Annotated in this window: 39 protein-coding genes (1 of these 39 cut by a window edge); 22 read left to right on the top strand and 17 right to left on the bottom strand. The window is 51.1% G+C overall.

Annotation, left to right across the window (positions count from 1 at the left end; translation table 11 throughout):
- A partial coding sequence (locus KK062_RS08595) for a DinB family protein (RefSeq protein ID WP_262899175.1) occupies positions 1-481 on the top strand: 481 nt, incomplete at its 5' end.
- Positions 482-490: 9 nt separating this feature from the next.
- Here the strand turns inward: KK062_RS08595 and KK062_RS08590 are convergent.
- A complete protein-coding gene (locus KK062_RS08590) occupies positions 491-904 on the bottom strand; it encodes a VOC family protein (RefSeq protein WP_254083868.1) in 414 nt (137 codons plus the stop codon).
- A gap of 59 nt (positions 905-963) precedes the next feature.
- The gene (locus KK062_RS08585) at positions 964-1,710 is read right to left on the bottom strand and encodes a metallophosphoesterase (protein ID WP_254083867.1); all 747 of its coding nucleotides are present in this window, start codon (positions 1,708-1,710) and stop codon (positions 964-966) included.
- A 177-nt stretch (positions 1,711-1,887) separates the two neighbouring features.
- On the opposite strand from KK062_RS08585, the gene KK062_RS08580 reads away from it, so the two are divergent.
- The 4 genes from KK062_RS08580 to KK062_RS08565 all read left to right on the top strand — a co-directional run bounded on the left by KK062_RS08580 (position 1,888) and on the right by KK062_RS08565 (position 7,876).
- On the top strand, positions 1,888-2,127 hold the full coding sequence (locus KK062_RS08580; RefSeq protein WP_254083866.1) for a hypothetical protein: 240 nt from the start codon (positions 1,888-1,890) through the stop codon (positions 2,125-2,127).
- 31 nt (positions 2,128-2,158) lie between these two features.
- Complete coding sequence (locus tag KK062_RS08575; RefSeq protein WP_262899174.1) at positions 2,159-2,908, top strand: metallophosphoesterase; 750 nt, start codon at positions 2,159-2,161, stop codon at positions 2,906-2,908.
- A gap of 258 nt (positions 2,909-3,166) precedes the next feature.
- Positions 3,167-5,119, top strand: coding sequence for a KUP/HAK/KT family potassium transporter (locus tag KK062_RS08570; protein ID WP_254083864.1), 1,953 nt, complete (start codon positions 3,167-3,169; stop codon positions 5,117-5,119).
- 141 nt (positions 5,120-5,260) lie between these two features.
- The gene (locus KK062_RS08565; protein WP_254083863.1) at positions 5,261-7,876 is read left to right on the top strand and encodes an ABC transporter permease; all 2,616 of its coding nucleotides are present in this window, start codon (positions 5,261-5,263) and stop codon (positions 7,874-7,876) included.
- A 305-nt stretch (positions 7,877-8,181) separates the two neighbouring features.
- Here the strand turns inward: KK062_RS08565 and KK062_RS08560 are convergent, their stop codons facing one another.
- Positions 8,182-9,033, bottom strand: a complete 852-nt coding sequence (locus tag KK062_RS08560) for a helix-turn-helix domain-containing protein (protein ID WP_254083862.1) — start codon at positions 9,031-9,033, stop codon at positions 8,182-8,184.
- Positions 9,034-9,040: 7 nt separating this feature from the next.
- Positions 9,041-9,412, bottom strand: coding sequence for a winged helix-turn-helix transcriptional regulator (locus KK062_RS08555; protein ID WP_254083861.1), 372 nt, complete (start codon positions 9,410-9,412; stop codon positions 9,041-9,043).
- 100 nt (positions 9,413-9,512) lie between these two features.
- Here KK062_RS08555 and KK062_RS08550 point away from each other — a divergent pair, with 100 nt between their 5' ends.
- The 4 genes from KK062_RS08550 to KK062_RS08535 all read left to right on the top strand — a co-directional run bounded on the left by KK062_RS08550 (position 9,513) and on the right by KK062_RS08535 (position 14,103).
- Entirely contained in the window at positions 9,513-10,265 is a 753-nt protein-coding gene (locus KK062_RS08550) for an SDR family NAD(P)-dependent oxidoreductase (RefSeq protein ID WP_254083860.1), read from the top strand.
- A gap of 43 nt (positions 10,266-10,308) precedes the next feature.
- Entirely contained in the window at positions 10,309-10,767 is a 459-nt protein-coding gene (locus KK062_RS08545) for a DinB family protein (RefSeq protein ID WP_254083859.1), read from the top strand.
- A 67-nt stretch (positions 10,768-10,834) separates the two neighbouring features.
- Complete coding sequence (locus tag KK062_RS08540; RefSeq protein WP_254083858.1) at positions 10,835-13,177, top strand: ABC transporter permease; 2,343 nt, start codon at positions 10,835-10,837, stop codon at positions 13,175-13,177.
- Positions 13,178-13,299: 122 nt separating this feature from the next.
- Complete coding sequence (locus KK062_RS08535; protein WP_254083857.1) at positions 13,300-14,103, top strand: epoxide hydrolase N-terminal domain-containing protein; 804 nt, start codon at positions 13,300-13,302, stop codon at positions 14,101-14,103.
- Here the strand turns inward: KK062_RS08535 and KK062_RS08530 are convergent.
- From KK062_RS08530 to KK062_RS08515, 4 genes are all read right to left on the bottom strand, one after another.
- Positions 14,100-14,543, bottom strand: a complete 444-nt coding sequence (locus KK062_RS08530; protein WP_254083856.1) for a DMT family transporter — start codon at positions 14,541-14,543, stop codon at positions 14,100-14,102. The genes KK062_RS08535 and KK062_RS08530 overlap by 4 nt on opposite strands.
- A 76-nt stretch (positions 14,544-14,619) precedes the next feature.
- The gene (locus KK062_RS08525; protein WP_254083855.1) at positions 14,620-17,328 is read right to left on the bottom strand and encodes a PQQ-dependent sugar dehydrogenase; all 2,709 of its coding nucleotides are present in this window, start codon (positions 17,326-17,328) and stop codon (positions 14,620-14,622) included.
- 247 nt (positions 17,329-17,575) lie between these two features.
- On the bottom strand, positions 17,576-18,109 hold the full coding sequence (locus KK062_RS08520) for a C40 family peptidase (protein WP_254083854.1): 534 nt from the start codon (positions 18,107-18,109) through the stop codon (positions 17,576-17,578).
- 195 nt (positions 18,110-18,304) lie between these two features.
- Entirely contained in the window at positions 18,305-18,793 is a 489-nt protein-coding gene (locus KK062_RS08515; RefSeq protein WP_254083853.1) for a hypothetical protein, read from the bottom strand.
- Between the two features lie 151 nt (positions 18,794-18,944).
- Here KK062_RS08515 and KK062_RS08510 point away from each other — a divergent pair, with 151 nt between their 5' ends.
- The 8 genes from KK062_RS08510 to KK062_RS08475 all read left to right on the top strand — a co-directional run bounded on the left by KK062_RS08510 (position 18,945) and on the right by KK062_RS08475 (position 30,891).
- Positions 18,945-20,933, top strand: coding sequence for a tetratricopeptide repeat-containing sensor histidine kinase (locus KK062_RS08510; protein WP_254083852.1), 1,989 nt, complete (start codon positions 18,945-18,947; stop codon positions 20,931-20,933).
- Positions 20,917-21,564: a response regulator transcription factor gene (locus tag KK062_RS08505; protein WP_254083851.1), complete on the top strand. Its 648-nt coding sequence runs from the start codon at positions 20,917-20,919 to the stop codon at positions 21,562-21,564. Before KK062_RS08510 ends, KK062_RS08505 begins: the two co-directional genes overlap by 17 nt.
- 121 nt (positions 21,565-21,685) lie before the next feature.
- The gene (abc-f, locus tag KK062_RS08500) at positions 21,686-23,275 is read left to right on the top strand and encodes a ribosomal protection-like ABC-F family protein (protein ID WP_254083850.1); all 1,590 of its coding nucleotides are present in this window, start codon (positions 21,686-21,688) and stop codon (positions 23,273-23,275) included.
- A gap of 81 nt (positions 23,276-23,356) precedes the next feature.
- The gene (locus KK062_RS08495; RefSeq protein WP_254083849.1) at positions 23,357-25,711 is read left to right on the top strand and encodes an ABC transporter permease; all 2,355 of its coding nucleotides are present in this window, start codon (positions 23,357-23,359) and stop codon (positions 25,709-25,711) included.
- Between the two features lie 98 nt (positions 25,712-25,809).
- Complete coding sequence (locus KK062_RS08490; protein WP_254083848.1) at positions 25,810-26,691, top strand: hypothetical protein; 882 nt, start codon at positions 25,810-25,812, stop codon at positions 26,689-26,691.
- Complete coding sequence (locus KK062_RS08485) at positions 26,688-27,260, top strand: Crp/Fnr family transcriptional regulator (protein ID WP_254083847.1); 573 nt, start codon at positions 26,688-26,690, stop codon at positions 27,258-27,260. Before KK062_RS08490 ends, KK062_RS08485 begins: the two co-directional genes overlap by 4 nt.
- Before the next feature lie 78 nt (positions 27,261-27,338).
- Entirely contained in the window at positions 27,339-28,088 is a 750-nt protein-coding gene (locus KK062_RS08480) for an SDR family oxidoreductase (protein WP_254083846.1), read from the top strand.
- 151 nt (positions 28,089-28,239) lie between these two features.
- The gene (locus KK062_RS08475; RefSeq protein WP_254083845.1) at positions 28,240-30,891 is read left to right on the top strand and encodes an ABC transporter permease; all 2,652 of its coding nucleotides are present in this window, start codon (positions 28,240-28,242) and stop codon (positions 30,889-30,891) included.
- Positions 30,892-30,894: 3 nt separating this feature from the next.
- On the opposite strand, the gene KK062_RS08470 is transcribed toward KK062_RS08475, so the two are convergent.
- The gene (locus KK062_RS08470) at positions 30,895-31,287 is read right to left on the bottom strand and encodes a VOC family protein (protein WP_254083844.1); all 393 of its coding nucleotides are present in this window, start codon (positions 31,285-31,287) and stop codon (positions 30,895-30,897) included.
- Positions 31,288-31,486: 199 nt separating this feature from the next.
- Between KK062_RS08470 and KK062_RS08465 the strand changes: the two genes are divergently transcribed.
- Together KK062_RS08465 and KK062_RS08460 are read left to right on the top strand one after the other, a co-directional pair.
- On the top strand, positions 31,487-32,296 hold the full coding sequence (locus KK062_RS08465; RefSeq protein ID WP_254083843.1) for a thiol-disulfide oxidoreductase DCC family protein: 810 nt from the start codon (positions 31,487-31,489) through the stop codon (positions 32,294-32,296).
- 11 nt (positions 32,297-32,307) lie between these two features.
- Entirely contained in the window at positions 32,308-33,216 is a 909-nt protein-coding gene (locus KK062_RS08460; protein WP_254083842.1) for a TIGR01777 family oxidoreductase, read from the top strand.
- 81 nt (positions 33,217-33,297) lie between these two features.
- On the opposite strand, the gene KK062_RS08455 is transcribed toward KK062_RS08460, so the two are convergent.
- Together KK062_RS08455 and KK062_RS08450 are read right to left on the bottom strand one after the other, a co-directional pair.
- On the bottom strand, positions 33,298-33,804 hold the full coding sequence (locus KK062_RS08455) for an SRPBCC family protein (RefSeq protein ID WP_254083841.1): 507 nt from the start codon (positions 33,802-33,804) through the stop codon (positions 33,298-33,300).
- On the bottom strand, positions 33,782-34,123 hold the full coding sequence (locus KK062_RS08450; RefSeq protein ID WP_254083840.1) for an ArsR/SmtB family transcription factor: 342 nt from the start codon (positions 34,121-34,123) through the stop codon (positions 33,782-33,784). Before KK062_RS08450 ends, KK062_RS08455 begins: the two co-directional genes overlap by 23 nt.
- A gap of 111 nt (positions 34,124-34,234) precedes the next feature.
- Between KK062_RS08450 and KK062_RS08445 the strand changes: the two genes are divergently transcribed.
- Positions 34,235-34,849 (top strand): putative glycolipid-binding domain-containing protein, encoded by a 615-nt coding sequence (locus KK062_RS08445; RefSeq protein ID WP_254083839.1) that lies wholly within the window; start codon positions 34,235-34,237, stop codon positions 34,847-34,849.
- 37 nt (positions 34,850-34,886) lie between these two features.
- Here KK062_RS08445 and mcrC read toward each other — a convergent pair whose 3' ends face one another.
- From mcrC to KK062_RS08415, 6 genes are all read right to left on the bottom strand, one after another.
- Positions 34,887-35,927, bottom strand: a complete 1,041-nt coding sequence (gene mcrC, locus KK062_RS08440) for a 5-methylcytosine-specific restriction endonuclease system specificity protein McrC (RefSeq protein WP_254083838.1) — start codon at positions 35,925-35,927, stop codon at positions 34,887-34,889.
- A complete protein-coding gene (locus tag KK062_RS08435; protein WP_254083837.1) occupies positions 35,924-37,780 on the bottom strand; it encodes an MrcB family domain-containing protein in 1,857 nt (618 codons plus the stop codon). Before KK062_RS08435 ends, mcrC begins: the two co-directional genes overlap by 4 nt.
- A gap of 59 nt (positions 37,781-37,839) precedes the next feature.
- Positions 37,840-40,962, bottom strand: coding sequence for an Ig-like domain-containing protein (locus KK062_RS08430; RefSeq protein ID WP_254083836.1), 3,123 nt, complete (start codon positions 40,960-40,962; stop codon positions 37,840-37,842).
- Between the two features lie 147 nt (positions 40,963-41,109).
- Entirely contained in the window at positions 41,110-42,795 is a 1,686-nt protein-coding gene (locus tag KK062_RS08425; protein WP_254083835.1) for a hypothetical protein, read from the bottom strand.
- 200 nt (positions 42,796-42,995) lie between these two features.
- Complete coding sequence (locus KK062_RS08420; RefSeq protein WP_254083834.1) at positions 42,996-43,841, bottom strand: SDR family NAD(P)-dependent oxidoreductase; 846 nt, start codon at positions 43,839-43,841, stop codon at positions 42,996-42,998.
- 280 nt (positions 43,842-44,121) lie between these two features.
- The gene (locus KK062_RS08415) at positions 44,122-44,508 is read right to left on the bottom strand and encodes a hypothetical protein (RefSeq protein WP_254083833.1); all 387 of its coding nucleotides are present in this window, start codon (positions 44,506-44,508) and stop codon (positions 44,122-44,124) included.
- Positions 44,509-44,677: 169 nt separating this feature from the next.
- On the opposite strand from KK062_RS08415, the gene KK062_RS08410 reads away from it, so the two are divergent.
- On the top strand, positions 44,678-45,157 hold the full coding sequence (locus KK062_RS08410) for a hypothetical protein (protein WP_254083832.1): 480 nt from the start codon (positions 44,678-44,680) through the stop codon (positions 45,155-45,157).
- A gap of 19 nt (positions 45,158-45,176) precedes the next feature.
- Positions 45,177-45,412, top strand: partial view of a GTP-binding protein gene (locus tag KK062_RS08405; RefSeq protein ID WP_254083831.1) — the 5' portion only. 973 nt of this gene lie beyond the right edge of the window; 236 of the gene's 1,209 nt are visible here — the first part of the coding sequence; the start codon lies at positions 45,177-45,179; its stop codon lies beyond the right edge, outside the window.

Below are 45,412 nucleotides of genomic sequence, written 5' to 3'. Positions count from 1 at the left end.
AGCTACTATCACCCCGGCCGACCTCGACGCGATGATCGAGACTATAGCGACCGCCCCTGCACGTTACCGCGTCCTAACCGCCAACCTCTCTCCCGCCGAGCTGAAGAAGACGTATCGCACAGGCTCATGGAACATCCAACAGTTACTGGCCCACGTAGCCGACATGCAGCTGCTGCATCTCTTCCGCATGAAAAAGGCCCTGACTGAACCCGACTACAAAGAGCTCACCCTGGTAAGCATGGACGGCTGGGCCAATACATACGACGGTATCCACTCGCCTATAGCCGACTCACTGGACCTATTTGAAAATCTCGTAAAGCGTTTTGTCTTCCTGACCAGATCGCTCACCGAAGAACAGCTGAACGTATCCTACTATCACCCCATACGCAAGATCATGCTCGATCAGCGCCAGGCCATCGCGATGTCGGAATGGCATGTGAAGCACCACCTCGAGCACATCAAGATCGCGCTGAAAAACTGAGAACATCGATTACGGTCTGTTGTTTTTGTTGGCACCATTGGGTTGTATAAAATCCCACAGGTTGCCATACAGGTCTTCAAAAACAACCACCGTACCATATGCCTCCTCCCGCGGCGGTCCCGTAAACCGAATTCCCTTCGCCGTCATGGCGTGATAATCACGCCAGAAGTCATCGGTAAACAGAAAGAGAAATACGCGGCCGCCGGTTTGATTTCCAACACTGGCAAGCTGTGCCTCATTGGCCGCCTTCGCTAACAACAGACAACACTCCGTAGACCCCGGCGGTGCAATCACCACCCAACGTTTCTCCTCGCTCATACGCGTATCTTCGATAAGCTGAAAGGAAAGCTTCTCTGTATAAAACTTAATAGCTTCGTCGTAGTCCCGTACGACAAGAGCAAGTTGAGCGATGCGTTGTTTCATGATCGGACAAAAGTACCCGGTGTCGAATAGAAAGGCAACTTACTAAAGCAACAACCCGATCAAATCTCGATGATCAAACCAGGGTCGAACCCATTGTAAGGGTCACCAATATAACCATGTGGATTGCACAACACAGTAGTTGCCCCGACCTGATATCGCGCCGGCACGTGAATGTGACCGTGTATCCAATAACCAGGCTTATGCTGCAAAATGAAAGATTCAAGATTAGACGCATAGGCCGATGACAACACATTCCCCCGATCCTCCGGAGCCACCGATTGAATACTCGGGGCATGATGGGTAACAACAATATTTTTCTCCGTTGCCGAAGCTTCCAAACTGGTCTCCAGCCACTTCATCGATGCCTTGTGCATGACATAGGTGTCAACAGAACGCAGCTTTGAATAGGTAGGATCTCGACGAATCATCTTATAATCATTCATCCGCTCCTGACACATCATGCCGTTGGCACGCCCATCTCCTAACAACTCAAAGTCCGTCCAAAGCGTTGCACCATGAAAAGTGACATCATCTATGACTACAGCATTATTTTCCAGCACGTGAACATTTGTATCGGCGGCCGCTTCTACGATCTTCTTGAGTGTTTTAGGATACGTGCCTTTGTAGTATTCGTGATTGCCAAGTACGTAGATAACAGGCACATTTGGGATCGTTGTTTTAATCCAGTCAATCCCCTTGTTCCCTAAGTTCACATCGCCAGCCAGAATAACAATATCGACATTGTGAAACGTGATGTCGGTTTTGCCGAACTCCTGATGCAGATCACTCGCGATTTGGATTTTCATGGCGGGCTTATCTGGCAATGATAGCAAAAAAGCAAAGTCGCCACAAAATAAATTATCCACTACAAGTCATAAAAAATCCCTCTTCTACCATACAGAACTAAGACTATCTCTAGTAGTTTAGAATCTGTTATCAGTTAAAATAATTGTTGTCAACGTACACCGTTAACCAATATTCACATGAGAAGCCCCATCACCAACGGACAAGCCATTCTGTGCTACGAAGAAAGAGAAGTCGAATTCAGACGAGAGAAATTCACCATTACAGCGTTCTTCTACAAATGCCAGGACACAGGCGAAGAATTTATGACCGGAGAACTAATGGAGGTCAGCCTCAAACAGGTCTATGATCAGTATAATGCAAAGCATGGACTTGGCACAACAACGTATAAACAGTTAGCACTGCAACATCACAATTAAAATCGTAGCTTTCCCATCCGACACGCGCCAAATGAAAATCCAATACTGCTCTGACCTCCATCTCGAATTCCCGGCCAACAAAAACCATTTGAGCAAACATCCCATAGAGCCAGTCGGCGACATTCTTCTCCTCGCCGGTGACATTATGCCCTTTACCCATATCGAACACGAACAAGAATTCTTCGACTTTCTATCCGACAACTTCCAGCACGTATATTGGCTCCCGGGAAATCACGAATATTATCGTTCTGACTTCAACCAACGTACAGGCACCTTCCGGGAAAACATCCGCAGCAACGTCACCCTGCTCAACAACACTACTATCATCCATCAAGGCGCGCGCCTGGTATTCTCGACACTCTGGTCACAGATCGATCCCACAAAAGAGCTCGCGATCAAAAAAGTAATGTCTGACTTCAAGCTAATTACAATAAACGGTCGGAAAATAAACATCGACGACTACAACGAGCTGCATGCAGGCGCTCTACAGTATCTCAAAACCGAACTAACAGTTCCCACCGCGCAACGAACCATCGTCGTCACCCATCACCGCCCAACATTCCTGAATTATCCCGAACGGTACCGCCACAGCGAGCTCAACACTGCCTTCGCCACCGAGCTATATAACCTGATCGAAAACTCTCACACCAGCCATTGGATCTTTGGCCACACCCACGAAACCTTCCCTGACACAGCCATCGGTCAAACCATCCTCACGACAAACCCCCTTGGCTACATCGAGCGCAACGAACACCTTGGGTTTAGAACCCGCGTTATTTAATTCACGACTGTACCACCAGACCACTATTCCGTAGTTTCGATTGATGTCCACGCTAACTACCATCTTAGAGATTCTCCGCTACAGCAAACCGGACTTTTTCGACGTAAAAGTCGACGTTGTTCCTAAGCGTTCCATTTCTACCCAACTACCTGGCAACAGTCGAGCGAGACCTGGTGTATGTCTAAAAGGGTACCTTCAAATAGGCCTGTCAGAATTTTATAGATAATAGCTATATTGCCCCCGTAGATTAATCAACACATGACGCTTCATTCCTCCGAAGACTTTCACAAGAGAGTCACGGGAGCCGGCCTCCTCATTGCCGTAGGTATTGTTTTTGGAGATATCGGCACCTCGCCCCTCTATACCCTCAACGCCATTTTTCACGGACGCCAGGTCACCGAAGACGTCGCCCTCGGCGCCTTTTCGGCTATCTTCTGGACACTGTTCTTCCAAACGACCCTCAAATACGTCCTGATTACACTACAAGCCGACAACAAAGGCGAAGGCGGCATTCTCTCCCTCTACGCCCTCATCCGACGGTACTGGGGCCGTTGGCTGATGATACCGGCCATGGCTGGCGGTGCATTTCTCATCGCCGATGGTATCATCACACCACCCATTTCTGTATCCTCCGCCATCGAAGGTCTACAAAAGGTCTATCCCACCATTCAAACCGAGCCGATTGTAATCGTCATCCTGTTGTTACTCTTCACCTTCCAGCAATTTGGCACCGAGCGCATCGGCAAAATTTTCGGCCCCGTCATGGTCGTGTGGTTCACCTTTATCGGCATCATCGGTCTGATGTCGCTCGTGGGTCGCCCCGACGTGCTCAAAGCCTTCAACCCGTATTACGCATGGGTGATGTTACAAGAAATACCCGGCGGTTTCTGGCTACTGGGAAGTGTATTCCTCTGTACCACCGGAGCCGAAGCCCTCTACAGCGACATGGGCCACTGCGGACGCGCCAACATTCGCATCAGCTGGATCTATGTAAAGGCCATGCTGCTGCTGAGCTATGCCGGCCAAACCGCGTGGTTGCTCAACCACACGGGCCAGCACCTCGAAGGCCTCAGCCCCTTCTACCTCATTGTACCCGACTCGCTCTACCTCGTATCCGTAGCCATTGCCACCTTCGCCACCATCATTGCCAGCCAGGCACTGATCAGCGGCTGCTTTACACTCATCAACGAGGCCATACGCCTCGACATCTGGCCCCGCCTGCGTGTGATTTTTCCCGGCAGCATGAAAGGCCAACTATATATACCGTTCATCAACTGGTTCCTGATGACCGGTTGCATCGCCATGGTACTGTATTTCCGCGAGTCCACCCGCATGGAAGCGGCGTATGGACTGAGCATTACCCTGACCATGCTCATGAGCACCGTGCTGATTGCATTCTACCTACTTGCCAAACACGTATCATTCGTGTGGGTTTTTCTGGTAACAACCCTGTTCCTGGTGATCGAAGCGTGCTTCCTCTGGGCCAACCTGCAGAAATTCAGCGACGGTGGTTGGATCACGATACTCATGGGCGCATTATTATGTACCGTCATGTACATCTGGCACCGCGGGCGTTCGATCAAACGAGAGCTTACGACACTGGTGGATATCGAAGCGTACATTCCTAAGCTCAAACAACTGAGCGAAGACGACGACATCCAGAAATACGCTACCAACCTGGCATACCTGACGACCTCTGCCAACCATCGCCAGATCGAAAAGACAGCTATTTATTCGATCCTGGCCGGGCTCCCCAAGCGCGCCGACGTCTACTGGTTTGTACACGTAAACGTCCTCGACGAACCCTATGCACTCCGGTATAAAGTAGACACCATCGCCAAAAACGATGTATACTTTATCGAATTTAATCTCGGCTTCCGCGTCGACCCACGCATCGACTTCTACTTCCGCCAGGTACTGCACGAGTTAGTACAATCCAAAGAAGTAGACCTGTCCGACAGCGAAGAGCTGGAATACCAACAGACCAAGATCGGCGACATCCGATTTCTCATCCTCGATTCGTTCCTCTCGTTCGACAATGATATGCCCTTCTGGAAAAACCTGCTCGTGCGCAGCTACTTTAACCTGAAGGCCATTGGCGTAAAAGAAGCCGCCAACTTCGGACTGGACGAAAGCAACGTCACGATCGAAAAATACCCGGTCGTCGTGACACCCGTCGTACCGCTGCCGCTGGAACGCGACTGGCACTAAGCGGGCCGACCGTCCGCTCATCGCCCGAAACCGGACAGGGTATAAACATCGCTACCGCGTTTCTATTCGCCTAACGTCCTTTTTAATCCTGGCACAATTGTTATTCCTACATTTAGGAAATAATAATTATACCTGGACCGCATGCAATCAAAAAAGCACCGACCGCCGTCGTTGTTCCTCCGGTTTTTCCGATGGTATTGCCATCGCTCGCTTCGTGACCACATCGAAGGCGACCTGATGGAACTATACAACGAACGACACGCAGACTCGCCACGCCGGGCAAACCTCGCCTTCGTACGTGACGTGCTGCTGCTTTTCCGCCCAGGCATCATTCGTCCTCCTCAACCCTATCACTACACAAACCAATTCGGTATGTATAAAAGTTACTTCAAGATCGGTTTCCGGAACCTGATTAAAAATAAAGGCTATGCCGTCATCAACATCGGCGGACTCGCCGTCGGCATGACCGTCGCCATGCTGATCGGCCTCTGGGTATACGACGAGCTATCGTTCAATACCGTGCACGAAAACCATACGCGCATTGCCCGCGTCATGGTCCGTGGCCACAACAGCAGCGGCGCCTGGACACAAGATATTACCGCACCACCGTTCGGCGAAGGCCTGCGAAGCCTGCATGGAAGCTCTTTCAAACACGTGAGCATGGCCTCACGCCCATCAAACGCCACCTTGCTACACAACGAAACCAGTGTAGTAAAACGAGGTGGCTATTGCGAACCGGGACTGCCCGAAATGTTAACCTTACACATGCTGCAAGGTACCCGCGCCATGACCATCCAGGAATCGGTATTGCTTTCTGCCACCACCGCCCAGGAGCTCTTCGGCACCGCTGATCCACTGGGTAAAGTCGTCAGACTTGCCAACAACACCGACGTGGTGGTAACAGGTGTATATGCCGATATACCGGCCAACTCCAACTTCCACGAGCTCCAATGGATCGCGCCATGGTCTCTCTACCTCGCCAAGAGCGACTGGATCCGAAAAGATGACTGGCGTCAAAACGGTTTCTTCACATACGTAGAGCTGGCAGACAACGCATCACTTTCCGCTGTGTCACATGCCATTAAAGACCTGGAGCTAAACAATCTGAAACCGGAAGACGCACAAAATCAACCGCAGCTCTTCTTGCATCCCATGGACGCCTGGCGTCTGCATTCCGGCTTTGAAGGCAACACCGGCCGTATCCAATACGTCTGGCTATACGGCTGTATCGGTCTGTTTGTATTGGTACTCGCCTGCATAAACTTTATGAACCTCGCCACCGCCCGGTCAGAAAAACGTGCAAAAGAAATAGGCATCCGCAAATCGATCGGCTCCCTGCGCAGTCAGCTCATACACCAGTTCTTCAGCGAATCACTATTGGTAGCCGGCCTGGCCTTTATCCTGTCCATCGTGCTAACGCAACTGGCACTGCCATTCTTCGCCTCGGTAGCCGATAAAAAAATGACCATGCCCTGGACCAATCTATACTTCTGGCTGGCCGGCGTCGCTTTTACCTTCCTTACCGGCGTACTGGCCGGCAGCTACCCGGCCCTCTATCTGTCTGCGTTCAAACCGGTAAAAGCACTAAAGGGCGCCCTTGCCGCAGGCCGCGCGGCGGCAACACCCCGCAAAGTGCTGGTCGTAATACAGTTCACCGTGTCGGTCATGCTGATTGTCGGTGTCGTCGTGATCTACCGGCAAATACAAGTCGGCAAAGACCAACCCATGGGCTATGACCAACACGGCTTGATTTGGGTAGATGCCTATTCAAAACGTATACACGATCACTGGGAAGCTGTACGCAATGATTTACAGCAATCCGGCGCAATCATTGAAATGGCAGAATCCGTCAACACACCCGCCAACATCGGTTTCCGCTTCGGGGGCTATACATGGCCCGGCATGACACCCGGTGAACGCACCGCGTTTTGTACCGCCTGGGTCGGCCGTGAGTTCGGAAAGACCATCGGCTGGCAGCTAATCGCCGGGCGCAACTTCTCCCGCGACATCGCCAGCGACTCCGCCGCCATCATCCTCAACGAAGCCTCGGCAAAAATCATGAACATGCCCGATCCCATCGGTCAAACCATCCAGCTCACCCTGTTCGACAAGACCTCGAACTTCACCGTGATCGGCATCATCAAAGACATGCTACAAGAGTCACCCTATATGCCCGTTCGAAACACCGTATACATGATTGACAACTCAACCACCGGCGGCCGCGTAGTAAACATCCGCCTCAACCCGCAACAAGATATACCCACCGCACTGGCAACCGTCGAAACCATCTTTAAAAAACACGCCCCTGACAGTCCGTTTGTATACAACTTCGTCGAAGAAGCCTACGCAAAAAAATTCACAGAAGAAGAACGCATCGGCAAGCTTGCCTTTATGTTTGCCGGCATCGCCATCTTCATCAGCTGCCTCGGCATATTCGGACTCGCCGCCTTTGTCGCCGAACAACGCACCAAAGAGATCGGCATCCGCAAAGTATTGGGCGCTTCCATCGGCAGTGTATGGCAACTACTTTCCAAAGACTTCGCAATACTGGTGTTGGTCTCAAGTGCCCTGGCCTGCCCCCTCGCCTACTTCGGCATGCAGCACTGGCTCGAACAATTCGAGCTACGCACAACCCTCGCCTGGTACGTCTTCGCCGCCGCCGGCCTGGGTGCCTTAACAATCACACTGCTCACCGTAAGCTACCAAGCCATCCGCGCCGCCATAGCCAACCCCGTAAAAAGCCTTCGATCAGAGTAATCTCATAGGGAAAGCTGGTACGAGTCGTAAAGAAATCGAAACTGGCGCAAAGTACTGTCATAAAAAGCAAGCGTAGGGCTAAAATTGCTGGTGATTTCTATTGGTTTATGTAAGGGTGTTTAGATAAGTCCAGCCAGCCCTGAAAGGGCGCAATACAATAACTCAGGCCAGAACGGCAGCGGAGGCCTGGGTAAACAACATAGACGATATATAAGCCCTGAAGGGCGTAACAATTCGAGGCACGCACTGGCGATAGTCCCGATGTCAGCCACGAGGTGATAGAAATCAACAAAATACAACAGTACTTATTTGAAGCTTTGCCGGAACGCCTCCGGCGTACACCCGGTTTGTTTTTTGAAGAACCGGATGAAATACGACACATCATCATACCCCAACCGAAAGGCTATCTCCTTTACCTGGTGCGTCGTACCCAACAGACATCGTTTGGCCTCCATCACAACAAAATCCTGAATGACTTCCGAAGCCGTTTTATTCAATAACGTGCGCGTCAGCGCATTAAGCTGATAAGACGAAATATGCAACAGGTCCGCATACTCCGCCACCTGCTTGTACATACCAATATGCTGGCGCAACAAATCCTGGAAGGTTGCCAGGCGCTCGTGTGGATGAGTATATACACTCCGATCACCCGATGCTTCGCGATGCCGCGCAAGCGCCACGAAGAAGATATCGAAGCTCGCTTGAACGACATCTTCATATCCTTCTTGCTTTGCCGTGTACTCTTCCAGCATTTGCTGCAAGGGAAATGATATCTTTTTGAAACCCGCTGCATCGAGGGGATGAAACGTGGTATATCCCGCGCGGCGTAGCAGCGCACGCGATGAGTTTCGCTGCATAAACGCTGCCTGGAACTGTAACAGGTAGCCTGTACTGCCCGCACCAAGCGTCAGGCGATGTACCTGACCGGGAACAACCAAAAAGACAGTGTGATTGGCGATAGGATAGGACACAAAATCGATCTCGTGATGCCCCTTGCCTTTCTCCAATACGAGTATGTAATAAAAATCGTGGCGATGAAAATCCTCGACACGCTCTTTGCCGAGCGTTATCTCTCGCAGGTCGCGAATTCGAAAGTCCACTGCTGCCGTCGAGGCCGAACCACGTGAGCCAATCGCCCGTACAGGAATCTTCTTCATGAATATATCATTGCGCTGTCGTTTCACCAACCTGCTGGCGGTGTTTGCTGCCCCAGGCGCTAAGCTGATCCAGTACCGGCCACAGCTCTACCGCCAACGGCGTGAGCTCATACTCCACGCGGGCAGGTACTTCCGCATATACCGTACGTTTAACAAGACCATCCGTTTCCAATGCCTTAAGTTGCAACGTCAGCATACGCTCGGTCATCATCGAAAACATCTTCTTTAAATCACTAAAGCGAAGCGTCTTATCCTCCAGCGCGCTTAGGATTTGCAATTTCCATCGCCCGCCGATCTTGGCGATGACATACGTTAGATCGCAGTCAGCGATCCACTTTTCATTGCGGCTATACGTCGAAGTACTCTTTCGGACTGCCATACTTACACGTTTGTTCGTACCATACAAAGACCTGTACACCGTGTAAAATTAGACGGCGCGAGCTTCTTTTGCACATCATTTCACAAAATCATTGGATTCCATGGATTTATATCTGAATAAAAAGACCGCTGTCGTAACCGGCGCCAGTCAGGGCTTAGGCCGGGCTATCACCCAAACCCTGGCAACCGAAGGCGTAAAAGTACTCGCCGTAGCCCGGAACGAGGGTCTGTTAAAAAGCCTGCAAGACGAAGTAGCCACAACGGGTGGAGTCGTCCCCGAAATAATGATACATGACCTCCTGGCCCCCGACGCCCCGCAACGGATTGCCACGGCCGCTTTGTCGGCGCTATCGCACGTAGACATACTGATTAACAACGCCGGCCGCAGCCGCCCGCTGGACATCGTGGGAGCGGATGAAGAATGGCAACAGGCGCTGCTGTTAGACTTCGACCGCCACCGCCAACTAACACAACAACTCCTGCCGCACATGGTCGACCGCCGGCAAGGATCCATCTTAAATGTCACCAGCACATACGAGCTCCGATCCATCAACGCCTCAGCAGTCTTCAAAGCCAGCATGACCGTATGGGCAAAACAGCTGGCCGCGCAACTGGGACCGCATGGCATTACCGTGAATTGTCTACAGCCGGGACTAATCGACACCGCCAACATTCGCCGGGTCTTCACCGACGAAGAACGTAAGGCATATGCGCCACAGGCCATCCCGTTAGGAGACTTTGGTACCCCGCAAGACGTGGCGAACATGGCCACCTTTATCGTATCGCCCCGGGCGCGGTATATCACGGGCACGGTGGCAGCGGTCGACGGCGGGCTACGTCACTACGCATTCTGAATCAGAACGCAACACAACACTCCCAGTTCCCGTTTCAAAACCCATGAATGCACCGTCACCTTCCTTCCTCGAGGAGCTCTTCACATATAATAATTCCGTGAACAAAGCCCTAATCGAAGCAATGACCCAGCACGCGGACCAGGTGTCAGAAAAATGCGTAAAACTTTTCTCCCATATCCTAAACGCCCACCAAATATGGAATTATAGGATCGATAAAAAGCCAAATCCGTTTGGTGTCTGGCAAGTACATTCCCTGGACCAGCTACAAACCATCGACACCGAAAACCACCACCACACCCTGCGCATCCTGACGACCATTGGCCCTGACGAAATCACCGAGTACACTTTCCGCGGCGACGTCTTTCGCCACCCCGTACGCGACCTATTGTTCCACGCACTTAACCACGCTACCTATCATCGCGGCCAGATCGCGACTGAATTCAGGCAAACAGGGCTTGAACCGTTGGCGACGGACTATATCTTATACAAAACCCGAGGTTAGTTCCCCACCCCATCATGGGGCACAACAAGGCCGGTTACCTGTCGTTATATAACCATAACCTGCTCCCATGATCAAAAATTACCTGCTCGTCGCCCTGCGGAACATGGGCAAATACAAGCTCTTCACGATCATCAACATCGGAGGACTTGCCCTGAGCCTCGCCAGCTTCCTCTTCATCTTTTATTATCTATACGACGAGCTGACCTACGATCGGTTTCACCAACGCGCCGACCGCATCTATCGCCTTACCCAAACGTTCATTACCCCCGACAACACACAGAACCTTCGGTTTACCCACCAGAAATTAGGACCGTACCTGCAACGAAATTTCCCGCAGGTGGAACAGTACGTCCGGCTTGAAACCATGGATGGACTGATCGGTAAAAACAAAATAAAAGAAAAAGGCATCACCAAAACAGACCCGCAAGTATTCGATGTATTTACCTACCCGTTACTAGAAGGCAATGCCCATACCGCCTTGCGTCAACCCCACTCGATCGTATTGTCAAAATCACTGGCCGATAAATATTTTCCACACGGGTTCGCCCTGGGCGAGTCCCTGGAAATAGACAGAAACAACTATACCATTACGGGCGTCATGCACGATCCGCCAGCAAATAGCGACAAGTTTATAAGCGCTTTTGTCTATGGAGGATTCGAAGGTGAAGAAACCCCCGAGCTAAGCTTCTTATACGACACTTATATACTGCTCCGTTCACCGGGCGACGCAGGCTTCATTCAGGCACAGCTTCCCGCCGCGGCAGAAGGCCTGCACAAACGGGCCGGCCTGGAAGTGAAGATGGGCTACGACATGCAGGCGCTTACAAGCCTGCACTTCTTTCATGGCACAGAAATGGACAACCCCAAGGGCAACAAATCCTATGTATATATCTTTGGCACCGTAGCCCTGGTATTGGTTCTCGTGTCCGTTTTCAACTTCATCAACCTGACCACCATACGATCCCTGGAACGTGCCCGCGAAGTAGGGATCCGGAAAGTGACGGGGGCATACCGATCACAACTCATTTGGCAATTCTTAAGTGAGTCCTTCGTTTCCGTCTTGTCGGCCGCAGTACTGGGCATTCTTTTTATCAACCTCCTGGGTGTCATATTCGAGACCGTTTCCGGCAAACACATACAGTTTTCGAATACAACCGATCTCTGGATCATAGGCGCCGCGTTGTTATTCCTGATCCTGATTGCGGTGGCAGCATCGCTTTATCCCGCCATCATACTCTCGTCATTCCGCCCCGTGAAGGCCCTGAAAGGAAGGGTCATGGCAAATCAGTCTATCGTACAAAAGGTTTTTACCGTTGGGCAATTTACACTCTCGGCAGGGCTGCTGGTATTCCTCGTGGGCGTCATCCTGCAGATGCGATTCATGAGCACGTACGACCTGGGATTTTCGAAAAAAGGTATCTTAGCCATCGCCGCGCCACCCGACACGCTGGTCGCAAAGAACCTGACATACTACACGCAAGCGTTCCTGGAAAGCGGCGTCACGCAAAGTATAAGCGTGGGCGGCTTTGCGTCGAACATCGGCACCACAGATCCGCTAGCCTCACCACTGTGGTTGGGCAAGGGCGCCGACAAACGGGAGCTGATCGTTGCCAACATCATCGTAGATAAAAATTATCCCGCACTTTTACATCTTCAGCTAAAAGAAGGAACGTCGTTCGACAACTCCGAACAGGGCACACGGCGAGTACTGGTCAACGAGTCCTTTGTAAAACATGCCGGATGGACCGACGCCATCGGACAAACGGTAAAGACATATGCCGGTGAGGGCGTCGTCGTGGGAGTACTCAAAGACTATCACTTCCAGTCGCTGCACAACAAGATCGAGCCACTGGCAATATTTGAAATGGACTATAAAAATCCCGACGTACGTTATTTCTACCTAAAGACCTCACCCGACCAATTGCCCAACATCCAGGTGCTCTGGAAAAAATTGTTTCCCGATCACCCCCTGGAGTATTTCTTTCTGGACGAATACTTCGACGCCCAATATACATCCGACAAGAATCTTCAGATATTGTTCCTGTATTTCACCGCGCTCACCATTGCACTCTCTATTTTGGGGCTACTGGGCTTAACCTATCACCACGTCGAACGGAGGACCAAAGAGCTTGGTATCCGCAAGGTGCACGGCGCCTCTACGGCCTCGCTTATTACATTGTTGTCCACAGATTTTATCAGGATCGTACTGGCCGGTACAACAATAGGATTATCGATCGGCTACTTTGTCACAGACCGGTGGCTGGCAAACTTTGCATACCACATTCCGGTTGGTCTTGCCATGATTGTGATACCGGGAAGTATCATTATAGGTATAGCGTCGTTTGTCGTGGCTTTTAAAGCCTACCAAGGAGCAGTGGCCAACCCGGTAAAGATTCTGAAGTACGAATAATACCGGCTGCTATCACAGCAGACCATCTACCCGTTTTGTCAGCACGGCGACATGGATAGTTACTTCGTCGTTTCCGCACACGTTATTTGTCGGAAATCTAAGCATACCCCGAATACCTCTCTATGAACCTATCACCCTACCGGTTTACGATCGCTATACCCGGTCATGCCCTGGCAGATCTCACACGCCGACTGAATAATACCCGCTGGCCCAACGACACCCAGGCCAGCTATCTCAAAAGCCTGGTAGCCTATTGGCAGACGGAATACCGCTGGCACAACGTAGAGGCTGTTATGAATCAATACACCCATTACCGCATCCCCATTGCCGGCACACCGATTCACTTTTTATACCAAAAAGGCACAGGACCAAAACCCATCCCTATTATCCTGACGCACGGATGGCCCGGATCCTTTTGGGATATGCAACGCATGATCGGACCGCTGGCAGATCCCGTTGCCTTCGGTGGCCACGCCGATGACGCGTTCGATGTGATCGTACCCAGCCTGCCGGGACACGTCTTTTCGGGCTCCGCGGGCATAGGTATACATTCCGAGAAGATCGACGACCTGTTGCCTGGCCTCATGAACGACATACTGGGCTATACGCAATACCAGGTTCACAAGTCGCTTGCGACGCAGTACACCGTGCAACGTACGGATCCGCAAGCATGGGCCTACAGCCTGAACGATTCGCCCGTAGGTTTGCTCGCATGGCTTACAGAGGGACTACAGGCGGGGGCACAAACAAACGAGCACGTAATCACCAACACGATGCTCTATTGGCTTACCGGCACGATCGCATCGTCTATGCGCTATCACCTCTCCAACAACAGCGATGAACGCGACAGCCAATTCGGGTATATGAAAAATCCCGACGCCGTGGTACACGACATCCGCGCCAGGTTCCGCGCACTACGCGACTAAAAGCGTCGCAGAATGACCACACCGGCAATGATCAACGCAATGCCCAATACTTTCATATAGTTGATCGGAGAAGGATTCGCCACGAGAATATTAAAATGTTCTAACAGCAGCGAGATAACCATTTGACCCGCGACTACCAGGCCAAAGGTCAACCCGGGGCCTAATCGCGGAAAGGCCAGCACGATGACCGTTACATAAAACGCACCCAGCAAGCCGCCTGCCCACAACGATAGCGGCGCCGCCCTGACACCTGGCCACGAGATGGTCTGCCGTGTCAGCAGAATATATAAGATCAACCCGAGGGCGCCCACCAGGAAGGAGAACATGGCCGCGTAGACCGGGCTGCTGGCCGCTTTGCCCAGACGTGCATTCAGGCCTGCTTGAATCGGCAGGAAAGCACCGGCCAGTAAGGTTAGAAAGATCCAGATGAATTTGTCCATAGCCGAAAATAAACGATAAAAAAAGCCCTGCCAAAATTGGCAGGGCCCAAGCCACCTATAACAAGGTAAAAACTTTTTAATGAAGCACGGAAACTGTCCTCGACCGCACCTGACCGGCGTACTCTACGCGCAACAGGTAGAGCCCATTGCTGACATCCTCCAGCCCCAGGGTGAGCGACTTCACACCGGCCGGCAACTCGGCAAAGTGCTGTGACTTCACCACATGACCGTGCAAGCTCACGAGGCTCACCGTTGCAGCACCGGGCTCTTCTGCGGTGATATCTACAAACAGCGCGCGCGTTGCAGGATTGGGATAGGTTACCAGGCCGCCGGGAGATTCCGTATACATGTTGTCGTCAGTCGATGCCATCGCCCGCGAAGGCAAGACAGGCAGACGCGAATAGGCCGCGCTGGGTATACCTTGCTTGGCAATACCCGGCCCCGCCCAGCTCGCGGTCAACACAGACGAGCTCGTAGCCTGGAAGTATAATATGGTAAGTTGGTGTTTGCCCTGTCGCAAGCCAATTGTGCCACTGGCCTCTTGCGCCGTATGCACACCATCGTTGTTTACCACAGCGGTCGTACCGATCAACAGCCGACTGCCATCGTCGGAGTTCAGGTAAAATGTATAGCTGCCATCAGCAGGAACATTCACAAAACCCGTGTACCGGAAGCCATAATTATTTTGCAGATTGCGGGGTGCCAGGGTAAGCGAATAAACACCACCGACCTCCACCGGTGTTAAGGTTGAAAAGTCGGGGAGCGCGGTCCAGGTACCTTCGTAATAGGCATACCCCAAACCACTCACCGTAGTAGGAGGATTATCGGGATTGCGCAAACCAGTATCCACACGGTAGACAGCGGTATACGTCACATCATTTACGGGTGTGGAGATTGTCTGCGTTGCACTCCCACCGTGAAGCCAGCGATCGAAGACGTACGTCTGACCATTGAACGTCTGCGGAGAAATAACGCCAATACTGCGCTGGATACCCTCCACACTCAGATCGGATGTAGGTGTAGTCACCGGCTGACCATCGAGCGTTACCTGCATACCCGCGGGCTGGGTCACCAGGCTGATCGTAGACTTGCGGGGCGATATATCACGGTACACCGTATCCCGCAACCCACCGGCATCAGTCACCACCAGGTATAACCTATACCATACGTTGTCAGACGTTTCACCACTCGTGGGGATCACAAAAGAGCCCGACGTAACACCCGACGCCACCGCAGGCCCATCGTGGTTGTGTGTATCGTGATGGAAGTCCACAAACCACGTAAAGGCGCTGGCCGGCAACGTACCCTGCTCAGCATCGGTAGCACTACCCGAAAATTGAATGGTTTGGCCTCCGCTATACAACGCCCCCGCCGCCGGTGTAACGATCTGTGCCGCTGGCGGCGCATTAAACGCATTGACTGTGAGGGTCGCATTGCTGCTGGTGACACTGCCCGCGGAATTAGAAACGATAACGCGATAGGTACCGGCATGACTGGCTTGCGTATTGGCAATGGTATAACTGGCACTCGTGGCGCCGGTGATGTTTACATTGTTACGCTGCCATTGATAGCTCAGGGGTGCCGTGCCGGTGGCGGCGACCGAAAAAGTCACCGGTTGACCAGCCGTTACCGTTTGACTCACCGGCTGCGTGACAATGGCAGGAGCATTGTTCACCGTATAAATGATCCGGAACAAAGCGCCGACGCTGCGCTCAAGATAGTATAGATTTCCATCCAACCCTACATCGATGCTCAGCGCATTGTTGCCGAGCCCCGTTGCGAAAGGCGAACGAACCGGCGTGGCGCCGGAGAGATCGAGAACATTGATCCATCGGTTACAAAGATCCTGGTAGAAATAACGACCGGTATACTGGGCAGGATAATTTGTCGAGGTTGGGTTAAAGAATACTCCGCCCGTGATCGCACAACCCCTGCCATCGCCGGAGCCATGCGGATACGCAAAGACGGGATTGATAAAATTGGCGTTGGTACTGTTCCCTTCGGCCGTAGGCCACCCAAAGTTACGGCCGCCGGTCGTGGCATCGTTGATCTCCTCCCACGTGCTTTGCCCTACGTCGTTCAAAAAGACGCGCCCGGTGCCGGGCTGTATATCAAAGGTATACGGATTGCGCAGGCCGTAAGCCCAAACACGCCGGCGTTGTTCGGAGCCGGTAGTAAAGGGATTGCCGGCCGGTATAGATCCGTTCGGATTGATACGTAGAAGCTTGCCGTGATACGTATCGAGGTTCTGCGCGTTGGCGCCATTGGCGTTTTCACCGATGGCGACATACAGCAATCCATTCTTAAAATGCATGGCACCTCCATTATGATTCGTCGCGCTACTCAGTGGATCGAGATTCAGCACGACAACCTCGCTGCCGGACACAACCACATCACCATTACCGGTGAAGCGGCTGATGCGATTGCGCGAACCATCGGGTAATGTATAGTAAAGGTAAATATACTGGTTGGTAGAAAAGTTAGGATCGAGCGCAATACCTATAAGGCCGCGTTCGCCACTGGAATTTACACTAAGCTGTAAAAACGGGGTTGCCAACAACGTGCCATTCTTAATAACGCGCAGCGCACCATTTTGCTGTGCTACAAAGATTCGCCCATCGGGCGCAAAAGCCATCACGGTTGGATTGCTAACACTCGCTACTTGCACCCGGCTAAAGCCGGTAGGAAAAGTCTGTGCACATAATTGCACACTCATGCAGCATGCCATCACCCACAGCAACACACCCGTGTATGCCGCTGGCAAAGAGACGTTGGATTTTATCATTTGTAAGGGGGTAAATTTTATTCATCTAATTATTTTTCGTTAAAAACTGAATAAATGAATCGGCTGTTCACTCCCGACAAACCTGGCTTCTTACATCATAACACACAATCGCCCTGGCACACGAAGCACGCCCTTACAGCAGGATGAGAAAAGATTAAAAAATTATGCCTATTGCCGCACAGCGCGCAACAACAGACCCATCAAGGTTGGATTAAGAAATATACTTCGGTAAGAAATTGAAGGCTGCTTATTCCAGCACGCGGATTACCTTCATAAACCGTTTCTGATAATGCGGGATAAGCCTCGTTTCGGTTATGGCATGTGCGGAGCCGGAGCTGGCGTGAATAAACGTCAAACTATCGCCGGCTTGTGTAACAATTCCCACATGCCCCACGCGCCGAACTTTACTGTTCGTTCCGGTAAACAGAATAACATCACCCGGGCGGGCATCTGCAAGCTCGACGGTGGTACCTTTGTTTGTAAAGTCAACCGAGCTGCGCGGAACGTCAATTTGAAAATGGTTGAACACATACATCACAAAACCTGAGCAATCAAATCCCACGTTCGGATCGGCACAGGCATACTTGTAACGAATGCCCTTAAGCGTCTTCGCATACGTAATCACCGCGGTACGATCAATCACGCCGGTGCTGGCGCCACTGGTCTCAGCCGCGGCGCGGCTAATAATCTGTGGTGCGAATCCCGCATGTGCTTTGGGCGCCGGGCCGGGCCCCGAAGCAAGCAAAAGAGGAAACAGATAGGGCGCGAGTGATGTGAACATCCTACAAAGGTAACACAAAGTGTTTGTCGCGAAACGCCTGGCACAGTGCCAGGTAAGATTTCAAACAAACAAACATAATTTGCAGCTTTGTCGGCAAATACGACCTTTTAAAGAGATTTTCGACACACGCAGAAATGAATGAAAATAAAAAAGGAGGTGCTTTTGCCACCTCCTTCGCCAAAAGTCAGTAAACCCTTACTCCTTCAGCAAGTCAGTGCCGATCATCTGGAGCTTGCCAGAAATTTTGAGTGTCACGTCCGTTGTGGGAGAATCACGCAAGGTCACCTCGTCGTTCGCGAGATTGATCACGACGGTGAGCTCGTTGTCTATAATCGAGACCCGATCGCCGGCAACTTTTTCAACGGGCTTTGTCTGCTTCGTCAGATTAATATCGTGATATCCTTCCACCTGGGAAGTATACGTGCCGGTATACTCACGATCAAAACCGGGATCGCCCGTGATCTTTACAGTAGCCGTTGAGCCGCTATGACTCACCGTTACTTTAGCATTCAAAATATATCCCAGGTCCGTCTGTGGATCGTCCGTCACCTGAATATTGCCAACATACGTACCCAGGTTTCCGTCTCCACCCGGTGTCGGATCGTTGCTATCATCACTGCCACACGCCAACAATATAGTCGTGAGCATCATACCTAAGAACAGATTACGAACAGATGTTTTCATATTATCTAGTGAGTTTTTTGAACGCTCCAAAGTAAGGCACCCACAGGCCCCACATCAATCACACAAAAGCACTGTTTTTTTTCTACTGGTTTTCTGGTAGAGGGGATCACACAAAAATTTCGTTTCTTCGCAGTCATCTCAATTGCCTCTCATGCGATCCAGAATATTCCTTCTATGCCTATCCCTCACGTTAGCACTGCACGCCTCCGGCCAGATAAGTTACTCGCTAGGCGACGAAGGCGCCTACATTGCCCGCCAGGAACAGGAAGCCGCGGCCGCCACCAACGACAGCATCAAAGCCAACACATACCTGAAGCTATCGTTGCTGTACCGGCGCATCAACAACGCGGAGAAAAGCAAAGCAGCCCTGCAGCAGGGCATCGATCTCGCAACGCAATACCCGCTCTTGAAAGCCGCGTCCTACTACTATAAGACAATCGTAGAGTTCGTACCCGGCGACATTGCCGCGTTAGAAAAGAAACTCGTCACCAGCGACTCCCTGCTGCAGGCCTTTGATAATCTGGAAGCATACAAATTGCGCAGCATCATCTGGAACAACTACGGCATCCTGCAACAAATGAAAGGCGATGAGAAAGGCGCGCTGGAAGCCTTCACCAACAAGGCCGTACAACATGCAATACAATCCGGCGACTTTCTGGTGTTAGGCAAAAGCTACAAAGGCATCGCCACCATCTTCATGAACTCCAACCAACGCGAAAAGGCGGCCGGTTATTTGCAACAAGCCATTGCCGCACTACGCCGTGCACCACGCGACAACCCGATCAACCTCACGGAACTGATCGAAACCTACATCAACACCAGCGAGAACTTTGTTAACCTGCATTGGTACGATTCCGCGCGCAACACCCTTCGCCATGCGCGCACACTCCTGGCACCCTACCCAGCCTCGAACCTCTACATGATCTTTTATTTTGCCGAAGGCGTCTACCTTTATAAAATCAATCAATCGGCAGAAGCCGTCAAAAGCCTCGACAAAGGCATTGAGCTGGCCACCAGGTTTGGCGCAGTGCTATCGCTAAACCGGTTGCTGTATGCGAAATACAAAGCACTGTCGAACCAAAAAGAATACAAAAAGGCCGCCGTCGTATTAGCGGCATTGTTGCAAAGCCCCCATGTATTTACAGTCGACAAACAGCTTTATTACAAAGAGCTATATTCCACGTACGCGGCGTTGGGCAACACCCGGGACGCCTTCCGGTACGCACAACAATACATCACCCTCAGCGACAGCCTGCACGAGCAGCAGCTCCAACAAGACATTGCCGAGCTGGAGAGCAAATTCAAACACGCCGAAAGCGAACGAAAGATCACGATGCTGCAAGCCGAGAAAGATCGTGCGGCGACCGAGCTGCACAACAACCAGCTGCTGGCCGGTTTGCTGGGCACCCTGTCGTTGTTTCTGTTCGTAAGCATTGTGCTGGGTGTTGTGCTCTATCGCCAACGTAGCGCACACTACCGCCAGCAACTAAAAGACACCGAACAGCAACAGCAGATCCAGCTCGCCCGCGCCCTGATGCAGGGCGAAGAGAAAGAGCGCAAGCGACTGGCCGCAGACCTGCACGATGGTCTCGGGGGACAGCTGGCCGGTATCAAGATCAACCTGTCACGCATGGCCACCAGCACGTCGCATCCCGACACACAACTGCAGAAAGTCATCGAGCAACTCGACGTATCCGCCAACGAGCTGCGCCGGATTGCCCGGAACATGATGCCCGAGTCGTTGTTGCTCATGGGACTTGAGCCCGCGTTAAAAGACATGTGCGACTCCCTCAGCACCGATACAACGTCCGTCGTATTCCAACCCTTCGGCATACACCGCGACATCCATCCCGAAATACAAATAAATATATACCGCATTGTGCAAGAGCTGCTCACCAACGCCGTACGCCATGCGCAGGCCAGCGAGATTCTCGTGCAATGCAGCCAAAACAGCACGCGGTTCTTCATCACGCTGGAAGACAATGGCAAAGGCTTTGATCCCGCCGCGGTAGCGAAACCGGGCATTGGGTTATCGAACGCCCGCAACCGCGTAGAATACCTCAACGGAAAGCTCGATATTACGTCTGCGCCCGGCGAAGGCACCACCATAAACATTGAATTTGATGTCACAACCCGATAACACGTTGCACATAGCCATGGTGGAAGATCACCCCGTCGTGATCGAAGGGCTCCGTCGCATCCTGGCCCAGGAAATGCCACACGCCACACTCCTGGAATTTCATACCGGCGACGCCTTTCTGCAACACCTGCGTGGAACACAACACGTGGTAACCCTGGCGTTGCTCGACATCACGCTGCCCGACACCAACGGGGTCGAGCTGTGTCAGAAAGTAAAAAGCCAATCGCCCGATACGTGTGTCCTGGGATTCAGCAACCACAACGACCGGGCACTTATCATGCAGATGTTATCCAGCGGTGCGAGTGGTTATCTGCTGAAAAATGTCAGCGCCCAGGAACTAATGCAGTGTGTGCGCGAGGCGCTGGACGGACAGATGGCCTTTAGCGATGAGATCAAAAAGATCATCGCCAAACCTTCTGCCGCGCAAGCGAAAGCCGTGCCGCCGCTCACCAAACGCGAAAGGCAAATCTTACGATTGATTGCCGACGGCAAGACCAGCGCCGACATCGCCACCGAGCTGCTGGTAAGTCCGTTTACGATTGAAACGCACCGGCGCAACCTGATGCAGAAGTTTGACGTAAACAATGCCGCGGCGCTCATCCGCCTGGCAGCCCAGCTGCAACTGATTTAAGAATTTCGTATATTTGCAGCTCAACGAATTAATATAAGCGTGTAGTCATCATTTCTTTCACCGGTTCTAAACGAAGCCATTCCGGGCTTTCTCTGTTTCACTTTTTTACCGAAAAGAAATTATGCTTACGCTCAATCGTGTATCGTACATACACCCGAACGGCGATCGTTTATTTGAAAATGTCGATCTCGCCATTCGTCCCCACAACAAGATCGCGCTCATTGGTAACAACGGTGCCGGCAAATCAACACTACTACAGCTGTTGGCCGGGCAGCTACGCCCCGCTTCCGGCACCATCAGCCAGGAGACAAAACCCTATTACGTACCGCAGCACACCGGACAGTTCAATGACATGACCGTAGCCGAAGCGCTGCACGTGGACCGCCCGTTGCTGGCCTTACAAGAGATCATCGCCGGCCGTGCTACCGATGAACACCTGGCAGCGCTGGACGACGATTGGCTATTGGAAGAACGCTGTCGCGAAGCCTTTACAGCCTGGGGTCTCGAGGATGCTTTACTACATCGCCGGATGGACTCACTCAGTGGCGGGCAAAAGACCAAAGTGTTCCTGGCGGGTATTGCCATCCATCAACCCGACGTGGTCCTACTCGATGAACCCAGTAACCACCTCGACACCGCTGGCCGCGAACAACTATACCACTATATCTCCACGACCGATCACAGCCTGGTAGTAGTCAGTCACGATCAGACATTGTTACGATTATTACCGCTCGTCTATGCGTTAGAACGACGCGGCCTCACCCTCTACGGCGGCGATTATGATTTCTATACCGAACAAAAGAAGATTGCCGAAGACGCATTGCAACACGACCTGAAAAGCAAAGAAAAGGCCTTACGCAAAGCAAAAGAAGTCGAGCGTGAATCACTCGAACGAAAGCAACGACTGGATGCCCGCGGCAAGAAGAAACAGGAGAAGGCCGGCCTGCCCACCATCTCCATGAACACGTTTCGCAACAACGCAGAGAAGAGCACTTCGCGTATGAAAGACGTGCACGCGGACAAGATTCAGAACATTGCACAAGAGCTTTCAACGCTTCGGCAAGAAATACGGGACATCGATAAGATGAAGATAGACCTGGATGATGCCAATCTGCACCATGGCAAGCGGCTGCTGAAAGCGCATGATATTAACTTCGCTTACGAGGATCGAATGCTTTGGCAACAGCCCGTAAGCTTCCTGGTGACCAGTGGTGAGCGCGTTGCCATTACAGGCGGTAATGGTTCGGGTAAGACCACCTTACTAAAGATCATACTGGGTGAAATACAGCCGGGTGCCGGCACGCTGGATCGTGCTGCGATCAGGTCGGTGTATATTGACCAGGATTATTCCTGGATTGATCTTTCCGTAACCGTTCTTGAACAGGCACAACGCGTAAATGATAGCAAGTTGCCAGAGCACGAGATCAAAATACGACTGAACCGTTTTTTGTTTTCGAAGGATGCGTGGGATAAACCATGTCGCGCGCTCAGCGGCGGCGAGAAGATGCGGCTGATGTTGTGCTGTCTGACAATCAGTAACCAGGCCCCTGAGATGATTGTATTGGATGAGCCTACCAACAACCTCGATATTCAGAATACGGCAATCCTGATTGCCGCGATACGCGACTACCGGGGTACGCTCATAGTCGTTTCACACGACAAACATTTTCTGGAACAGGTACGTGTGGAGCGCGAAATAGCAGTGTACTAGCAACTATTTGGCGGGCCATGTGACTTTTCCACCTGGCCCGCATTACTCCGTTACCGGAAACCTCCTACTAAACCAAGTGTTATGTTCAAGCAGCTCCTCACCGTCTTTTATCGCAACGCCCTGCGTTCAAAAGGCACTTTCGTGATCTATACCATCGGCTTCTCCACCGCGCTGACCAGCGTCATCCTGATCTACCTATGGATCGCCGACGAGCTCTCATTCGATCAATACCATACGCCCCAGCTCTATCAGGCCATGTACCACCAGCCGACGGACCACGGCATTCAAACCAGCGGGCAGACGCCTACATTCCTGGCACAAGCGCTGAAAGCGGATATCCCCGAAGTGGCGATGGCCACCGTGGCGACACCTCCGCACTTCCTTCCGGAATTCACGCTCTCTACGCGTGGACAACACGTAAAAGGCATCGTTAAATTTGCCAGTGAGGACTTCTTTAACATGTTCTCGTATCCGCTGGTAGCGGGTGCGCCCGGGCAGGTTTTAAAAGAAAAGTACTCGGTCGTAATATCCCAACACCTGGCTAAAACGCTATTCGGCAACAACCCTACACCTATCGGAGAAACGTTTTCTTATTCCCTGTTATCGATACAGCAAGACGTAATAGTGGCCGGTGTATTTCAGGATCTTCCTGCCAACTCGTCCGAGCAGTTTGACCTCGTACTACCCTTTGCGCAATTTCAGGAGATCGTAAAACCTGGTCCACCCAATTGGACACGCCCGGAACCTTTCTCCACCTATGTATTGCTAAAAGACAACAGCAACCTTGACGTCGTCAACCAGAAGCTCAGCACCTACATTCAGTCAAAAGACAACGCCGCCACGAGCATTCTTTTTTTGAAGCAATACTCCGACAATTACCTTTATGGCCAGTATACCAACGGCAAACCAGACGGCGGCCGGATTAACTACGTGATCATGTTTGGTATCATTGCGCTGTGTATTGTTACCGTGGCCAGCATCAATTTTATCAATCTCTCTACGGCGCGCGCCACGCAACGTGTAAAACAGATCGGCATTAAAAAAACGGTGGGCGCCAGCCGCACGTCGCTGACGGTGCAGCAGCTTGGCGAGACGATATTCCTGACCCTGCTTTCGCTTGCCGCAGCGTTGCTCCTGGTTAAATGGATCCTTCCGAACTTTAACGTAATCACGCAAAAACACCTCACACTGGCGCCTACCTACCGGTTTGTCCTGAGCCTCATGGCCATTACCTTCACGACAGGTATATTGGCGGGGATTTACCCAGCACTATACCTTTCGGGCATCGACCCCGTAAAGGCGCTGAAAGGAAAAGCAATCGGCCCAAGCGCGGGCAACATGGTACGCCAGGGACTTGTTGTTTTCCAATTTACCGCGTCGATCATTTTTATCATCGCCGTCATCATTATCTACAAACAAATTGCCTTCGTGCAATCGAAGGACCTGGGATATCAAAAAAACAATCTTTTATACTTCGATATTGACGGGGCGCTGGTGGAAAAGACGGATGCCTTTCTAACGGAAGTCAAACGATTTCCGGGCGTAGTGCAGGCCTCGGGCATGCTGGGATACCTTACCGGCGAAGCCACGGGTATATCCGGTTCCTTTACCCACCGGGGCAAGACGATAACCTGCCAATCGCTTCAGGTAAGCTTTGATATGATCGAAACACTTGGCTTAAAAGTCAAAGAAGGCCGAAGTTTTTTGCGGCAACAGGATGCCGGGCAGACCAACAACCGGTGGATTCTGAATGAGGCCGCCGTGGACGCTATGGGCGAAGAGCATGTGGTGGGTAAAGTCATTGACGGCAAGGAAGTGATCGGCGTCGTGAAAAATTTCCACGTCCAATCGCTACACGAAATGATCAAGCCAATGGCCCTGGCATTAGTCCCCAACCAGAGTCTGACGCTGTGGGTTCGGATGCTTCCGGGAAAGGAAGAGCAAACCATCGACTACCTGCAGAAGCTTTATACCACCTATAATCCTGGATTTACCTTTCGTTATCATTTTATCGATCAGGTCTATGCCCGGCAATACGCATCGGAGCAACGAATATCGCTTTTATCGAAATATTTCGCGGGCCTCGCCATTATTATATCGTGCCTCGGGCTCCTGGGCCTCGCGGTCTTTACGCTGGAAACCCGGAAAAAAGAGATCAGCATTCGCAAAGTATTGGGTTCCAGCGGACAGGAGGTGATGCTGCTGTTATTGAACGGTTTTACGCGCCCGGTATTTATGGCGATTGTGCTTGCGCTGCCGGTAAGCTACCTGTTAGCACGAGCGTGGCTCAATACGTTTGCCTATACAGCCCCGCTGAGCGCCTGGTATTTCGCCATCGGCGGGCTGCTCCCGTTGGCGATCACCTGGATTACCGTGGGTTCGGTCGCGATCACCGCCATCCGCACCAACCCGGTACAGCACCTGCGGCACGACTAAGAAGTAAATTCAGTAAAAAAATATTGCGGTTATACACGCTACATGCCTGGCGTTTATTTTATTTGGGGCGTTAATCTGTTTGTATACCCCCTTACCCCATGGCCCAACCGCGTCAGAGTTCAAAAAAGAGTGTTCGTAAGCCTAAAACCGTCCTGGGTATACCGGGGAAGTGGGACAGCCGTGAGGCACTGATTGGTGCAATCCATACAACCAACCAGGGCACTTTTGAGTTTCAGAACGGTATTCTCAAGAACCTACGAACCGGCGATACCTACGAAGTCGTAATTCAAGACCGGAACGATGGCTTACGCGAGTCCTTTGCTACGGCAGCGATCTTTGATGAATACCGACGCGTTGATGATGAATTTCTCGACACCATAGATCAGCATACGCATATCACCTACGTTGTTGGCGAGACCGGGAGCTTTGCTACGGCAGGTGCCATCGCCGCAGCCGCCATCGCGATACTAAATGGTGGTGGCGTGGGCGTGAAGGTGGAGTCATCGGGTATAGCCTTTACCCGGAGCGAATGGGAACACCTTGTTGCGCGCCTGCACCCGGAAAAACAATACGCCGATAATGATGTGGACCTCATGGCGATGTTTGTACACCCAGCCGTCAACGACGGCAAACAAACAACGTACTCACGGGGCATGCATAATCTCGGCATGAAAGACGTGATGGTACAGGGTCTCGAATTCGAAGGCGGCGCCGAGCTGGCCATTGAGTTTAATACCTTTCAAGTATTGGACAAACCGGAATTCCCCGACGAAGGTTTTATTTTCGAGCTGGAGCTCGAGAACTCAGAGGAGAGTGCCTTTGACATGTACGCGATACACGACCAACCACACTCCGGCGACGAGCTGTTCGAGAACCCCTACGGCCTCTGGCGCCTGAGTCCCACAGATGAAGAGGCATACGACGACGAGGAAGAAGAATTCGACGACGAAGAAGACCCCGACGAAGAAGCAACACGATGAGAAATGAGCTGATCGCGTTTCTGGAGCTCTTCACCGACATTTCGTCCGAGGACCAGGCCCTGATGGAAGCCGCCTTCGCGCCAAAGTCTTTTGCCGAAGGCGAAGTCTTATTCTCCGGCGGATATGTATGCAGGGAAATGTTTTTTGTTCGCCGGGGAGTGTTGAAAATCGTCGTGACCAACGAGAAAGGCACACGGGTACTCCACTACTTTCTTCGGCAAAATCAATTTTGTACCATCCTCGAAAGCTTTCTGAACGAGTCGGTAGCCGAAGAAGATATCATCGCGGCATGCCGCTGCGAAGTCTTCAGCATCAGCAAGGCTGCCCTACTCGATCTATACAGCAAGATACCCTACCTGGAGCGCCTCATCGACCAGATTCGGCAACAAGCGCTGCTCGACAAGATCCGCATACGCAACACCTATCTGGGCCATGACGCCCAAACCCGCTACAAACTGTTTCTGATGCAACAATCCGACATTGCCCTGCAGGTGCCCCTGAGCGATGTCGCTTCCTATCTGGAAATTACGCAACAGTCGCTCAGCCGCATTCGCAAGAACCTGCGATAGTCCTTTCGTTTTTACCATTTGGTAAATCCTTCCTTCCCGTGCCGACAGACCTTTGTGAAAACAAAACAAAGGACAATCATGAGCACATCTGACAAACAGGCCAATCAGTTTACACTGGCAGGGAAGAGGGTTATCATACTGGGCGGTAGCGCCGGCATCGGGCTGGCAGTAGCCCAGGCGGCCGCGGCCGAAGGCGCCATCGTCGTTATCGGCTCCAGCAACCCTAAGCGTGTGGAAGAGGCATTAAAAACACTACCAGCTACCGCCACTGGCTATACAATAGACCTATCGGCCGAAGAGGCTATTAAAAATTTCTTCGCGACCATCGGCGCTTTTGACCACCTGGTCTATACCGCCGGCGAGAATATTAGCCTAAGCAACATTACTGAAACGGATACAGCCTTTGCCCGCAACTACTTTACTATACGCTACTGGGGTGTGTTCCTGTCGATCAAGTATGGGGTAACCTCACTGCGTAAAGGCGGTGCCATTACGCTCACCAGCGGGGTGGCGGCAGAACGTCCCGGTAAGGGATGGTCACTCGGCGCCTCGATCTGCAGCGCCATGGAGGGATTTACTCGGGCAATGGCGGTAGAGCTTGCGCCGATTCGGGTGAACATTGTTTCGCCAGGGGTGGTGAAGACCGATCTGTGGTCGGCGATGACGGCGGAAGAACGCGATGGCATGTATACTGCGACAGGCAATGCGCTGCCGGTGAGAATGGTAGCGGGACCGGAAGAGATTGCGCTGACATATTTATACCTGATGAAACAGCCTTACACTACCGGGCAGACTGTGGTCGTAGATGGAGGCTGGGTGTTGGTGTGATCCTGGGACTTGCACCAGGTGAGGTATCGCCCGTTTTTGGAGTTTGCATATAGCTGTGCAATGTCCGGAAACGGGCTTTTTTTATAAGATTATCATTATTTACTTAACGAAAGTGAAACTAATAGATTATATTCACGTTTGCTAAGGAAATATGAGCGTTCTGCCGCCCCGGTATCCCTTAAAATTTCTGCGATGGTTTTGTCGCGAAGACTACCTCGACGAGGTGGAGGGGGATCTTACAGAGCTTTTTGAAAAACAACTCGATCAGTCGCCTGTTGCGGCCCGCTGGAAATTTGCAGGGTGTGTAATTCGCTACCTGCGTCCCGAATATATTAAGTTCTTTCACCGTAGCCGTCATACTCCACGGTCTTACCTCAGCCTTGCCATGATCCAAAACTATCTTATGCTTGCGTTTCGCAACCTATGGAAGCGCGCCACCTTTTCGAGTATCAACATCTTGGGTTTGGCTACTGGCGTGGCGGCGTGCCTGGTGATTCTGCACTATATTGATTTTGAGACCCGCTACGATACGTTTCACACCCGCACAGGATCTCTTTACCGGATAATCCGTCAACTTCATAAAGAAGGTGAAGCCATGGGCCCCACCCCTAAGACGACATACGGCCTGGGGCCTGCCCTGGCGGAAGAGCTTCCTGAAGTGGAGACCTATATCCGCACACATGAGGACGCCGGTGTCTTGACCTATCATTCCTCCACGGGCGAGTTCCAGGCCTTTCACGAAAACCATATCCTCGCCGTAGACTCAACATTTCTGCAAGCGTTTACATTTTCTTCGATCGAAGGAAACACCGCTACCGCTCTGGATGCTCCCAATAATATTGTCATCACGCATGCGATAGCACGCAAGTATTTTGGTAACGACGAGGCGCTGGGCAAAACACTCCAGCTTGCGGGTGGACGCATGAAGGGTGACTATACGGTCGCCGCTGTTCTGGAAGATATACCGCAAAATTCTCACTTTGACTTTACCATCCTGGTCCCGATGCATAACATGCTTGCCAGCCGGCAATATAGTCAGGAAGACGGGTGGGGCTGGAATAACTTTCAAACGTACCTCATGCTGCGCGAGAATATTTCACGCGACGTCGCATTACGAAAACTACCGGACCTTTGTCATCGTTACCTGGATCCCAAGGTGAAAGAAATTAATGGCCGTATAGAGATGGATCTGCAGCCCGTGCACACTATACACCTGACACCCGGCTTACGGCACGACGTCGAGACGGTAAATCCTCAGACCTTATATTTTTTTGGTGTGATTGGCGCCTTCATTCTTTTTATAGCCTGGATCAACTACATCAATTTATCAACCGCCCGCGCATTGGAACGCGCGCGCGAAGTAAGTATCAAAAAGACTATTGGCGCCATCCGCGGCGAGCTGGTGATGCAGTTTCTACTCGAATCGTTTGTGATCAATGCTATTGCGTTGGTGTTAGCGGTCGGTTTGGCTACGTTGTTAATGCCGGCATTGGCTGGTGTTACGGGTAAAGCGCTTGCGTTTCAATTCAACGATCCGAGAACCTGGATAACCCTCGGCACACTGCTCGCGTGCGGCACACTGGCATCAGGCCTATATCCGGCGTTTGTATTGTCGTCGTTTCGGATAACGCAAGGCCTGAAAGGCGCAGGCCGCCCGGGACGGTTCTCGCTGCGTCAGGGCTTGGTTGTTTTTCAGTTTGCTGCATCGCTTATCCTGATGGCCGGTACGCTGGCCGTATACAGGCAAATTGATTTTATGCAATCGAAAGACAAGGGCATGCAAACCGACCAGATGCTAATTGTTGCCGGGCCGGGCACACTTCCGTGGAAGGAAGCCAGGCAGCAACTGGCACTGTTTAAAGAAGAAGCACAAAAGATCCCGGGCGTAGATGCGATCACCACCTCGGGCGCTGTGCCGGGACAGGAACACAACTGGGGGGCTAGCATTCGTCAGCGCTCCACGCCGGCCGGTGATGCCAGGCTCTGCAGCATTGTCTGGATCGACCCGGACTTTATTTCTACCTATGACATTGATATTGTCAGCGGTAAGAACTTTGATCCTCGCATACGTTCCAGTATGCAATCCGTTATCATCAATGAAGCAGCACTGTCGGCGTTAGGGTTTCATACGGCCGAAGAAGCCCTTCAACAACAAATCCTTATGGATCGGGATACAGCCACGATTACGGGAGTACTTAAAAATTACCATTGGAACTCCTTGCGCCAGGCACACGTTCCGTTCCTCTTCCTGGCCGACACCATTGTACCGCGCACTATTTCCATTCGTCTGGAGGGTGGCTCCATACAGGCGTCAACAGAAGCTATTGGCGACCTGTATAAAAAGCTGATGCCTGCCGATCCATACGAATATCAATTCCTGGACGATTCCTTTAACGCTCAGTATAAAAGCGATCGCCAGTTTGGTAATATCTTCGGCGTGTTTGCCTGCCTGGCAATAGCAATCTCGTGTCTGGGGCTTTGGGGACTTGCTGCCTATACCACATCCCTGAAACTAAAAGAGATTGGCGTGCGCAAAGTGCTGGGAGCCTCCATTGGCAGTATTCTGTATTTACTATGCCGGCAGTTTTTACTATTGATTGGGGTGGCCGCCGTCCTTGCCATCCCCATGGTGTGGTGGGGCGTTGATCGTTGGCTGCAGGGATTTGCTTACCGCATCGGGCTACCGTGGCATCTGTTCGTGGTACCTGTTGTTGCACTTACGGGCATAACACTCCTGACCGTGAGCATGCAAGTGATCAAAGGCGCTACGGTCAATCCTGTAAAGGTGCTGCGATCAGAGTAAATGTCATGCGGTCACCTGCGTAGACACGTACCACTGATTGCCGTCGAAGTCCGTGAAGCCACCACGGCGGTCCGGATCGTCTTCTTTTTGCACGGGCTCGCCAAGCGATTGGCAACCCAGCGCCAAAGCCTTTTTATAAACGGCGTCGACATCCGCGACGTATACGTGCATCATGTGGGTTATCGCCCCAAATTGTTGAGAGGCTTGGCTTACCATGAGCACGGAGTCATCTACGCGCAATTCCAGGTGCATGATCGTACCGTCCGGACGATCAAATTTGCGCAATTCGGTGGCCTGGAATAGCTGCTGCATCAAGTTCGCAAACTTCTTTGCGTCGCTCGAAACGAAATAGGGCGAAACGGAACTGTAGCCGATGGGTTTGAAGGGATTTTTCATGATCATAACCTACGATTTTTCCACGTAACATCCCAGCTGACGGTCTTCCACAGACACCTAATGGGCTAAAACCGAGCATTTTTGGCTATTTCGTTAGCTCACCACAGTTCATAAACTTTCAGAAAAGTCTGAAAATTCAAAACTTAGTAATATATTTACCGTAAATAAGGATGCAGCGGTATTTAAAAAACCGATTCTTATGAAAACGCTTGAAGACCACACCATCCTGTACGACAACGAATGTCCCCTGTGCGTAAACTATACCCGCGCCTTTGTGGTGACGGGTATGCTGGAGCAAGAGGGACGAAAGCCTTACAACGATTCCGTTGGGAAAATAGAAGGTGTAGATTGGGACCGCGCGCGCAATGAAATAGCCCTGGTCAATCACCGCGACCACACGGTTGCTTACGGTGCGGACGCCATTGTAGCGGTGCTGGCAAATCGTTTTCCTGTTTTTCGCTTATTCACACGGGTGCGGGCATTACGCTGGCTTGTCGGTAAACTCTACTTCTTCGTTTCCTACAACCGGAAGGTTGTGGCGCCCGGTAAAGTCTTTGAAGGTATCAATACGTGCACACCTTCCATGCACTATGGTTATCGTTGGGTCTATATTCTATTGACCTGCGTGATGGCATCTCTGGTGCTGACAAACTATACACAACTGCTCGTGCCACTGGTTCCGACCTCAACCTTTGGACGTGAATTTCTGGTATGCGGTGGACAGCTTGTCTTTCAGGGCATCTTGGTCGGCATGTTAAACCGGCAGCGGTGGATCCATTATCTCGGCAATATGATGACCGTATCACTGCTGGGCGCACTGCTGTTATTACCTGCCCTCCTACTCCGCGACGTCGTTACTACACCCTTGCCTTATACAATCTATTTTATGATGGTCGTAGCGGTGATGTTCCTGGAGCACTATCGTCGTGTTAAAATACTGGAGCTCCCCTGGGTAGTGTGTTTTACCTGGGTACTGTATCGCTTTATTGTACTCGGGCTCATTTTCTAATTTCTGTTTATATGAAAAAGATTGTCATTGCCGGCGGAACGGGCTTTCTGGGAAACTGCCTGGCCCGGCATTATGAAGCCAACGGCTGGAAGGTTATTATCCTGACACGAGGCGCCACACGTCAACAAGGCGCGGTGCAGTATGTATCGTGGGATGGAAAGAACCCCGGACCGTGGGTCACCACGCTAGAAGGTGCGGATGTTGTTGTAAACCTGAATGGACGGTCTGTCGACTGTCGCTATACGGAAGAGAATAAACGCCTGATCTACAGCAGCCGCCTCGACGCCACGGCCGTACTGGGCGCCGCCATACAGCGGGCGAAGACTCCCCCCAAGATATGGCTCAATGCTGCTTCTGCCACGATTTATCGCTATGCAGAAGATCGCGAGATGGATGAATACACGGGCGAAATAGGAACAGGCTTTTCTGTAGATGTTTGTCAAAAATGGGAGGCCGTCTTTAACAGTGTTGACACGCCCGAAACGCGTAAGATCTTATTGCGCACTGGTATTGTGCTGGGTAATCAAGGAGGCCCCCTGCGACCCTTAAAAATGTTGGCGAGACTGGGAGCCGGCGGAAAGCAGGGTAGCGGTAATCAATATTGCAGCTGGCTGCACGAAACAGACTTTGTGCAGATCGTAGACTTTCTGGTAAGGCATCTGGAAACCACGGGAGTATACAATGTCACTGCACCGGTACCTGTCACGAATAAACTCTTCATGCGTGCGCTACGCAGGGCCATGGGTATGCCCGTTGGTATACCACTGCCTGCGTGGCTCCTGGCAATCGGCGCGCGCCTCATTCAAACGGAGCCAGAATTGATCTTAAAGAGCAGGCGGGTTGCTCCAGCGCGTTTGCTGCAAGCCGGGTATCGCTTCCGCTTTCCAACCATTGAACAGGCGCTACGTCATCTTTGCTGATGTTAGTACACACCTCACACCGAAAGAGCCCAGCTAGTTGCCCTGGGCTCTTTCATTTGCCGCTTGCAAATCTTAATAGCCTTATCGTGCCAGAATTTGTTCCAGGCGTTGCAAGGATGCCTCTGTTCCCAGGCGGAAGCTGTCTTTGTTCTCCTGAAAGGTCTCGAGCTCTTGTTGTGTCGCGTTGTTGGGCGAGCTTTCGAGCGTCAGCGTTGTTATTCCTTTTTCTTCTTTCAATGTAACGCGTACAAATATTTCCAGAGGCCATGAGTCGAAAAATGGTGCCCGCGTTACAGTACCCTTTTCATCCGTAAACGAGAGAATGAATTCGATCAGGTCATGCCGACGAATGTTACCAAAGACAAACCTCGCCCACATTGGTCCCTGCTCGGTGTCCATTCTAAAACGGAATAGTCCATCGGGTTTGAAATCGAGGCTTAGGGCTGAAACGTTGAATATGTCGGAAGGCGCCCACCATTCGGCGAGGGCATCTGCTTCTGTAAAGGCATTAAACACAGCTTCTGCCGGGTAGTTGTATTGACGCGTCAAGGTCAATACGGATTCTTTAGTCTGACTTGCGCTTTGCATGTTTCTTTTGTTTTTTTGTTTTCGCTAAATACTTATCCAAATTATCCAGGCGGGTGCCCCAAAACTGCCGGTACTGTTCAACCCAGTCTGATACCTCGCTTAACTGTGCTAAGCTTGCGGAGCAGCACCGTTCACGTCCTTGCTGCTCGATAACCACCAGGCCGCATTCCGTCAACATCTTGATGTGCTTGGAAATGGCCGGTCGGCTAATCGAAAAGTGGTCCGCAACAGCATTCAAATTCATCTTTTGGTATGTCAGCATACCAATGATCTCTCGCCGGGTAGGGTCGGCAATGGCTTGAAATACGTCTCTTCGCATAGGTGTTATGTAACAAATCAGTTACAAATAAACGCGTAACAAAATTGTTACGCAATAGGGATGGGCATATTTTTTTAACCGTTGGGGTTAATACCCAAAATTCACAAAACCATGTATACACAACCGAAATTCATTTGGTATGCCACGGATTATCATACCACAGAGCAGTTTTCGTTAAGCGTATCGGCGACACCCACGGCGAAGGGGCTTATTATTGGCGAAGCTGATGGACAGGCTGTGCACATTGAATACGAGGTTCAGGTCGATGCACAATGGCAAGTGTCGCAGGCGATCGTGAAGAAAAACGGTATGCCATTTCTGAACATCAGCCGGAAGAGTGATGGACGTTGGTTTGACCACGAAGGTCAGCACCTAAGCCGCTTTGACGACTGCATCGACATTGACCTTTCGTTAACGCCTTTTACCAATACGCTTCCCATTAAACGACTTGGCTTACAAAAGCAGCAGTCGGCTGACATTAACGTTGTTTATATTGACCTTGTTGGTGAAGATCTATACCCGGCTCCGCAACGCTATACGCGCATGGGTGATCACCACTATCATTTTAAAACGTTAGACTATGAATTTCACGCCGACCTGGTGACAGACGATGAGGGGTGGGTGGTGTATTATTCGGGGCTTTGGGAGCGTGTGTATCCGTCGCAGACGGCATTTGCAACGGAGCGGGAGGTGTTGTTGTCGGAGCTTCGGGGGCTGCAATCTTAGGCGCGGTGGGTCCAATAAAGGGCTCACATTATTTGTTTCAACGGATGATACGGTTTAGCAGGTCGGATTCCAGTTCAGGCCAGGGCTTGCGTAGATCGATGGTGCGGAAGCTGATGGTTTGGCCACGGACCTGGAAGGTCTGGTCGAAGTCGGTTGTTACAGTGGGATATAACAGTACACCCTCCACTACACGGCCGGCATTGGCGTCGTTCAATAGGTTGCTGACATAGGCATGTACCTGAAAAAAATGTGCTGACCGGAACTTCTCCTGATCATAACGCGACACCATGGCATCTTTGTAATACTTGGCGTCGATTACCAGCTTGCGTGTGGCATCTGTGAGCGTGACATCGGTTTTCATTTTGGGTAGAAAATCAAGCGAGGAGTTGCCCACTGGCACAGCTTGCCACGTGATGTATTCCGACGCGACGGTATAACGACTGCCTACCTCGTGGCGATAAAAGTTATAGATGAATTTCTCGAAAAGTGCGGCCATTTTCTCTTCGTCACGTACGAAGTCGCGGAATATCCATTCACCTTTGGCTTCGTGAAACAGCAGGTTTTCGTGCAGAACACGCGCTACGTTTAACAAGAACTTGTAAAAGCCATTGTTGCGGTGTAATACCACCCGCGAGAAGTCGTGGGATGTGATGCGAATATCGTCTACATCGTGAAAGTGTTGATACAGGGGGCGTAATTGATCGTAGTTACGCTCGTCGAGTTTGGGGTAACGCAACAGTTGATGAATGGTGGCTTTGAGCAGCTGGTTTTGTAGTACGTCGTGTGTTAGCTCGTCATATGCACAGTAGGCCCGGGCCATGGCCAGGCTGTTGCGTTTGATTGACTCCATGAGCTGAAGCTTGCCTTTAATGCCGTGACACTCTTCTATGGATGACCTATAGCTACGATCAAGACCACGTTTGAATAGAAAGCGCAGTCCACTTACGAGTACGCGGGCAAAGAGGTTAGGCAAATCTTTGAACTTTTGCGCGTTTACGGCTACCAGATCACGCTCTTCGAGCTTATCCCATGCATAGCACAACAGGTAGTATATATTCTGAATGGGAATCTCTTTCATGACTCGAGGATCTCGATTGCTCTGGTGAGCTTTGCTGTGTTATCGAACCAATATTCTTGTAACAACGGTTTAATCTCATTGTCGATGATAGACCGGTATGCTGGCACCAAAGGCTGCTCTAACGCTGTGAAATACGCATGGCCGATCTGAAAACCGCTGCCCAGGTTAGGGTCGGTCACAATCATCTGGTTCACTTCCGCCAGCTTTCGTACTAGGTTGCTGATGAAATCTTCCGGCAGCGCGTTATCGCGGAGTGCCCTAATAAATCTCTCCGAATAGTTCGGCGCCAACGTCACAAATGCAAAGCGGCGGCGGAGGGCAAAGTCTACCATGGCCAGCGAACGGTCGGCGGTGTTCATGGTTCCGATCATATATACATTGGCGGGAATGTAAAATCGCTCGGCGCTGTTGGCCGCATAGATGAGCGGAATGGCAAACTCTTCACTGCGTTTGTCGTGCTCGAGAAGCATCATCAATTCACCAAAGATCTTGCCGAGATTGCCGCGGTTGATCTCGTCAATGATGAAGACGTAATCATTTTCAAGGTCTTCCTGTGCGCGCAAACAGAAATTATAAAAGACACCGTTCTTTAACGCAAATCCACCCGCGCCGATGGGCCGGTAGCCCTGCACAAAATCTTCATAGCTGTAGGACTGGTGGAATTGGATGGTCTCGACGAACCGCTTGTCCTTGTTGCTCGTGAGCAAGTGTGCCAGGCGCTTGGCAACAAATGTCTTGCCCACACCCGGAGGACCTTGTAAGATAAGGTTCTTTTTCCGTTTTAATAGGTGGACGATATCCTCGATCTGTTTTGCTGCCAGAAAAATCTCGTTGTATAGCTCATCCCGGAGATTTAAGTCTTCGTGCTCTATTTCATATAGGCTACTCGCCTCATGGAGTATAGCCGCGTCGGGCAGGTCTTTATATTCTCTTATCAGACTATCAAGATCAACGTTCATTCGCGGGAAGTCTAACGGCTTGTCGGTATCGTACACGGCTTTCACCAATGAATTTCCGTACCGGTCGGGCGTTTCATTCAGATGTTCCTTAAACCACGACGCGATGGTAGGCCGGACTTGTGTATTGGGCCATGCTTGTAGCGACGCATTTGGAACACTTATACCATACGCCAGCACCATTTTTTTTACATGCCGATAGTACAGAAATATGGGAAAGATGCCGTTTTGAATGGTATTGTTCTCGTCCGTAAATGCTATCCAGGGTACTTTGGCCTGATTGCCTTTTCCAAAGCTCACTTGCAACCGTAATCCCTTATGCTCTTTGGGATAATCTGCCCGGGTCAAATCATTCGTCGCGGCCTGCTCCAGAAATTGCTTTAGTACAACGGGTATGTTTGCATTTGAATTTATACCGAGCGTATCCCGGATTTCATTCACGAACGGTTTATTTGTCGTAATATTGATCAGCGACCAGTGCATTCTTCTCTCTTTCACCTCCCACTCCCCTTTCCGAATCCAGTTCACTTTACGTATGTGTTTGTAATCCTCTCGTCTATCCTCGTACTGATATTCAGACGTAACAAAGCCGTAGCCTAAAATTACACTCCGTTTACCCCGTACGACAACAACATCCCCTTCCCTGACACGGCGATAAAAATCCCAATATGCCCCGGCTTCTTTTTCATAGCGCGGGCGATCGGGATACTTGTCTCGCAAATCCAGACTGGATTTAAATTTCTTCAAATCACCCAGATCATCGAAAGGCAATCCGATGATACCTTCTTGATAGAACTCTTTCCACTTTTCAGTATTGTCATCCAATTTATAGAGCCAATACTGTATGGCATCAGAACCTGCTTGCCTTTCGCCATTAAACTTACTAACCTCTTTCATAACATTGTTACATACAAAAATCTAAAGTAGAAAAATTGAGGCATATTAAATACCTGCTATTATTTTACAATAAGAATTCTTTCTTTGTGCTGTTCATCCGCCGCCGTCAACAACAATACATACAAGCCGCCCCCCAACGACGAGACGTCTACGGTGAGAACATGCTCGTGCTGTTCCCAGGAAAAGTCAGTACGTATTATACCGCGGCTATCAATGACTTGCAGCTCGATCGGCATCTGTCTTTGAGCACCGATATCGATAAATAATACATCATTGGCAGGAACAGGATAAGCGCGCGGTGTTTGACGATGTTCGCCCGATTCATTGCTTACAACGCTTCCCCCGATTTTAAATATAGTAGTCGGCTGAGAAAGGTCACTGGCGTTGCCTGCACTGTCCATGGCCTGCAATGCGATTGTATGTTTCCCGACATATAGTATCGCATCATGCTGATAATCCCAACCGCCAACGGCATCTGTTATTGCTGTTGCTATGACATTTCCATTCAGGGTGATGAGAACGTGAGAGCCTGCTTCTGAAATACCAGCCAGCATCAGTACATCATTTTCGATACTGCTGTTGTGTGCAGGAATGATTAACTGGGGTGGTGCCGGTAGTACTCCATCGACGGAAAGATGACTTGTGCCCTTCAAGGAAGACTTGCTTCCCGGCGTTGGCAGTGTTAAGACGGCGTCTGTGGCGAGAGAATCTTGTATGATTGCGCCGTTGAGCGATAGTGCTTGCGCGGAGACATAGTCCGCCCTGGAAGTAAGATCACCTGTCTGTACAGTATAATCAAATAGCAACTGTGGTGTACCAGATCCTCCCTGGTAGGTGGCCTGACTGCCTTCGCCTATCGCCAACGCGAGTGTAGGAGCTGCCCGCGATACCCAGACGGCATGATTAAATTGTACGGCGAGCATGATACGATCACCCACTTTGTAAAGCCCATCGGCGGACAGTGCTGTTACGCGTGTGACGACCGCGGGGGTGGCTATAACCGCTATGGTAATCGTGCCGAGAGCGGTCTGCGGACCGCCTTCGCCTACGTTGCCCAGGTCGTTGGTTGTAACGGTAAGGGTAGCAGTCCCCGGTTTCAATGGCCGGAAAGCCAATGTTGCCAACACTGCGTTGATACTATCCAGCCGGCCTGTGAGAACCAGCGTAGAGACTTCTGCATTATTTTCACCCGGCCCAGAGCTTGTCACCAGTACTCCCCGGATAGCGGTGAGCGTAACCATGATGTTCCGTTCACTTGCGTCGACATCACTTACCCGAATGGATCTCGTGCCTGTAAATGTGAGCAGCTCGTTTTCTTTCGTTGTCTGATTGCCCGGAAGGTTGTTAATCGGGGCATCATTTACGGGAATAACGGCAACCGACTTACTGACCACCGTTTGCTGTGCTCCGCCGCTCCCTGAGTTACCCAGGTCATTGATCGTTACACGGATTGACTGGCCGCTCGTGGCATCTTTCACAGGAGTATATATCAGATTTTGCTGTTTCAGCCAGGTGTTGATGGAGAGTATTGGACCTGTAATGTTAATGACGCGGGTGCCCGTACGTACAATCGACAAATCGGGCGACAAGGTTGTCGCTGTGAATGCGCTACCCGTCGGAAGAGACTCAAATGTCACTCGTACCGGACTATTACCGGCATCGGCGTCAGCAAAAACAATTTCGCTTAGGGGCGTAGGGGTATCTTCCCGCACAGAAATTAGCACAGGAAGAGATACCACGGGTTTGTTATTGCTATTCGTTACAACAATAACTAATGTAGCAGTATCACATTGCATGTTTCCGTCGCACACCTGGTATAACAAACGCTCGATGCCCTCTTGGTTGCGACGCGAGATGTAGGAGAAGGTGCTGTCGCCAGTAAGGACCAATGAACCCCAGACGGGTTCTGTTAGGATTGAAGCTCGTAGTCGATCCTTGTCATAGTTTAGTACGCCTTGTAACAAGTCTCCCGTCACCAGGGTGGTATCGGAGACAGCGAGAATGATGTCGGGTGCGGAAGGTGGGTAATCGACATCGGCCATGGTAATCGTTACTATGCCTTCGGCGCACGCGTTTTCGGCGTCACAGGTTCTATACACAAATGTGTCGGTGCCGTGGTAGTCTGCAACGGGATGATACATGAATGTGCCGTTGGGATAGAATGTCAGCGTGCCGTGCGCCGGTGGTGAAACTAACGTCGCGATATGAACGACGTTTGTGCCGCTATTGGGATCGACGTCATTGCCCAGTACACCCAAGGCTGAGTTTTTAATAAACAGCCCTTGATGCTCTTGAATATAATAGTGGTCAGGTATTGCCTGTGGCGCTTCGTTTTCACCTCCCATCTGGAAGGTTATGGTAGCCGACGTGCATGCTCCCCAGGTATCGCACGTTGTGTAGGTGGCGGTGTAAGTGCCGGTTGATCCGGGTTGTGGTGTATACTGCACGCTGCCATCGCGCCCGATCATTACGTGTCCTATGGGAGTATCGCGTGTGAGCTTTGATTCAAACGAGCCCTTGGCAGGGTGATAGTCATTCCTTAATACACCCGGAGCCGGAATGGCGAGCGATGTCTGACCTGTGGGTATGCGATAATAATCGTTTGTAGCTACCGGTGCCGGGCGAAGTACGACTATGTCGAGGCGCACCACCGATGTGGCGCTGATGGATCCGTAACCATCGCTTATGGCTACACGAATGGCGCGCGTAGCCACGATAGGATTGACGGCATTCAAGTTGGTATAGGCCAGGCTTCGTATGACGGCCGTGATACTGGCCGCCGATGCCTTTTCGTTGAAACGAACGGTCAGGCTGATCCAGTCCAGGGCGGGTTGACAGGTGCCAATGACGACACCGTTGTAAAGCACTTTGCGTCCCTGTAATGTTATGCGCGCTGTACCTGAAGTTGTCGGGCGAATTGACAGGCTATCTTCGCCAGGAAGGCCTTGTGTGAGAATTACCGTCAACTGTGCCCGGTTGAAATCCGGAGCGGTGCCTGCCAATACGGTGGCATTGCTGTTTAAATCGATGCCTACCGTACTGCCGACCCGCATGTAATGGATGTTGTCAGCATTTAACGACCGGATATCCGGTGGTGTGTAGGCTGCTGCTCGGAGTAACGAAAAATAGCTGATAAAAAGACACAATAGCGCCGTGCGCCTGCGAATGAACAAAGAAATCATACACAAGTTAAGATTAAGATGGATAAAACAATATAATTCAACTATCGGGGCACTCCGGAATGCCTATAGCCTATAGCTTCTAACTTTTTTGAAAGATCGTAATTCAAGTATAACAAGAATATTTTAGAATACAACACCGCCGGTCAATTATACACCTGTCGATAGTGTATATTCTGAATCAAATCGAATCAGGTATATGTTTTTATCTTGCAAGCGCTTGCAGAGCTCGTCTAACGTTTCTTCACGAAAGACCACGCCGACGCGTTTTCCCAATTGTTGCATAACACAGGTGTCGTATATATTGTGTGCATTGGCCAGGCTGATAAAGCTTAATAAATCCAGCAGCACCTCGTCGTGGCCGAGCACAGCGTCAAAACCGTGATCTTTCATCAGGGATTTTACCCGATCCAACTCAGTGGGTACACATGAGGCCGACAACGTGAGGCGGTATAGACCGTTCAGTTCCAACGAAAATTTCTTAAGCGTGCTCGCGTGCAGGGCGGCAAGGGGAGCATCTGTCTCGCGCAGTACGTCCAGTGCGATTTTAACGATACCGGAATTATCAGGGTCGTTGTGTCCATCCAGGGTGAAGTGGTCGAGAAACACTTTCTCGTCTAATAGCTCCCAGTTGGCCAAAAAATGACTGTATAGTAATTTTTCTTCGGCTAAGAATATCACACAGGTGTTAAATGGCACTTGCATAACCCGGTAGTTGCGCAGGACACCTTTTGCTTTGATAGGTGGGTAATTACCGGGATTGGGCAACGTCATAGCCAGCCGATAGTCCTGACCGTCTACCATTATATCCGGGGTGTGGATTTCGCTGCCGGCGGGGGAAATCGGTATATAAACCAGTACCCGGTCCTCGCGCGTGATTTCAATATAGGCCTCGCGACTAAACAGCCGGAAGTATTTGCGATGAAAAAACCGGCTTTGGGTTACGGACTCACCGTGCTGGATCAAGTCTGTATATAACGCGCGGTGCAATGCGAGGCCCGCCTGTTGGTCTGCTTCGGTCGTGAACATGTTCAGGCAGTGAGCGACACGGCTGGGGTCGGTAACGTCTCGTTCAAACTGATCAATGACGTGGGGCGGCAACATGCGCAGCTGCCCGATTCGACTGCCGAAGTACTCGGCAAGGGAAGCCGGAATGTGTTCCGGGCGGGTGTTGGGGCGAAGCGTTGCGGTAAACCAACCGATATCGTTGTAGAAGAAGTTGACGATGAAGTTTAGGAATATATTGGGGTCCCAGAACTTTTTGTTATTGTCGGCTAACATGCCCTGCAGGCTTTTGACAAACAGGTAGCCCTGGAGCGAAGGACTTTTGGTAGCATCTAAAGGCTGGCGCAGTAAAGTGCTTTTGTGTTGTATGCCGCCGAGTCCACCAACGCGTTGTGCTTGCAGGAAGGAGAGATACTCTTGTTCGGTTTGTTCGATGCCGGCTTGCTGCATTTGCTCCAGCGTAAGGCCGGAGTAGGCCATGGCCATAAACACCAGGTGTCCTGGTACGGACTGGGTGGGCGTGGGATAAGAGTCGTAGGTGGCAAACAGTGCCAGTCCTTCGGTGAGGGGTTCGAAGATTTGTTGTAGTACCTGCAGCCGCAGGCTGTTGGCAACCAGATCGGCTTTATCGCCGGCCAGCAATACGTCGGCGTTCAGAATGTTGCCGGCGCTTCGGGCAGCGACCTTGCGGACAAAGAAGAGCAACTGTCCCCATAGGGTGTTCTGGCACCAGTGCCGCGTACTCTCGTGCACGGCAGAAGAATGGGTGGCAGGTGGATATTGTTGCCCGAGGTACAGGTTGGCAAGATCTGCGGTGTTGCTGCTAGTCAAGGTGGCGCGCCGTTAAAAAAATGGGGGCATCACTAAATTAGGCGATTTGTACTTCTTTTGACAGGACTGCAAAAATATTTTTCAATCGGTTGCCGTCTGCCGTGGGGCTAACGCTATAACTGTATTGTGTACATCGGCGGCAGAGTAAAAGAAGTCCCCGGGCGCCGTCTTCGGCACACGGGGGATTCTTGCGGACAATTTTATTTGTCCAGGTTTGTTGCTGTTGCCAGGGTACGAACGGCCTCCATGTCTTTCTTCACTTGCTCCATCTTCTTTTCGGCCAGGCCATAGGCATCCGGCCCCAGGAACAGGTGCAGTACCGACTCGGCCTGCTCGGCTACCTGGATCAACACCTCGGCCGCTTTGACGGGGTCGCCCGCCTGGTTTCCTTTGATGCTACTTTCATGCAACGTCTGCATTTCGCGCACGGCCTTATAGGCTTCGATGGGATGCTGCGGCACCGCCAGCGACGAAGACTCCAGGAAGTTGGTGCGGAAGTACCCCGGCGATACCACCGTTGCCTTGACGCCAAACTCTTTTATCTCATCGGCGAGCGACTCTGTAAAGCCATGCATGGCAAACTTGGTGGCGCAATAGATGCCGAAGCCTGGAAAGCTGCCGGTAAAGCCGCCAATGGAAGCAATGTTAAAGATGTGACCCGACCGTTGCGCACGCAGGTACGGCAGTGCCTGACGAATGACGTTTAATGCGCCAAATACGTTTACGTCAAAGTTTGTGCGTGCCTCGGCGTCGGTCAGCTCTTCCAGGCCTCCTACTAACCCATAGCCGGCGTTGTTCACGACGACATCTATCTCACCAAATTTGGCGCGCGTGGCATCGATCGCCTTGCGAACGATGTCTTCTTTTAGCAAGTCGACTTCCAATGGCAGGAAGGCATCCGCACTTCCCTCGGGCACGGCAGCTTTGAGCTCAGCCAGCTTACGCGATGTGGCCGCTACCTGATATCCTTTATGCAATAACGCATGCACTAACGCTAGCCCCAGTCCTTTCGAGGCTCCTGTTACAAACCATACTTTTGTTTTCATCTTCTTTGAATGTTTTTAGTGTTATAACTGCAGCTGCTTTTGATGATTCAAAGGTAGTGGGCCGGCGTCGGGACCACCTTGCGGGAATGAAAGCGATACTTGCAGAATTCAAACCATCGGTAAAGACAAGAACGTGGTGGATGCCGAAGTTCCTCTAGCCACCCGAATGTAGGGTCGTCGAAATAACGACGTTCCATAGATGATGCAGCTGGCCTGGTAGCCCGATTTGATAAGGAGATGGACGTGCTGGTGGACGCACGGGCGTTATGCGGCGTTACCGTTAGGGGTGTATTCGTCGAGAGAGATCATACATACGCTTTGCTAATGTTCTCTGTATTTCCAGCATTTGCTCAGGCGTAACATCCGGTGGCGTATGATCATGATGGTGGTTGCCACCCGCATGGGTGTGATGTGTTTCGTTACCAGGAACTTCGACAACATCTCCTTCCCATGCTTCAAATAGTTGTCGCCAGTGGACGATCGAGTCATTTGAGATCGTGTTCATTGAATCTGCTTCGCCGTTATTTATTGCCTTCTCTACGAGAACCGCGATGGCCATTGTTTCGTTATGAATATGTGCGGCTTCTTCCATAATAACATCGTTGCCACGACCGCCACTGCAGGCGGTTATTACTAGACTAGTAAGCATTAACGTGCGATTTTTCATATAGCTAGCTCAAAGAGACACATACTGCTGCCAGGCCAATAAACAGTCGTCTATTGGCCTCCTGGCAAACAGGATCTAAAACAAAAATATAAGATTGGCTTTGCAATTGCAACACAGTTGCACATATATTTGCAACTGTGTTGCGGTATATATTCTAATCTTGTGAAGAATGGGAAGATGGTTTCAGCGTCGCGTGCAAACGCTATGGACGGGGGTGCTCTTGTGTTTCAGCGCTGGCTTTGTTGCCTTGGGGCAGATTCCGCCACCTGTGACAAACGGTTGGGCATTATTCAGTCAGGTAAAATACTCCCAGCGCTTCTTTAAAGAGTACAACGAATCCTTTCTCGTGCCGGCATTCGATGCTCGTATGCGACAGTATGAAAACCAGGAAGTTTTGCTGAAGGGACATTATATGCCATTGGACCTCGAGGAGAAGAACGTTATTATTCTTTCTAAGTTTCCCTATTCAGCCTGTTTTTTCTGTGGCGGGGCAGGTCCTGAGTCTGTTGCTGAAATACATTTTCGTACCAAACCTCCGCGTTTTAAGACAGACCAGGTGTTGCAGGTCTCTGGAAAGCTCGTGCTTAACACCAACGATGTCAACCACATGAACTTTATTCTAAAGGACGCCGAGCTGATAATTCCTTAATGACTACTCCAATTATTATATGATAAATATGTTTAAGCCCCGGAAGCTACCGGTGACCGTGCTCAGTGGTTTTTTGGGTGCGGGTAAAACAACGTTACTGAATTACGTACTGCATAACCGGGAAGGTCTGAAGGTGGCTGTGATTGTAAACGATATGAGCGAGGTGAATATAGACGCCCGTCTGATCAAGAATGAGATTAAACTTTCGCGCACGGAAGAAAAGTTGGTGGAAATGAGTAACGGTTGTATTTGCTG

It is taken from the genome of Dawidia cretensis, assembly GCF_018598175.1.
GTDB classification, from domain to species: Bacteria; Bacteroidota; Bacteroidia; order Cytophagales; family Cyclobacteriaceae; genus Ohtaekwangia; species Ohtaekwangia cretensis.
This window is presented reverse-complemented; position numbering and strand designations above follow the sequence as displayed.

Excerpts from the sequence above, each read along its gene's own strand:
- mcrC (WP_254083838.1), bottom strand. The coding sequence starts at position 35,927 with ATGAAAGAGATTCCCATTCAGAATATATACTACCTGTTGTGCTATGCA.
- KK062_RS08465 (WP_254083843.1), top strand. The coding sequence starts at position 31,487 with ATGAAAACGCTTGAAGACCACACCATCCTGTACGACAACGAATGTCCC.
- KK062_RS08585 (WP_254083867.1), bottom strand. The coding sequence starts at position 1,710 with ATGAAAATCCAAATCGCGAGTGATCTGCATCAGGAGTTCGGCAAAACC.
- KK062_RS08460 (WP_254083842.1), top strand. The coding sequence starts at position 32,308 with ATGAAAAAGATTGTCATTGCCGGCGGAACGGGCTTTCTGGGAAACTGC.
- KK062_RS08525 (WP_254083855.1), bottom strand. The coding sequence starts at position 17,328 with ATGATAAAATCCAACGTCTCTTTGCCAGCGGCATACACGGGTGTGTTG.
- KK062_RS08530 (WP_254083856.1), bottom strand. The coding sequence starts at position 14,543 with ATGGACAAATTCATCTGGATCTTTCTAACCTTACTGGCCGGTGCTTTC.
- KK062_RS08555 (WP_254083861.1), bottom strand. The coding sequence starts at position 9,412 with ATGGCAGTCCGAAAGAGTACTTCGACGTATAGCCGCAATGAAAAGTGG.
- KK062_RS08550 (WP_254083860.1), top strand. The coding sequence starts at position 9,513 with ATGGATTTATATCTGAATAAAAAGACCGCTGTCGTAACCGGCGCCAGT.
- KK062_RS08590 (WP_254083868.1), bottom strand. The coding sequence starts at position 904 with ATGAAACAACGCATCGCTCAACTTGCTCTTGTCGTACGGGACTACGAC.
- KK062_RS08510 (WP_254083852.1), top strand. The coding sequence starts at position 18,945 with ATGCGATCCAGAATATTCCTTCTATGCCTATCCCTCACGTTAGCACTG.
- KK062_RS08515 (WP_254083853.1), bottom strand. The coding sequence starts at position 18,793 with ATGAAAACATCTGTTCGTAATCTGTTCTTAGGTATGATGCTCACGACT.
- KK062_RS08495 (WP_254083849.1), top strand. The coding sequence starts at position 23,357 with ATGTTCAAGCAGCTCCTCACCGTCTTTTATCGCAACGCCCTGCGTTCA.
- KK062_RS08490 (WP_254083848.1), top strand. The coding sequence starts at position 25,810 with ATGGCCCAACCGCGTCAGAGTTCAAAAAAGAGTGTTCGTAAGCCTAAA.
- KK062_RS08520 (WP_254083854.1), bottom strand. The coding sequence starts at position 18,109 with ATGTTCACATCACTCGCGCCCTATCTGTTTCCTCTTTTGCTTGCTTCG.
- KK062_RS08535 (WP_254083857.1), top strand. The coding sequence starts at position 13,300 with ATGAACCTATCACCCTACCGGTTTACGATCGCTATACCCGGTCATGCC.
- KK062_RS08570 (WP_254083864.1), top strand. The coding sequence starts at position 3,167 with ATGACGCTTCATTCCTCCGAAGACTTTCACAAGAGAGTCACGGGAGCC.
- KK062_RS08455 (WP_254083841.1), bottom strand. The coding sequence starts at position 33,804 with ATGCAAAGCGCAAGTCAGACTAAAGAATCCGTATTGACCTTGACGCGT.
- KK062_RS08415 (WP_254083833.1), bottom strand. The coding sequence starts at position 44,508 with ATGAAAAATCGCACGTTAATGCTTACTAGTCTAGTAATAACCGCCTGC.
- KK062_RS08565 (WP_254083863.1), top strand. The coding sequence starts at position 5,261 with ATGCAATCAAAAAAGCACCGACCGCCGTCGTTGTTCCTCCGGTTTTTC.
- KK062_RS08480 (WP_254083846.1), top strand. The coding sequence starts at position 27,339 with ATGAGCACATCTGACAAACAGGCCAATCAGTTTACACTGGCAGGGAAG.
- KK062_RS08445 (WP_254083839.1), top strand. The coding sequence starts at position 34,235 with ATGTATACACAACCGAAATTCATTTGGTATGCCACGGATTATCATACC.
- abc-f (WP_254083850.1), top strand. The coding sequence starts at position 21,686 with ATGCTTACGCTCAATCGTGTATCGTACATACACCCGAACGGCGATCGT.
- KK062_RS08435 (WP_254083837.1), bottom strand. The coding sequence starts at position 37,780 with ATGAAAGAGGTTAGTAAGTTTAATGGCGAAAGGCAAGCAGGTTCTGAT.
- KK062_RS08505 (WP_254083851.1), top strand. The coding sequence starts at position 20,917 with ATGTCACAACCCGATAACACGTTGCACATAGCCATGGTGGAAGATCAC.
- KK062_RS08545 (WP_254083859.1), top strand. The coding sequence starts at position 10,309 with ATGAATGCACCGTCACCTTCCTTCCTCGAGGAGCTCTTCACATATAAT.
- KK062_RS08475 (WP_254083845.1), top strand. The coding sequence starts at position 28,240 with ATGAGCGTTCTGCCGCCCCGGTATCCCTTAAAATTTCTGCGATGGTTT.
- KK062_RS08560 (WP_254083862.1), bottom strand. The coding sequence starts at position 9,033 with ATGAAGAAGATTCCTGTACGGGCGATTGGCTCACGTGGTTCGGCCTCG.
- KK062_RS08540 (WP_254083858.1), top strand. The coding sequence starts at position 10,835 with ATGATCAAAAATTACCTGCTCGTCGCCCTGCGGAACATGGGCAAATAC.
- KK062_RS08485 (WP_254083847.1), top strand. The coding sequence starts at position 26,688 with ATGAGAAATGAGCTGATCGCGTTTCTGGAGCTCTTCACCGACATTTCG.
- KK062_RS08420 (WP_254083834.1), bottom strand. The coding sequence starts at position 43,841 with ATGAAAACAAAAGTATGGTTTGTAACAGGAGCCTCGAAAGGACTGGGG.
- KK062_RS08575 (WP_262899174.1), top strand. The coding sequence starts at position 2,159 with ATGAAAATCCAATACTGCTCTGACCTCCATCTCGAATTCCCGGCCAAC.
- KK062_RS08470 (WP_254083844.1), bottom strand. The coding sequence starts at position 31,287 with ATGAAAAATCCCTTCAAACCCATCGGCTACAGTTCCGTTTCGCCCTAT.
- KK062_RS08430 (WP_254083836.1), bottom strand. The coding sequence starts at position 40,962 with ATGATTTCTTTGTTCATTCGCAGGCGCACGGCGCTATTGTGTCTTTTT.
- KK062_RS08450 (WP_254083840.1), bottom strand. The coding sequence starts at position 34,123 with ATGCGAAGAGACGTATTTCAAGCCATTGCCGACCCTACCCGGCGAGAG.
- KK062_RS08410 (WP_254083832.1), top strand. The coding sequence starts at position 44,678 with ATGGGAAGATGGTTTCAGCGTCGCGTGCAAACGCTATGGACGGGGGTG.
- KK062_RS08580 (WP_254083866.1), top strand. The coding sequence starts at position 1,888 with ATGAGAAGCCCCATCACCAACGGACAAGCCATTCTGTGCTACGAAGAA.